This window comes from Curtobacterium sp. RIT-PI-V (assembly GCF_025642935.1).
Lineage (GTDB): Bacteria > Actinomycetota > Actinomycetes > Actinomycetales > Microbacteriaceae > Curtobacterium.
In genome coordinates this window covers 1-54,647 of the sequence record NZ_JANZKM010000014.1, presented here as the reverse complement: position 1 = coordinate 54,647, position 54,647 = coordinate 1, and the positions used below count along the sequence as shown (strand labels likewise).

Genomic DNA, 54,647 nt, shown 5'->3' with positions numbered 1-54,647 from the left:
AGCAGCAGAGCGCACCCTGACCGTCATCGTGGGGATCACCGGGGGCATCGCCGCCTACAAGGCCGTCGGCGTGGTCCGCGACCTCGTCAAGCGCGGGCACGAGGTGCACGTCGTCCCGACCGAGGGAGCGCTGCGCTTCGTGGGGCTGCCGACGCTCGAGGCGCTCAGCCGCAACCCCGTCACCACGAGCGTCTGGGACGACGTCTCCGAGGTCCGCCACGTCGCCCTCGGCCGTCGCGCGGACCTGGTCGTGGTGGCCCCGGCGACCGCGGACTCCCTGGCGCGGATGGCGAACGGCCTGGCGAGCGACCTGCTCGGCACGACGCTGCTCGCCACCGACGCCCCGGTCGTCGTCGCGCCGGCGATGCACCCGCAGATGTGGGAGCACCCCGCGACCCGGGCCAACGTCGCCGTCCTGCGCGAGCGGGGCGTGCACCTGGTCGGACCGGTGGTCGGCGCACTGACGGGCGACGACGCCGGCATCGGCCGGATGGCGGAACCCGAGGACATCGTCACCGCCGCGCTCGCCGTGCTGGACGGCCCTGCCGGTGCGGGGGCGGGGCGTCGCGCCGGCACCGACGGGGGGACGCAGTCCGGCGCCGGGGCCCGTGGCGAACAGGGCGACCTGTCCGGCGTCCGCGTGGTCGTCAGCGCGGGCGGCACCCGCGAGCCGTTCGACCCGGTGCGCTTCGTCGGCAACCGGTCGAGCGGCCGGCAGGGCCTGGCGATCGCCGCCGATGCCGCAGCGCGCGGCGCCGTCGTCACCGTCGTCGCCGCGAACGTCGAGGCCGGCCTGACGGCAGGCATCGACGCGACCGTCGTGCCGGTGGGGTCGGCGCTCGAGCTCGCCGAGGCCGTGCACGCCGCGGCGGTCGACGCCGACGTCGTCGTGATGACCGCCGCCGTCGCCGACTACCGGCCGGCCGAGGTCCTCGCAGAGAAGCTCAAGAAGGACGCCCAGGGCGAGCGGATGACGCTCGAGCTGGTGCGGAACCCCGACGTGCTCGCCGACCTGGTGGCGGCGCGGCGCACCGGGCAGGTCATCGTCGGGTTCGCCGCCGAGACCGAACCCGACCGCGACGCCCGCATCGCACTCGGGCGCGCGAAGATCGCCCGCAAGCCCGCCGACCTGCTCGTCGTGAACCACGTCGGCTGGTCCGCCGGGTTCGAGCGCGAGGAGAACGCGATCGAGGTCCTGGTGCCGGGCGGCGAGGTGGTCCGCGAGACCTCGGGCACGAAGGCCGAGGTGGCTGCGGCGGTCCTCGACCTCGTCGCGACCGCACTGACCTGATTCCGAGGACGGGCGAGCACGATGGGGGCCATGCGACGACGTGAGCGGATCAGACGAGCCACCCGGACTGCCACCCTGCTCGCCGTGCTGCTCGGCGGGGCCGGCGTCACCCACTTCCTCCAGCCGCGCCACTACGACCGGATCGTGCCGGACACACTGCCACCGCGCCTGACGACGGTCGCGTCCGGCGTGGCCGAACTCGGCATCGCCGCCGGGCTCGCGTTCCCGGCCACTCGCCGGGCCTCGGGGTGGGCTGCAGCTGCCCTGTTCGCCGCGGTCTTCCCCGCGAACGTGAAGATGGCGAACGACCTGCTCGACAGCCCGCGGTCGACCCGGGCGATGCGGCTCGTCTCCGTGCTGCGGCTCCCGCTGCAGGCCCCGCTCGTCCTGTGGGCCGTGCGCGTCGGTCGGCACGCACCGAAGCGGTGACCCAGCCGTCCTGGACCCGTGCGGCCGCACCGCTGCTGCACCGGCCGGTGACCCAGCACGCGTGGGACGACGTCGTCTTCGCGCACTGGCGGCACGATCCGGGTCCGCTGGCGCGACTCGTGCCGCGGGGGACGCGCCCCGACGTGGTCGACGGCAGCGCCTGGGTGGGACTGACGGCCTACGTCTTCCACGAGACGCGGGTGCCGCCCTTCCCCTCCGCCGGCCGCCTCGGGCGCATGACCGAGCTCACCATCGAGGTCCTGACCGTGGACGACCAGGGCCGGCGCGGCGTCGCCTACCGCACCGTGGACACCGCGAACGTGCCGGCGATCGTGGCCGCACACGCCCTGCTCGGCGTGCCGTACACCTTCGCGCACGCCCGGTCGCGCCGCCGCGGCGAGGTCGTCGCGCACCGGTCGGTCCGGCACCCCGCGCGTGCACTGCACCCGGTGCGCTGGGCGCGGTCGCTGCGGCAGGAACGCCCCTCGGGCACGGCCAGACCCCGGCACGCGGCCTCGATCCGCGTCACCGCCGGCGATGTCGTCGACACGCCACTGGCCGCCGAACTCACCACCCGCGCCGGCATCCACGCCCGGTACCTGGCCCAGACGCTCTTCTGGCAGCGACAGCACCCGCCGCTCACCGTGCGGGCCGCGCACCTCGACCGGCTCGAGGGGGACCTGCCGGACGCCGTCGGCATGCCGGGGCTGTTCGATCGGCCGCCCGACTCGCTGCTCGTCGCCGACGGCACCACGGTGCGGTACGCCTGGGGCGGGGTCGTGCGGTGAGCGACCACGCCGCGGACGATGCCGCCCTGGACGACCTCGACCGCTTCGTGCGGGCGCAGGACGGCGTGCACGACGACGCCCTCGCCGAGTTGCGGCGCGGACGGAAGACCTCGCACTGGATGTGGTTCGTCTTCCCGCAGCTCGCCGGCCTCGGGCGGAGCGCCACCGCCGAGCGCTACGGCGTGCGCGGGCTCACCGAGGCCCGCGCGTACCTCGCGCACCCGGTGCTCGGGGACCGGCTCCGGACCGCCGCGGCCGTCGTCGCGGCTGCGCCGGCGCTGTCTGCCGAGGCCCTGCTCGGTGGGACGGACGCCCTGAAGCTCCGGTCATCGATGACGCTGTTCGCCCGGGCGGCGACCGACCCGGAGCCCTTCGCAGCGGTGCTCGACCGGTGGTACGGCGGGGCGGAGGACCCGGTCACCGTCGGCCTGTTGGACGCGGGCGGGCGAGCGCCACGGGACACGCGCTGAACCGAGCGGAACGCCGGTCTCATATCAGGTACGTTGATCGGTGCGCGTGCACCGACCGCGCCCCGATCGAAGGAGAACGCATGCCGGTCCCCCGCAGCGCCCCGACCGAGCACCAGCTGCTCCGCGACACCGTCCGCCACAAGATCCACGACGCGATCATGGACGGCACGCTCGTCCCCGGCGAGCGGCTCAACGACGACGAGCTCATCGCCTGGCTCGGCGTCTCCCGCACGCCGATCCGCGAGGCACTGAGCCAGCTCTCCCGTGCCGGCCTGATCGAGATGGCGCCGAACCGGTACACGCGCGTCACGACACCGGACCCGGCCGAGGTCGTCGAGGCGATGCAGACCCTCGGGGTGCTGTTCGGCGGCGTCGTCCGCCTCGCCGTCCCCCGCCTCGGTGCCGGTGCACGGAAGAAGATCCTCGCGCAGCTCGACAAGACGATCGCCGAGCTCGAGTCGCACGACGTCCCCGCCGTGAACCACGACGCGCTCGACGTGTTCGCGCTCTACGTCGCCGAGTGCGGCAACGAGAACCTGCAGCGCGTGTGCCGCGACACCATGGACGGCCTGGCGTTCCGCCTGCGCCTGCCGAACCTCGACGAACTCGTCGACTGGGACCGGATGACCGAGGACTTCCGTCGACTGCGCACGGCGACCGAGTCCGGCGACAACGTCGCCGCCGAGCTCGCGGCCGAGGCGATCCACCAGCTGCCGGGCGAGAAGCGCTGAGTCCGGCTGTACCCCCGTACAGGAACCCGCCCGTCTCGTGCACGCGAGGCGGGCGGTCCGCGCTCAACGAGCCTCCCGGACACCCCGTCCAGGCCCGTGACCGACGCGCACGACGCTCCCAGACTGCGGCTCCGGCGAGCCGATAGCATCGCTGGCGACCACCCGATCGCCCACCCGGAGCAGCACATGAGTCCTCGATCGACGGACCGTACCGAGGTCGCCGCACGTCTGGCCGCGGCGGTCGGACGGATCAACCGGCGAGCACGGACGGACTCGGCTTCGCTCGGGTACGGGATCGTGTCCGCACTCGCCACCATCCAGCGCGAAGGCCCCCTGCGCCCGGGCGACCTGTCGCGGATCGAGGTGGTCACGAAGCCCACGATGACCCGGATCCTGACCGAGCTCGAACAGCGCGGGTTCATCGCGCGCGAAGCCGATCCGCGCGACGGCCGCGCCTTCATGGTCTCGGCCACCGACGAGGGCATCGCGGCGGTCGAACGAGCTCGCTCGGACCGCACCGGGATCGTCGCCGAGCTCATCGCCGAGCTCGGCGAGTCCGACGTCGCCGCCATCGCCGGAGCACTCGACGCCCTCGAACGCGTCGCCCAGGGCGACCGCACCCAGGAACCTCACACGTTCTAGGTCCGAACCGGCCGTTACCGAACCGTTACCAACGGGTGGACGGACGGTTCTGCCAGCGATCCTGGACGCGTCATCCAGTCTGACGGGTCATCGTGTCGGCTTCGCCCGACGGCGGCCTCCCCAGGGCCGGTCGCGGCGGACGGACGGGCCCCACACCACCGTCCGGTCCTCCCCGGTTCGCCAGACTCCCCCTGTTGCGCGCATCCCGACGCGCGCAGCATCGCTCACCGTCCCCGACGTGCCGAGCAGCGCGGAGTCCCGCACCACGAACCGCCCGACCACCGGAACCGATGCCAGGACACACTCCCGACCTCCCCACCACCACCGCCTCGACCCGACGTGAGGCCCTGGACTCCCCGAGCCGGCGCGTGCGCCGCGCCCTCCGCCACCGTGCGCTCCGACACCGTGCGACGTTGATCGTCGGCGGTGCCGCGGTCCTCGCCGTCGCCGGCGGTGCCGTCACGGTCGGCACCCAGCCCGCCATCGGTGAAGCGCTCGGCATGCCGACCGGCACCGCGAGTGCGTCCGCGACGGCCCAGCCCGCCCTGCGCGGCACCGCCCTCGACCGTGCCCAGGCAGCGGCGACCATCTCGACCGCGAAGACCGTGATGACGACGGCGAACGCCAAGACCGACACGGCCTCGCTCGAGCAGCACATCGACGCACTCAGTGACTACCCGGAGCTGTCCGGCGCCGCGCTCACGACGCGCATCTCGTCGACCGTCGAGTCGACCGCGCACGTCGCGCAGGCCAGCGCCACGCAGGACAAGCGGGACGTCGACGCGAAGGCAGCAGCCGTCGCGAAGGCCGCCGCCGAGAAGCGCGCCGCAGCGGCAGCAGCGGAGGCCGCCCAGAAGCTGGCGGCGGGCAACACCGTCGCGGGTGCCAAGGCGACGGCGACCTCGCTGGCGTCCTCGGAGTACGGCTGGGGCTCCGACCAGTTCCAGTGCCTCGACAACCTGTGGACCAAGGAGTCGGGCTGGGACTACCAGGCCGTCAACGCGAACGGCGGGGCGACCGGCATCCCGCAGGCGCTGCCCGGGTCGAAGATGGCGACCATCGGCTCGGACTGGCAGACGAACGCCACGACCCAGATCAAGTGGGGCCTGCAGTACATCAGCGCCGCGTACGGCACCCCGTGCTCGGCGTGGGCGCACTCGCAGGCGAACAACTTCTACTGAGCGGCGCGGGAGCGGCCTGCCGACTCACGCACCTGCACGTCGAACGGCCCCGGGTACCGCCCGGGGCCGTTCGTCCTGTAGGCATGCCGGGTGACGACGATCGGACTGCGCCGGATGGCGCCCCGCGACCCCGCCGAGGGACACCGTGCCGCGAGCCCCCTGGAACTGCTGTTCGACCTGGTGTTCGTCGTCGCGGTGGGCTTCGCCGCCACCAACCTGCACGAGATCGAGGCCGAGGGACACGTCAGCACTGCGGTGGTGGCGTACGCCATGGTGTTCTTCGCCATCTGGTGGGCGTGGCTGAACTTCAGCTGGTTCGCGACCTCGTTCGACACCGACGACTGGCTCTACCGCGTCACGACGTTCGTGCAGATGGCCGGCGTCCTCGTGCTCGCCGCCGGGGTGCACGCCGCCATGACCGAAGGCGACTTCACGGTGCCGGTGATCGGCTACGTCGTGATGCGCCTGGCGATGGTGGCGCAGTGGCTCCGCGTCGCCGTGTCGTCCCCGCGGTACCGCCGCACCGCACTCCGGTACGCCGTGGGCATCGTCGTCGTGCAGGTGCTCTGGGTCGGCATGCTCGCGCTGCCGCAGGGATCGACGGCGTGGGCGTTCCCCGTCCTCGTCCTGCTCGAGGTCCTCGTCCCGCCGATCGCCGAGAGCACGGGCGAGACGACGCCGTGGCACACGCACCACATCACCGAGCGGTACGCGCTGTTCACCCTCATCGTGCTGGGCGAGGGACTCGTCGCCTCGGCGAACGCGGTCATCGACGGCATCGCCGAGGCCGACCACCTGGCGTCGCTGCTCGTCCTGGCCGCCGCCGGGCTCGTCATCGTCGCCGGACTGTGGTGGATCTACTTCTCGCGCGAGCAGCACGACCACATCCGGAACCTGCCGAGCGCGCTCGTGTTCGGCTACGGCCACTACTTCGTCTTCGCCGCTGCGGGTGCGCTGCCGGCCGGGATCGAGGTCGCGGTCAGCGCGGACGCCGGTGAGGCCGACCTGTCGCACGCCACGGTGGCTGCGACCGTGGCCGTCCCGGTCGCGCTGTTCGTGCTCGCGATCTGGGCGCTCGCACTCCGGCCGTCGCTGTCCGCCGGGTGGAACGCGATCGTCGTCGTGCTCGCCGTCGCGATCCTCGCGACGATCGCGGTGTCCGACGTCTCCCTCGTCGCGACCGCGCTGCTCCTCGCCGCGATCGTCGTGGTGCTCGAGGTCGCCGAGCGACGACCAGGGACGCGCCGCGTGCGCTGAGGACGCGACCGCGTGTCGGACGGGAGGCCCGTGGCGGCGCCGCCACGGGCCTCCCGTCCGTCAGCGAGCCGGGGTCACCCCACCCGCGCGACCCGCACGTCGACCCGCGTGAGCGCCAGGCCGTGTGCCGACGCCGTCGTCAGGGCGACGTCGTGCACGGCGCGGGCGACCTCGGGCGCGGGGCGGTGTCCGTCGGTGCCGATGACGACCCGCAGGACGCCGTCGTCGACCACGATGCGTGCGGGGGACGTGCTGGACGCCATGCCGCGGACGGCGCTGACCGTGCTGGCCACGGTCGGGCGGGCACGGTAGAGGTCGGTGACGCCGGGGACGTCGACCACGGCCTGTTCGACCGCAGCGAGGGTGTCGTCTGTGGTGCTCATCGGGACCCCTCCGTGTCGGTGTCGTCGGTGTCGTCGTCGTCGGCAGCGTCGGTGTCGCGCTGCGGTTCGAGCAGGTCGCGGACCACCACGTCGATCGAGTCGACGACCAGGTCGGTCTGCTCGGCGAGCGCCTGGGCGACCCCGGTGCGGACCAGGTCCGCCGTCGCGACGATCGACGGGCCGGACATGATCGCGACCTCGACGACCACGCGGATCGGTGCGGCGAGTTCGGTGACGTCGCCGTCGAGACTGCACCGGGCGACCAGGACGCCGGGAACACCGTCGCCGGTCCGGCGGATGAGCGACCGGATCGCTCCCTCGGTCATCACCGGGCGCTCCGACTCGGACAGCGCGCGGAGCGGGACGTCGCGTCCGGAGCGGGACTCCAGCGAGATGTTGGCGAGCACACCGCCGATCCACGACTCGTCGGCCGGGGCTTCGTCGCGGGCGGCAGCTTCGAGGGACCCGAGCGACGCGTGTCGCACCCGCAGGATCGCCGCGAGGGCGTTCTGGCACGCGGGTGAGCCGTCGATGCTGGGGTCCGGCGGCTGCATGCCGGCGTCCAGGTAGTCGGCGAGCTCGTCGATGGAGTGGCCGTCGAGGTCGTCGAGTTCGAGTGCGTCGAGGTCGCTCATCGCCATCCCTCCATGAGTCGGATCATGTTCTTCCTCGCTCGGGACAGGAGTCCGCGGACCGTCGAGGGGGGCAGGTCGAGTTCGGCGGCGATGTCGTCGTAGCTGTACTCGAGCACCTCCTTCATGATCCAGCAGCGTCGTTGGGCTTCGGGCAGTTCGGCGAGCGCTGTCTCCGCCGCTTCCTCGCGCGAGCGGGCCTCGGCGACCCGGTCGGGTGCGTCGTCGGCGGGTGCGGCGACCTCGAGTTCGGTGACGTCGTCGTGGAACCGTCGGGCCCGGATGCGGTCCAGGCACTTCCGGCTGAGGATCCGCATCAGCCAGGACTTCACCTTGGCGTGGTCTTCGAGACGGTCCAGGCGGTCCCACGCGGTGATGAAGGTCTCCTGCACGACGTCGTCGAGTTCGTCGGTCGATCCCAGGGTCCGACGGGCGTAGGCGCGCAGGAGCGGTGTGTAGCGGCGGATCAGGACCTCGAAGGCCCGGACGTCGCCATCGGACGACCGGCCGGCGAGGACCGCGTCGTCGAGCTCGGCGAGGGACTGGTGGTGCACGCTTTCCTTCTACTGGTGGTGGATGGTGATCCGCTGGACGCGCTTCCGGACGGGGACGACGCGCAGCGGACCGACCGGTCGGGAGCTGAGCGAACGGATCCGGACCTGCGCCAACCCGTGCGTCGGTGCGTGCCTGCCGTGCGACGTCAGGCGGACGGCAACGATGTCGTCGTCGAGCATGGAGACTCCTCGGTCGGACCACCGGACGTGGTCACTCACCGGTGTGACGCACCGAACCGGCGGTTCGTCACACGCGCCGACGGACTTGCGCCAGAGTTGTGGCATGTCGCTCGTCACCGCCGTCTGCCGCGTCGACCGCCTGCTGCCCGACTCCGGCACGATCGGCGTCACCGCCATCGACAAGCGTCCGGTCGACGGGAAGGTCCGGGTCCGACCGCTCGGGCTGTACGCCGACGTCCAGGCCGACCGGAAGCACCACGGTGGCGAGGACCAGGCCGTGTACGCCTACGCCGACGAGGACGCCGCCTACTTCGCCGCGGCGCTGGAGCGCGAGATCCCGCCGGGCCTCTTCGGCGAGAACCTGCGGACCACGGGCGTCGACGTCACCGGGGCCGTGACGGGCGAGCGGTGGCGCATCGGCGAGACGTTGGAGCTCGAGGTGACGATCCCGCGGATCCCGTGCGGCACGTTCGCGCGCCGGATGGGCGTCGACAAGTGGGTCCGGCGGTTCACCGAGGAAGGCCGTCCGGGCGCGTACCTGCGGGTCGTGAAGTCCGGCCCGGTGGCAGCAGGTAACCCGGTCGTCGTGACGTACCGGCCGGAGCACGGGGTGACGATCGGCGAGGTCTTCGCGGGGCTCACCCCAGAGCGGGCCCGTGCCGTGCTCGAGTCCGGGGAGCGACTCGCACCGAAGGTCGTCCGGGACGTCTCGAAGGTGCTCGCCCGGTCTTCGGCAACCGCCAGCTCCTGATCAGTCGCCTCGCGTCGGGTCGAGGGGCCGCTTCGCTCGGGGCAACCCGGCGACGACCAGGTCGTAGGCGTTCGCGACGAGGTCCTCGACCAGGGTCTCGTCGATGCCGTCACCGGGAGCGAGCGTGATCCAGTGCCGCTTGTTCATGTGCCACCCCGGTGTGATCTCGGCGTGGTCGCGGACGAGCGCTGCCCCGTGCGGCGGCGCGCACTTCAGGTTGACGATCGGCACACCCCGGAGCTCACTCGTCATCACGAACATCTTGTCGACGACCTTGTAGACGACGGCGCCCTCGCCGAAGGGCTCGGTCTCGAACACCGCGGGCAGGCCCATCGCGGTGCGACTCGCGATCTCGTGCAACTGCGCGCCGTCCATGCCCCCAGCATGCCCCAGACGCCCGACACCACGGCTCGCGGACCGGACCTGTTCGGGGGCATGTCATGAGTGTCGTTCACATCGTAGGATCAGCTCGCCGCGTACCCGACGCGGCGGTCGCTCCCGCGATCACCCACTCGTTCCAGGGGGAACCCGTGCGCATCATCCGTACCCTCGGCATCGCCGCCGCCACCGCAGTCCTCGCCACCACCGTCGTCGTCGGTGGGGCCTCCACCGCGCAGGCCGCCCCGAAGACCTACGCCAACTGCACCGCGGTGCACAAGGTGTACTCGGGCGGCATCGCGAAGAAGTCCGTCACGAAGAACAAGGTGGTCTCCGGCGGCAAGACCACGACCCGTGCGCTCAAGGGCACGGTGAAGAAGGACGACGCCCTGTACAAGGCGAACGCGAAGCTCGACCGCGACAAGGACGGCATCGCCTGCGAGAAGAGCTGAGCGGAGGCTGCGGGATGGCGGCGTTCCGCGCGGACGCCGACGTCTCAGCAAGCCGCCGCACGCAGCAGCGGCGCGCACCCGTCAGAGCGTCGGGACGCCCTCGTGCCCGGACCTCGGGCGGGCGGTCCCGGCGACCCCGGTGACCACCGATCCTGCAGGGACGTCCTTCGTCACCACGGTGTTCGCACCCACGACGGAGTCCTGCCCGATGCTGATCGCCCCGATCAGGGACGATCCCGCGCCGAGCACGACGCGGTCGCCGACCACCGGGTGCCGTCGGGCTCCTGGGCCGTGGTCGCCGCCGCGCCCGCCGAGGGTCACCCCGTGGAACAGCACGACGTCGTCCCCGATCACCGCGGTCTCCCCGATCACGACGCCCATGCCGTGGTCGATGAAGAACCGACGGCCGATGCGGGCGCCGGGGTGGATCTCGATGCCCGTCACCGACCGTGCTGCCTGGCCGATGACGCGTGCGACGAACCGCGACCCGGGCAGGCCCCTGGCCAGCCAGAGCCGGTGCGTCACGCGGTAGGTCCAGATGGCGTGCAGCCCGGAGTAGACGATCGCGTTCTCGAGGTCACCACGGGCGGCGGGGTCGCCGCGGCGTGCTGCGGCCAGGTCCTCCCGGACCGTCTGCAGCACGCCTCGTCGGACGGGACGACTCACGCAGTGAGTCCCTCGAAGAGCACCGTCGACAGGTAGCGCTCCCCGGTGTCGCAGACGATCGCGACGATGCGCTTGCCGGCGTTCTCGGGTCGTGCGGCGATCTCGAGCGCGGCGTGGATGATCGCGCCGGACGAGATGCCGGCGAGGATGCCCTCGTCGGTCGCGAGCGCCCGCGCCACACGCAGGGCGTCGTCGAGCTCGACGTCGAACACCTCGTCGATGACGGACTGGTCGAGGACCTCGGGGATGAAGTTCGCGCCGATGCCCGCGATCTTGTGCGGTCCGGCCTTGCCCTCGGTCAGGAGCGGGGAGTCCTTCGGCTCGACCGCGACGATCTGCACGCCGGGCACGCGCTCCTTGAGCACCTGGCCGACACCCGTGATCGTGCCACCGGTCCCGACGCCGGCGACGAACACGTCGACGTGCTCCTCGGTGTCGCGCAGGATCTCCTCAGCGGTGGTCTTCCGGTGGATCGCGGCGTTGGCGGCGGTCTCGAACTGGTGGGCGAGGATCGCTCCGGGCGTCTCGTCGACGATCGCAGCTGCTCGTTCGACCGCGCCCTTCATGCCCTCGGGACCCGGGGTGAGCACGATCTCGGCACCGTAGGCGCGCATCACCGCACGCCGCTCGACGCTCATCGTCTCCGGCATCGTGATGATGACCTTGTACCCGCGGGCCGCTCCGACGAGCGCGAGGGCGATGCCGGTGTTGCCCGACGACCCCTCGACGATGGTGCCGCCCGGCTGCAGGTCGCCGGACTGCTCGGCCGCGTCGATGATCGCGACGCCGAGGCGGTCCTTCACGCTGGCGCCGGGGTTGTAGAACTCGAGCTTGGCCAGCACCTCGGCACCGCCCGCCTTCGGCAGCCGGTTCAGCTTGACGAGCGGGGTGTTGCCGAACGCCTGGGAGATGTTGTCGTAGATCGTGCCGCTCATCCGGTCCGTCCTCATCGGGTCAGGTCGCGCATCGCTCTTCCTGGAGGCGCGGTGTGCGCCCGATCCTAGCGACCGGACCCCAGGTGGTCCTGTCCACGGCCGTGCTGTCGCTGGGCACGCCAAGCCGGTGCCGCAGTACCCCACCTACGGTTGAGCGTCCTCTGCTGGCCGCAGCGCCCGCCGGAGTTGCTCCTCCGAAGGCAGGGCTCGCTGGATCTCCGCAGGCAGGAGCTCGTACGACGAGACGCCGACGGGCGCGCTCGAGGCGCCGAGCGAGTACCGGACGACCGCATCGTTCTTGCCCGCGACGAGCAACAAGCCGACCGTCGCCGCGTGAGTGTTGCGACGCAGCCTGTCGTCGACGAGGGTGACGTAGAACGAGAGCTGCCCGATGTTGTCCGGCCGGAACTCCCCGGTCTTGAGCTCAACGACCACGTACCGGAGCTGCTCGACGTGGAAGAAGAGCAGATCGACGAAGAAGTCGTTGCCATCGACGTCGAAGTGCACCTGTCGCCCGACGAATGCGAAGCCCGTGCCGAGCTCACGGAGCGTGTCAGCGATCCGGTCCACCATCGCTGACTCGAGGGCACGTTCGTCACGATCACCGTCGACCGCCAGGAAGTCAAGGATGTACGGGTCGCGTGTGACCTGCTGTGCGAGGCCGTCTCCGTTCGAGTCGAGCAAGCGGCTGAAGTTCGTGGGGGCCGCCGCATGGCGCTCTGCGACCCGGCACTTGATGTTGTGCCGGAGGACGTTCCGCGACCACGATCCCTGCACGGCGGACCGGGCGTACCAGGCGCGGGATTCCTCGTCCGGTACCGCGAGGAGCTGCGTGATGTGGCCCCAGGGCAATCGGTCAACAGCCTGTTGACTAATTGATGTTTCCTCAGGCCAGGCCGCCGCGAACTGCCGCATGTACTTGAGGTTCGTCGCCGACAGCCCCTTCATCGACGGGAACTCGCTTCGCAGATCGTCGGCGAGCCGGTTCAGGACACCGCTCCCCCACTGCCCGCTCTTCGACCGCTCGAGCAGGACCGTGCCGATCGACCAGTACAGGTGCACCAGTTGCGCATTCGCTGCCAACTGCACGCGATGCCGCGTCGCGGTCACCTGTTCGCGGATCACTCGGAAGGTGCGTTCGTACTCGGCTGGGAGCGTCGATCCAACAGTCATCCGCCGATCGTGCGGGCTGGTGGCTCGCGTCGTCCACGAATCGGTGTGGACGTCACGTGTGAGGGCACGGACAGGGTCAGCGCACGAACGCCGTCCGCGCGAACCGCTCGTCGGTCGCCTCGAGCACCCGCAGCACGTTGCCCCCGGCGAGCGCCCGCAACTCGTCCCCACCCCACCCGCGCCGCTGCAGCTCGGCGGCGAGCACCGGGTACCGCGACACGTCGCCGAGGTCCGGCGGCAGCACCGGGGTGCCGTCGTAGTCCCCGCCGAGGCCGATGTGCGCCGCGCCGGCGAGGTCGCGGGCGTGCTCGACGTGGTCCGCCACGTCCGACACCGTCACGAGCGGCGGCTCCCCCACCGACCCGGCGTCCTCCCAGTCCGCCCAGTCGCGTGAGACGAACTTCGGCACGAACGTGATCATCACGATGCCGCCGTTGTCCGTCAGCCGGGCGAGCACGTCGTCCGGCACGTTCCGCGGGTGGTCGTCGACCGCGACGGTGGACGAGTGGCTGAAGACGACGGGCTGCGTGGCGACGTCGAGGGTGTCCCGCATGGTCGCCGGCGCGGTGTGCGACAGGTCGACGAGCATGCCGATCCGCTCCATCTCGGCCACCACCTGGCGGCCGCGGTCGGTCAGCCCGCCGTGCGGACGCGAGCCCGTCGCCGAGTCGGCCCAGGGGGTGTCGTCGTTGTGCGTGAGCGTCATGTAGCGCACGCCGAGTCGGGCGAAGTCGCGGAGCACCGCCAGGTCGTCGCCGATGGAGTGCCCGCCCTCGGCGCCGAGCAGCGACGCGATCCGGCCGGACTCGACCGCCGCCCGGACCTCGGTCGCCGTCCGGGCCAGTGCGAGCGACTCCGGGTACCGCTCGATGATCCGGTGCGCCAGGTCGATCTGCTGCAGCGTCGTCCGCACGGGGTCCGGTTCGTCGACGGGCACGAAGACCGACCAGAACTGGCCGACGACACCACCGGCGCGGAGCTTCGGCAGGTCGGTGTGCAGCGAGTCGACCTCGGTGTCGATGCCCTCGACCCCGGAGTCGTGGGTCTCGCGGCGCTCCCACGGCAGGTCGTTGTGGCCGTCGATGACCGGGAACGGGATCGCGTCGAACGTCATGCCCCCGACGCTACCGCGCACGTCCCCGTGGCTAGGCTCTGTGCGTGGACCCCGTCACCCTCCGGACCGATCGCCTGGTGCTCTCCGTGCCGGTGCCCGCCGACACCGAGGACGTCATCGCCTACGCGAACGACCCGGACGTCATCGCGTTCATCGCGATGCCCGAGCCGTACGGGCACGCCGAGGCGCACCGGTGGCTCACCGCGGTGGTGCAGGACGGCTGGGCGACGGACACCCGCTACGAGTTCGGCATCCGTCGCGCCGGTGACCCGCGCCTGCTCGGCACGGTCGGGCTCTTCGGCATCGACGGTGGCGGTGCCGAGATCGGGTACGCGACGCACCCGGACGCCCGTGGTCAGGGCCTGGTGACCGAAGCGGCCGAGCGGGTGCTGCAGTGGGCGTTCGCACCGGCTCCGCAGGGACTCGGACTCGTCCGGGTGCAGTGGCGGGCGAAGGCCGAGAACACCGGCTCGATCGCGGTGGCCCGGCGACTGGGCATGCGGTACGAAGGCCGACGGCGCTCGGCGGTCCTGCACCACGGCGTCCGGCACGACGAACTGCTCGCCGCGGTGCTCGTCGACGACGACCGCTCGGCCGGGACGGACTGGCCCGCGTCGTGACGGTGACGTTCCGAGTGGTGACCGAGCTCGCGACACCGCCCGAGCGCGCGTTCGCGCTGTCGCTCGACATCGGCGCGCACGAGCGGTCGATGGCTGCGACCGACGAACGCGCCGTCGCCGGTACGACGTCCGGCACGATCGGCCTGGGCGAGTCGGTCACGTGGCGCGCACGGCACTTCGGGATCGTCTGGCGGATGACGAGTCGGATCACTGCTCTGGAGGCTCCCCACCGGTTCGTCGACGAACAGGTGCGTGGGCCGTTCGCCCGCTTCCACCACGAGCACCGGTTCGAGCCGTCGGCCGGCGGCACGCGCATGGTCGACACCATCACGTTCCGCGCACCGTTCGGCCCGCTCGGTCGTCTGGCCGAGGTCGTCGCCCTCGAGCGCTACCTGCCGCGGCTCATCCGGCAGCGCAACGCGTCGCTCGCCACCGAGCTGCACGCCGACGGTCGCGACGGCCCCGACGGTCAGGGCGCCGCGAGCTCCCCCAGCGCGTCGTAGGCACTCGCCACCGCGTCGACCCGCGCGCGGCCGGCCGGCCCCGAGGCTTCGTACACGTCGTTCGCGATGGCCGCGACGACCGCGAACAGGGCCGCCATCGAGTCGAACGCCGCCGGCGAGTCGACCGGGCACAGGATCGCGGTGTTCGCCGGTGCCGCGATGACGGCTGCGGTCGGGTCGCCCAGCACGACGACGTCGGCGCCGGTCGACACGCAGTGCCGCACGATCCGGTCGACCCCGGCGGTGTGCCGACGCACGGTCACCAGGACGACGAGGTCACGGCGGTCGAGGTCGGCGACCTCTTCGCCGAGCCGCTGCCCCGGTGCCGGACCGACCCGGACGTCGGATCGGACCTGGGCGAGCTGCGCGCGGAGCTGCAGCGCCACCGGGTAGGCGCCACGCTCCCCGAACACGAGCACGCGACGGGCGCGGACGATGCGGCGCGCGAGTCGCGGTCGATCGGCACGGGCCAGCGAGGCGAAGGCCGCGTCGAGGTTGCGGGCCTCGACGGCGCGCTGGTCGACGTGGGCGGCGTCCTCCGCCACCCACGGCAGGCCGGAGCCGCGTGCGGACATCAGGTTCTGCCGGACCTCGGCCGCGTCCTGGAACCCGAGCGACCGGACGAGCCGGGACACCGTGGCCTTCGACGTGCCCGACTCGGCTGCGAGTTCGGCCGAGGTGCCGACGAGCAGGAGTTCCGGGTCGTGCCGGACCATCGCGGCGACGCGTCGTTCGGCGGGCGAGAGCTGCTCCCAGACGGAGTCGATGCGGGCGCGGACGTCCGGTCCGGCGGTGCTCATGCCCGGGCCACCCGCTCCACCGCGACGGCGAGCGCGTCGAGCCCGAGCGCGATGTCGGGCGTCGAGACGAACTCGTCCGGGTGGTGGCTGATGCCGTCCGGGTTGCGCAGGAACAGCATCGCGACGTCGGTGACGAGCCCGAGCGACATGGCGTCGTGGCCAGCTCGCGAGAACAGCTCCATCGGCGCGGTCTCGCCCGTCGACTCGATGCCGGCGCGGAGGGCGTCCATCAGCCGCGGCGCGCAGAACACCGCCGGCGCGCGGTGCACCTCGGTCGGCGTGACGCTGACTCCGCGTCGTTCCCCGATCAACGCGAACGCCTTCGTGAGCTCGTCCCAGACCGCGTCGCGGCCGTCGTCGAACTCGCCGCGCAGGTCCACCGAGAACCGCGCGAGCCCGGGGACCACGTTCACCGCGCCCGGTTCGACGGTCATCGTGCCGACGGTGCCGACGTGGTGCGACGCCCGGCAGATCCGTTCGACGGCGAGGGCGGCCTCGGCCGCGGCGAGCAGCGCGTCGTGGCGACGCTCGTAGGGTGTTCCGCCGGCGTGCCGGGCCTCGCCGACGGCCTCGACCGAGAAGCGTCGGGCGCTCGCGATGCTCGTGACGACGCCGAGCGCCTGACCGGCCTGCTCGAGGTACGGGCCCTGTTCGATGTGCGCCTCGAGGTACCCGGCGAGCGTCGTCGGGTCGACCGCCGCATCACCCACCCGGGCCGGGTCGAGCCCGAACCGGGTGAAGGCCTCGCGCAGGGTGACGCCGTCGCCGTCCGCCAGGTCCCACCAGGACTCGTCCCACACCCCGGCGACGGCGGACGACCCGAGCAGGGCCTTGCCGAACCGGGTCCCCTCTTCGTCGGAGAACGCGATGACCTCGAGCGCGACGGGCAACGGTCCCGCGGCCGTCAGTCGCGCAGCGGTGCGGACGGCCATCAGGACCCCGACGATCCCGTCGTAGCGGCCGGCGTCCACCACGGTGTCGAGGTGCGAGCCGAGCAGCAGCACGGGGGCGTCGGGCGTCGCGCCGTCGACCCGTCCGTGCAGGTTGCCGGCGGCGTCCTGCCAGGTGGTGAGTCCGGCGTCCTGCATCCACCCGGCGACGATCCCGTTGACGCGGGCGTGCTCGGGCGACAGGTACACGCGGGTGATCCGACCGGTCTCCTCGGTGACCAGGGCCAGCTCGTCGCACCAGCGCGCCACGAGCTCGGCATCGGCGGTGCCCAGGGCGGTGGCGGTCACGACCGGGGCCGCGCTCACGCCGGCACCCCGACCGGCGCACCGGAGAAGACGTCGAGGGCCGCGTCGACCCCACCGCCGTGCGGGACGGCGTGCCCCGCCCGGCGGAGCGCGTGCTCGAGGGCGGCGAGGGTCGTCACGACGGTGTCCTTGCGGGCGTTGTAGCCCATGGTGCCGATGCGCCAGACCTTGCCGTGGAGCGGTCCGAACGAGGTGCCGATCTCGATGCCGTGGTCGTCGAGCATCGAACCACGGACCTGGTCGCCGACGACGTCGGACGGGATCTCCACCGCGACGACGTTGTGCATCTTGTGCGCGACGTCGCCGAACACCCCGAGCCCGAGCGCCTGCACGCCCTGCAGCATCGCGCGCCCCGCGAGCTCGTGGCGTGCGATCGCCTGCTCGCGCCCTTCGTCGAGCAGGATGCGGGCGCACTCGTTGGCGGCGTAGAGCATCGACGCGGCCTCGGTGTGGTGGTTCAGCCGCCGCGGACCCCAGTAGTCCAGGATCATCGCGAGGTCGAGGTAGTTCGAGCGGATCGGCTCGTCGGCGACGTCGTCACCGGGTTCGCGGATGCCCGCCTCGACGCTGCGGCGCTCGTCGAGCACGGCGGTCGCACGCGGCGAGACGGTGACCGGCGCACTGCCCGACGGCCCGCCGAGGCACTTCTGCAGGCCGGCGCTGACCGCGTCGATGCCCCAGGCGTCGACCTCGAGCGGGTTGCCGCCGACGGTCGCCGTGGCGTCGGTGTAGAACAGCACGCCGTGCCGCTCGCAGATCGCGCCGAGTTCGTCGAGCGGCTGGTTCATCGTGGTGGAGGTGTCGCCCTGCACGATCGCCAACACCTTCGGCCGGACACGGACGATGGCGTCCTCGATCGCGGACGGCGTGAAGACCTGACCCCACGCGGTCTCGATGGTGTGGACCTCGGCCCCGGCACGGCCCGCGATCTCGGCGAGCAGGTGTCCGAACCGGCCGAACACCGGCACGAGCACGCGGTCACCCGGTGCGAGGAGCGACACGAGCACCGCCTCGATCCCGGCGCGCGAGGTGCCGTCGACGAGCACGGTGGCGTCGTTCGTGGTGCCGAACACACCGCGGTAGAGCTCCTGGGTGTCGTTCATGGCGGAGGTCATCCACGGGTCGTACTGCCCGACGAGCGGGGTCGACAGGGCGCGGAGCACACGCGGGTCGGCGGTGATCGGGCCGGGGCCCATGAGGAGGCGGGCTGGCGGGTTCACGGGGTGCATGGTTGGTCCTTCCGTTCCGATCACGAGCGTACCGGAACGATCGTTACAGACGTGTTTCGGTGACCCGGGCATCCGCGGTCACGGGAGCAGCGACGAGCTGCCCCCGGGCGGCGGTGACGCCGGACGCGGTGGACGCCACCACGCGCCCGCGCAGCCAGGTCTCGGTGACGCGGCCACGGGCCTCCAGGCCGGCGAACGCGGAGACCGGGTTGCGGTGTGCGAGGCCGGCCACGTCGATGACCGCCGTGACGGACGGGTCGAACACGGCGAAGTGGGCGAGCGCGCCCGGGGCGATGACCCCACGGTCGGTGAAGCCGACGAGTGCCGCCGGACCGGTGGTGAACAGCGGCAGCAGTGCCTCGAGCGGGACGCCGCGGCGGAGGGCCTCGGTCCAGACGGCGCGGAACCCGACCTGCAGGCCGGCGATGCCGCCCCAGGCGAGTCCCCAGTCGTCGACCTTGAGGTCGGCGGTCGACGGCGAGTGGTCCGACACGATCATGTCGATCGTGCCGTCGAGCACGCCGGCCCACAGGGCGTCGCGGTTCGCGTCGTCACGGATCGGCGGGCAGCACTTGTACTCGGTCGCGCCGTCCGGGATGGAACCCGCTTCGAACGACAGGTAGTGCGGGCAGGTCTCGACCGTGATCCGGACGCCGTCGTCCTTCGCGGCGCGGATCATCGGGATCGCACCGGCGTCGGACAGGTGCAGGATGTGGACCCGCGCGCCGGTGGCCCGTGCGCCGTCGATGACCCGCGCGATGGCGGACCGCTCGGCGTCGACCGGCCGGGTGGCGAGGAAGTCCTCGTAGTGGCCGCCGAGCGCGGCGTGGTCGACCAGGAACTCGGGGTCCTCGGCGTGCACGATGAGCAGGGCGTCGATCCGGGCGACCTCCTCGATCGCGGCGCGCAGTTGGTCGGCGTCCAGGTGCGGGAACTCGTCGACCCCGGACGGCGCGGTGAAGCACTTGAACCCGAAGACGCCCGCGTCGTGCAGTGCGCCGAGCGAGCCGGCGTTGTCGGGGACCGCCCCGCCCCAGAACCCGACGTCGACGGCGACCCGCCCCTCGGCACTCGCGCGCTTCACGGCGAGCGCCTCGACCGTCGTCGTCGCGGGGATCGAATTGAGCGGCATGTCGATGATGGTCGTGACCCCGCCGAGTGCGGCGGCCCGGGTCGCGGACGCGAACCCCTCCCACTCGGTGCGTCCGGGTTCGTTGACGTGCACGTGGGTGTCGACGAGGCCGGGCAGCAGGACCTGGTCGTCCGGCACGGTGCGGTCGTCGAGCGCCCGGACCACGGCGTCGACCGGCAGGACGGTGTCGACGCGGCCGTCGCGCACGACGACCGCCGCTGGGCGGAAGGCTCCGTCGATCCACGCGCGGTCGGCGCGCAGGACGAGGTCCGCGATGGTGCCGGCGGCGGCCGGGAGGCCCGTCATGCGCCCGCCCCGACCGTCGCGCCCGCCGTCGGCTGGCGTTCGAAGCCCGCCAGCAGACCCGACATCGCCTTCGTCGGCGGGGTGGCGTACTCGCCGTGCTTGCCCGTCGAGAGCCCGAGCCGCACGAGCGACTCGGCGAGCACGGTCGCCGCGGCGACGCCGTCGACGACCGGCGCCCCGATCGCCCGCGAGACCTCGGCGCAGAAGTCCGCCATCCCCGCGCAGCCGAGCACGACCGCGTCGGCTCCGCCGGCGATGACGGCCCGGCACTCCTCGATCACCAGGGCGCGTGCTCCCGAAGCGGGGTCGTCCAGTTCGAGCACCGCGACCTCACACGCCCGGATCTCGGTGACGAGCGAGGCGAACCCGTAGCGCTCGGCGAGCTCGTGGGCCCGGCCGGTCGTCCGCGCCAGGGTCGTCACGACGCCGAACCGGCGCCCGAGCATCGCCGCCGCGTGGAAGCCCGCCTCGGCGATCCCGATGACCGGCCCGGAGGCGAGCTCCCGCGCGGCGTCGAGCCCCGGGTCACCGAAGCAGGCGACGACGTGGGCGTCCACGCCGTCCTGCTCCCCGAGCGCGATCTGCTCGAGGAGCCCCGGCACCGCGAGCGCCTCTTCGTAGTGGCTCTCGATCGACGCGGGGCCCATCGTGGGGTTCACCGCCTCGACGATGGTGCCCGGGCCGGCGACCGCGGTGGCGGCGACGCCGATCGAGCGGGTCATCGAAGCGGTGGTGTTCGGGTTGACGACGCGGATGCGCATCGGGGTCCTTCCGGTGGTGCGGGCGGTGCGGGTGTCGCTGGTGGTGCGGGGGCGTCTCAGGCTCGCCCGATGGCGGCGCCGTCGTCGACCGTCGGGTCGTCCGAGGCGAGTTCCGGCATGCTCGGCCGGATCCGCTCGAGGCCCCAGAAGACCACGAGTCCCAGGCCGCAGCCGATGAACCAGCTGTAGTTGTTCAGCCCCGGCAGGATCCCGAGCGCGGGCGGCAGGACCGCACTGGCGACCGAGACCACCCCGGTGACGACGAGGGTACCGATGGCGTTCGGGTTGAAGCCGCCGCGGTACCAGTACCGGGCCGAGGTGTCCTTCGTGTACATGTCGTCGACGGCGATGCGCTGCTTCCCGACGATGTAGTAGCCGGCGATCAGGATGCCGAACAGCGGGCCGATGAGGGCACCGAGCACCCCGAGCGTGTACAGGATGGCCTGGTCGTTGCCGTACCAGTTCCACGGGGTCAGCAGCACGGAGCCGACCGCGGCGATCATGCCGCCGGCTCGCCACGAGATCCGGCGCGGCGCGACGTTCGAGAAGTCGAACGCGGGGCTGATGAAGTTCGCGACGATGTTGATGCCGACCGTCGCCGTGACGAAGGTCAGGCCGCCGAGCAGGATCGCGAACGGGGCGCCGATCGCCTGCACGGTCTCGATCGGGTCGGTGATGAGCTTGCCGAACACCGGCACGGTGGCACTCGCACACAGCACGGTGAGCACCGAGAAGAACAGGAAGTTGATCGGCAGGCCCCAGAAGTTGCCCCGCTTGACCGCCGCGAAGGACTTGCCGTAGCGCGAGAAGTCACCGAAGTTGAGCATCGGGCCGGAGAAGTAGCTGACCACCAGGGCGACCGCGGAGAGCATGACCGGGATCGATGCGCCGAAGGACAGCGGCTCGCCCACCGACAGCGTGAACGAGATGTTGCCGATGCCGGCCTGGCTGACGAGGTAGATCGCCAGGGCGATCATCACGACGTACACCGCCGGGCCCGCCCAGTCGATGAACTTCTTGATGGCCTCCATGCCCATCCAGAACAGGGCCCCCTGCGCGACCCACAGGATCGCGTACGAGATCCACCCGAGTGCCGACAGCCCCAGGAACGAGTGGTCGAGCAGCCCGGCCGAGGCGGGGATGAACTTCAGGAAGATGATGTTGAGCGACTGCGCGGCGAGGAACGTCTGCACGCCGTACCAGGCCATCGCGATCAGCCCGCGGATGATCGCGGGCACGTTCGCCCCGAGCACCCCGAACACCGCACGGTTGATGACCGGGTAGGGCACGCCGGTGCGCTGCGACGGCTTGGCGACGAGGTTGGCGAAGACCTGCACGATCAGGATGCCGACCACCAGGGCGATGAGCACCTGCCAGCTGGCGATGCCGAGTGCGAAGAGCGACCCGGCGGTGACGTAGCCGCCGACCGAGTGCACGTCGGACATCCAGAAGGCGAAGAAGTTGTAGCTCGTCCAGCTCTGCTTGCGCAGCGGGGCGAGGTCCTCGTTCGTGAGCGCCGGGTCGTACCCGGGCTTGACGACGCCGGCACCGGCGGGTGCGGCGGTCGTGGTGGGGGCGTGGGGCGCTGCGACGGGTGTCACGAGATCGGTAGCCATGGCGTCCTCCGAGGGAGTGGGGTGGGGAGGCGGTGATCGCCTCCACCACAGAAGCTAGGGAGCCTCTTCGCGCCCGCCGTTTCCCTCGTGTAACGGTCGTGTGTCGTGGGTGCCGTCCTGAAACGCTCGTTCCGACTCGCGGAACCTGCACAGGCGTGTGCAGGAAGATGCGTCCATGCCCGACACCATCCGTTACGTCGCGATCGGCGACAGCTTCTCGGAGGGCATCGGCGACGCCGGCGCCGTTCCGTTCCCCGGTTGGACCGGCCGACTCGCGAGCGGCATGGCCCGAGCGCACGACGCAGACGTCCGGTACGCCAACCTCGCCGTCCGCGGTCGCCTGCTCGCCGGGGTCCTCGGAGAGCAGCTCGACGCGGCGCTCGCACTCGACCCCACACCGACCCTGATCACGTTCTGCGCGGGCGGCAACGACCTGCTCCGGCCACGGTTCGACGCCCACGCCCTCATCGCCCCGCTCGAAGCGGCGGTCGCCACGGTCCTGAGCCGCGGCGTCCGCCTGGCGCTGCTGAGCCCCGCCGACCCGAGTGCCCGGCTCCCCCTCGGACGCCTCATCAACGCGCGCGGCGACGCCTGGGCGGATGCGCTCGCCGACCTCGCCGACCGGTACGACCTGCCATTCGTCGACGTGTCCCGTGATCCACACCTGCGCCGTGCCGAGTTCTGGTCCGACGACCGACTGCACATGAACGCGACCGGCCACCAACGCGTCGCCGACCTCGCCCTGCACGCGATCGTGGACGGCCCCCTGCCCGGAACGCCGGTGTCGGAGCCGACCGGTCGCACCCGACTCCCCGAGGAACTCCGCTACTACCGCGAGCACGTCCTGCCGTGGGTGCAGCGTCGCGTGACCCGACGGTCGTCGGGCGACGGACGCTCGGCAACGTACCCGGCATGGACCGCCGTCGACTGATCGCGCACGATCGCGGCGGTTCTCCGCAAGCGACTGGTTGCCCGCTTGTCGCGCGGCAGACTGAGCGCTCTACTCGGTGGGATCACGTCCGAGCCGAACTCAGGGGAGACGGCACCATGACCACTGCGCCACGCCCATCCGGCACCACCGCGACACGCACCCCGACCGTCAGCACCCCGACGGGCACGCCCAGCACCGCACACGGCATCGACCACATCGGGCTCACCGTGCCCGACATCGACCAGGCCACCGACTTCTTCGTCCTGGGACTCGACGCCGTCCCCCTGTACGACCGGTTCCTCCGAAGCGAACCGCTCCGCGGTGAACCCGACGTCCAGCGCCGCCTCGGCATCCCGAAGACCATGGCCCAGGGTGCGCTGCGGATGCTCGCGCTGCCGAACGGTCCAGGGCTCGAGCTGTTCGAGTACCACGGCTCGGACCAGCGATCGGCAGCGCGGGCCAGCGACCTCGGCTGGCAGCACGTCGCGTTCTACGTCGACGACATCGACCACGCGCTGTCGCACATCGAGACGGCGGGCGGCCAGCGGTACGCCGACCCGCGGGACCTCGGCGGCAACGAAGGCGGATCGGGCAACCGGTTCGTGTACGTCGGGACGCCGTGGGGATCCACGATCGAGTTGATCACCTACCCGACCCGGCAGTCGTACGAGGACCACGCCCCGCGACCGAAGTGGCGGGTCTGAGCGGTCAGCGCACCGAGGCCGCGGCGACGTAGGTCCGCGTCGGCTTGCCGGTGAGGGCATGCGGGAACTCGACTCCGTCCGCCCGGAACCCGCCGGCTTCGTAGAGCCGCAGCGCCCGCTCGTTGCCGGCGAGCGCGTGCAGGACGACCGCGGAGTGTCCCGCCGCCGCTGCTGCGTCGACCGACGCGGCCAGGAGCGCACGCCCGACCCCCCGCGCCTGCACGTCCGGGCGGACGGCGAGCAGCGACAGGTAGGCGGCGTCGCCCGGGTCGGTCGACCGTCCGGACCCCGGCGCCGTCACGAGCGCGAAGCCGTCGATCGCACCGGCCACTCCGGTGGCGACGAGCAGGGCGACGCGCGCCACGGCGAACTTCGACGCCGCACGGGCACGCACCGCGCCTGACTCCGGAACGCCGTCACGTGCCGCGACCGCTGCGACCCACAGGTCGACACAGGCCGACACCTCGTCCGGGGCCGCAGGACGCACGGACACGGACGGTTCGATCACCCGGTCAGCCTACGACCGCGCTGCTGCCGATCCTGAACGACGCCCCACGGTGCTCGTCGGGCAGCCGGTCGCCGCGGCCGTGCAGCTTGTGCCGCAGCGATCCGGGCTCGTAGCCGGTCGGGTACGCCCCGCGGGCACGGAGTTCGGGGATCACGAACTCGATGACGTCCTCCCACGTGCCCGGGGTCACCGCGTACGCCAGGTTGAACCCGTCGACGTCGGTGCGTTCCTGGATCTCCTGCAGCCGGTCGGCGATGGTCGCTCCCCCGCCGACGGCGACCGGCCCGAGGCCGCCGATCGCGGTGTGCCGGGCGAGGTCGCGGATCGTCCACGAACTGCCGTCCTCGCCGGTCGCCGCTGCGATGTTCGCCGCTGCCGACTGGATGGCGTTCGACTCCACGTCGCCGAGGGGCTCGTCGAGGTCCCACTGCGACAGGTCGACGCCCATCCAGCCGGAGTTGAGCACCAGCGCACCGAGCTCCGACGCGTACGACAGGTAGTCCTCGTACTTCGCCTGGGCCAGCTCGTCGGTGGCGTCCGTGATCACGGTGAGCAGTGTGTAGACGCGAGCGGCGTAGCGGTCGCGACCAGCTGCCTCCAGGGCGTCACGGACCTTCGCGACGGTCGACGCGAGCTGCTCGACGGTCGGTGCGCCCACGAAGACGGCTTCGGCGTTCTCCGCTGCGAAGCGGATGCCGCGCGGCGACGCGCCCGCCTGGTAGATGACGGGCGAACGCTGCACCGACGGCTCGGACAGGTGGATGCCCGGCACGTCGAAGTGCTTGCCGTGGTGCTCGATCGGGTGCACCTTCGCCGGGTCCGTGAAGACGCCGGACGCTCGGTCGGCGACGACCGCGTCGTCCTCCCACGAGCCCTCCCACAGCTTGTAGAGGACCTCGAGGTACTCGTCGGCAACGTCGTAGCGGTCGTCGTGCGACAGCTGGTCGGTCTGGCCCATGTTCCGCGCGGCGCTCGGCAGGTACCCGGTGACGACGTTCCAGCCGACCCGCCCCTTGGTCAGGTGGTCGAGCGTGGAGATCCGCCGGGCGAACGGGTACGGGTGCTCGTACGCCGTGCCCGCCGTGATCCCGAAGCCGAGGTGCTCGGTCACCGACGCCATCGCCGACACCAGCAGGATCGGATCGTTGACCGGCACCTGCGAGCCGGTGCGGAGTGCGGCCTCGTTCGAGTCGCCGTAGACGTCGTACGTGCCCAGGACGTCGGCGATGAAGATGCCGTCGAACGCGCCGCCCTCGAGCGTCTTCGCCAGGTCCGTCCAGTACGTCAGGTCGCGGTAGTCGCGCGATCGGTCGCGCGGGTGCCGCCACAGCCCGGAGGACTGGTGCGCAACGCAGTTCATGTCGAACGCGTTGAAGCGGATCTGCCGGGGCTCGCTGCTGCTGGTCACGCCGTGACGCTACGTGCGGGGTCTGCGTCCGTCATCCATCGTGACGAAGCGTGACGCCCGCAGCTCAGGCGCGGTCGTGCAGCGTGACCTGGTAGCCGTCCGGGTCGGCGAAGGTGAACGTCCGACCGAACGGGCCGTCGATCGGTGCCGACACGATCGTGTGGCCGTCGGCCACCAGGGCGTCGTGGATGGCCTGCACGTCGGTCGCGTGCAGCCAGATCGCCGCACCGATGCCCGGCTGGGTCACGGCGTCGAGGTCGGTGCCGGGGACGACGTCCCGCAGCGCGAACGCGATCGGCGTGGTCTCGAAGACGACGGCGTGCGGCGGGCCGGCCTGCGATCGGACGAGACCGAGGTACTGCTCGTAGAACGCCTGGGACGCCGTCAGGTCGCGGGTCTGCAGGGAGATGAAGTCGGGGCCGGTGACGGGCATGTGGTACTCCTTCGTGTCGTGTCAGTTTTCTGACACGGAGCAATCTATGTCAGACTCCTGACATGAGTCAAGACGGAATCGACCTCGAGACGTCACTCGGGTACCTGCTCAAGGAAGCCGCGAGCGCGCTCCGCGCCGCGATGGAGGCCGTGCTGCGTCCGCTCGGCATGACGATGACGCACTACTCGTGCCTCGAACTCCTGGCGCAGCGCCCCGGACTGTCGAACTCCGAGCTCGCCCGCGGCGCCTTCGTCACGCGGCAGTCGATGAACGTGTTGCTGCAGGCGCTGGAACGGGACGGCTTCGTGACGCGGGCCACCGAAGCACCGGTCGGCAAAGCGCTCCCGACGCGGTTGACAGCGAGCGGCCGCGCGAGCCTCGAGCGGGCGAGCGCGGCCGTCCGTGGTGTCGAGGTCCGGATGCTCGACGGCCTGTCGGACGAGCAGCAGGTCGCGGCGCGGGGGGCGTTGCGCAGCATGGTGCGCTCCCTCCGTGGAACCGCCGACGACGAGGTCGGCTCGGTCTGACCACGCAGTACCCTGCCACTGACATTGTCGTATTTCATGAGGGGGACCGTTCATGCACGAGGACTTCACCGGCCTGTACCTGTCGAGCCTCTGGCTCAGCGTCGCGATGCTCGCCGGTGGGTTCGCGCGGACCCGGAACCGATCGGCGTGGACCTGGTTCCTCCTGACGCTGCTGTTCGGCCCGCTCGCGGTGCTGCTGCTCGTCACGTGGCCGGCGCGTCCGCCCGGCCGGACCGACCCCGCGCGGACCGATGCGTCCGCATCGGCACCGGACACGGGCGGTTCCGAGGAGTAGCCCTGACGCAGAAGCGCGCAGGACCAGATCCTCTCAGGGAAGGGCGGACACCATGGCGCTGCAGGACGATGTCGTCACCGACGTCGGCGGGGATCGACGACTGCGGACCGCGCTGTTGATCGTCGGCATCGTGGCGGTCCTCGTCGGTGTCGCCGCGCTCGTGCTCCCGCACGCGACGCTGTTCGCGGTCGCGTGGGTGTTCGGCATCTACCTGCTGGTGTCCGGCCTGTCGATGGTCGTCCGTGCGTTCGCCCGCGGGATCGGCACCGGCCGCCGCATCGGCTTGGTCGTCCTCGGTGTGCTGATCCTCGCCGGGGGCATCGTGGCGCTCGTCGCCCCGCCGGTCGGGGTGCGGTGGATCGCGTTCGTGATCGGCTTCGCCTGGCTGGTCGAGGGCATCACCCTGCTCTACGCCCCGACACCGACGAACCGTGCCCTGACGATCGGTGCCGCGGTGCTCAGCATCGTCATCGGCGTGCTCGTCATCAACCTGCCGTCCATCGGGGCAGCGCTCGCCGTCGTCGCCATCGCCGGCTTCCTGATCCTGTTCGGCATCGTGCAGATCGCCCTCGGGATCACCGTCGGACGCACTGACCGATCCGCCGCGACCGCCGGTCGAGCAGTCTGACCACGGCCGCTGCGAAGGGCCCGTCACCCGTCGAAGAGGACGTCGGCAGCGTCCCTCGGGGCGAACTGCGCTTCGAAGTCGCGTTCGTTGGGGATCCACACGTCCCGCCACAGGTCGTGGTGGTCACGTCCGAGCCGGCGATCGCGCGCCATGCCGCGACGAGCGGCGGTGTCGAGGTCCACGTCGCACCAGACCGCCACGTCGATGTGCGGCATCGCGTCGGGGTGGAAGAGGCCGATGAGGTCGACGACCACGACGTCCGTCGTCGGCAGTGGCTCCGCGGGACCGAGCGCCCGGACCGACCAGTCGAACCGGTGGAACGTGCTCGCTCGCCCCGTCCGGTGCGGTTCGAGGACGGACGACATCAGACGCGCCCGATCGACGCCGTCCCAGTCGGCCGACCGCCGGTGGGACCGCTCTGGATCGAGGAAGTCGTCTCCACGGATCCGCACCGCGCCCGGCACGTTCCCGGCCAGACTGCGCGCCAGCGTGGACTTCCCGGAGCCGCAGTACCCCGAGATGCCGACGACGATGGGGTGCCCGGCCGAGGCGCGGCGTGCCGCCACGAGGTCGATGACACCGTGCTGATCCATCGGACCAGCGTACGAGCCGATCACCAGCACGGGATCCGCGCCGACGACTCCTAGGCTCGACGGGTGGACGTCACACTGCGGAACAGCATCCCCGAGGACATCGAGTGGCTCGTCGAGCTGCGTGCGCAGGTCCTCCGTGCCGACCTGGAGCGTCTCGGCCGCTTCGACGCGGTCCGGGTCCGCGGGCGGATGCGTGATGCCTTCGCGCCCGAGCACACTCGGGTCGTCGCGGTCGACGGCCGCGACGTCGGCTCGATCACCACGCGGGTCGACGACGACACCCGCTGGGTCGAGCACTTCTACCTCGCGCCGGAGGTCCAGGGGCGGGGCGTCGGATCGACAGTGCTCCGGACCGTCCTGGCCGAGCCCCACACGGGTGCGACGCGACTCAACGTCCTGCAGGGCAGCGCCGCGCGCCGGCTCTACGAACGGCACGGTTTCGTCGTCGACACCGAGGACGATGTCGACGTCTTCATGACGCATCGTCACGTCTGAACGATAGGTTCGACGCATGAGCCACGTTCTGCGATCCATCGGCCGGGTGGTGCTGACCACGCTGCAGTACCTGGCCGCCGTACTGAGTGCCATCGGTTCCGGCGGTGCCACCGCCCCGGCCCAGCCACCCACCCGATCTACGAAGCCGCGGGACGAGTACCGCCCCTGAGCAGGGCCTACAGCACCTTGGCGTACCACCGGTCGGAGTACGGGTCGTCGTTGAACGGTGCGACCCGTACGAACCCGAGCCGTTCGTAGAGCGCGCAGGCCTCGGCGAGCTCAGCCCGGGTGCCGAGACGCAGCGACATGGTCCCGCGCTCCCGGCAGACCGCCTCCACGTGTCGCAGGAGCGCCGATCCGACACCCCGACCGCGGCGCTCCGGCAGCGTGAAGACCTTCGTCAGCTCACCGACGGCACCCACGAAACGCACGCCGGCCTTTTCGGGCCCGGTCGGCGACCAGCTGCGGACGGGAGGCGCGGGGCGGGCCGGCCACGGGCCTCCTGGCCGTCACGTGGTCGCGATCGCGAGCCGCACCCGGCTCAGCGGGACGCGGTCGCCTCACGCGCGGCGGCTTCCGCCGCGACCCAGGCGAGCATGCCGCACTTGACCCGCATGACGAACTTCGAGACGCCGTGGAAGGCGATGAGGTCCTCGAGGACGTCCTCGTCGGGCTCGCCGACGCCGCGGGAGCGCATCATCGTGCGGAACTCGTCGGTCAGTGCGAGGAGCTCCGGGACCGTGCGGCCGACGGCCATGTCGGTGAGGACCGATGCCGAGGCCATCGAGATCGAGCAGCCGTCGCCCTGCCAGGCGAGACCGGCGATCCGGTCGGTGCCCGGTTCGAGGCGGATGCGGACGGTGATCTCGTCACCGCACGTGGGGTTGCGCTCGAAGTGCGAGGCGTCGGCGTCGGGCAGGTCGCCGTCGCCGTGCCGGGCCTTGGCGTGATCGAGGATGACCTGCTGGTACAGGCTGTCGAGGGCGTTCACGCGGTCGCTCCGAAGTAGCCGCGGACCTCGCCGACGGCCGCGATGAACCGGTCGACGTCGTGCTCGGTCGTGTAGACGTAGGTGCTCGCGCGGCTGGTGGCGACCAGGCCGAGGCGGCGGTGCAGGGGCTGGGCGCAGTGGTGCCCCGAGCGGACGGCGATGCCCTGCGCATCGAGGTACTGCGACACGTCGTGGGCGTGCACGCCGTCGACGTCGAACGACACCAGGCCCGATCGCGGGACGCCGACCGGTGGACCGACCACGCGGATGCCGGGGACGGCGGCCAGGCCGTCGAGCATGCGCCGGGCGAGGTGCTCCTCGTGCGCGCGGACACGCTCCATGCCGATGCCCTGCAGGTAGCGGACGGCCTCGGCAAGGGCGACGGCCTGCGACACGGGCTGCGTTCCGGCCTCGAACCGCTCGGGCGCCGGCATGAACTCCGACGCCTGCATGGTCACGGTGGTGATCATGGACCCACCGGTGCGGAACGGGGGCAACGCGTTCAACAGCTCACTGCGGCCCCAGAGCACGCCGATGCCGTTCGGACCGAGCATCTTGTGCCCGGAGAACGCCGCGAAGTCGACGCCGAGCTGCTGCACGTCGAGCGGCCGGTGCGGCGCGGACTGGCAGGCGTCGAGCACGACCAGTGCGCCACGGGCGTGGGCGAGACCGACGATCTGCTCGACGGGGGCGACCATGCCGGTGACGTTCGAGACGTGCGCGAACGCGACGACCTTGGTGTGGTCGGTGATCAGGGCCGCGGTGTCCTCGGCGGTCCAGGTGCCGTCGTCGGCGACCGGGACCCAGCGGAGCGTCGCACCGGTCAGCGCGGCGAGTTCCTGCCACGGCACCAGGTTCGCGTGGTGCTCGGCCTCGGTGACCAGGATCTCGTCGCCCGGTCCGATGCGGAAGCGAGCGGCGTCGACCCCACCGCGGCCACGACTGGCGTTCGCGATGCCGTAGGCGACGAGGTTGAGGGCGTCGGTGGCGTTCGCGGTCCAGACGACCTCGCTCGGACCGGCAGCGCCGATGAAGTCGGCGACGGTGGCACGGGCGTCCTCGTAGGCATCGGTGCTCAGCGCCGCGAGCGTGTGCGCGCCGCGGTGCACGGCGGCGTTGTCGTGCTCGAGGAACCGGCGCTCGGCGTCGAGGACCTGGGTCGGGCGTTCCGCCGTCGCCCCGGAGTCCAGGTACGCCAGCGGTTGCCCGTTCACGTCCTGCGCGAGGACCGGGAAGTCCGACTTGATCGTCTCGACCTCGGCCTCGGTGAGCGGCTGGTTCGGCGCCACGACTGTCACGTCTCGTCCTCCTGGTGTTGCTGTCCGGAGCAACCCGTCAATGGTGGCCGTTGTTCCCGACGGCGTCCAGTCGGCACGGCAACGGCCCAGGACCGCGCCGGGTCCTGGGCCGTCGCACTGTGGGGCTACTCGTTGCCGATCTTCTTGTCCGCAGCGTCGCGGGCACCGTCGATCTTGTCGTCGTACTTGCCACCGGTGGCCTTCTTGACCGCGTCGGCGACACCCCCGAGGACCTTGTCGCTGATGTCCTCGGCCTTCTCGCTCTTCAGGGCGTCCTGGACCTTGTTGTCCTTCAGGAAGTCCTGGGCCTTCTTCGTGATGTCGTCGAACCCCGCCATGGCCTGCTCCTCAGCTCGGTGCGGAGCCCGTCGCTCCGTCATGCCGCAGATCGTAGGCCGCAGAACCGTCGTCTGTCCCGGAACGTGACGAGGTGTTCACACCATCTGGGCGCTGCGTCGACGCGCCAGGACGTACCCGACCGCGACCGCCCCCGACACCGCGAGGAGCGACGGGATGAGGATGTCGGTGCCCTCCTGCGTGAACTCGACCACCAGGACGAGCGCCGTGAACGGGGCCCGCATCGTGGTCGCCAGGAACGCCGCGGCGCCGACGAACGCGAAGGCCGCCAGGCCGGGGCCGTCAGCGGGCCAGAGCAGGAGCCACGCGCCACCGAGGCCGCCGCCGATCGCCGAACCGATCGCGATCGACGGCGTCAGGGTGCCGCCGACCGCGCCGGCACCGATGGTGGCCGACGTGGTGATCGTGCGGACGACGCCGAGCAGCAGGAGCAGCACGATCGGCGCCAGGCCGGCGACGGTGCCGTCGTCGAGCGAGGCGTTCATCGCGACGAGGCCCAGCGCCCGCCCGTTGCCGAGGATCTCGGGGAACGGCACCGCGATGAGCCCGACCATCGCGAACACCACCGGCAGCACGACGAGCAGGTGCCAGCCCTTGGGCGCGATGCCCTGCAGCCGGTTGGTGAGCTTCACGAACCCGACGCCGGCCAGGCCGAGGACGGGCCCGACGATGATCGCCCAGACGAGCAGTGACGGCGACATGTGCATCGCCGGCACGTGGTAGAGCACCTCGTCCGGGATCACGAGCCGGGCGACGAACGCGGCGACGGCACTCGTGGCGAACGCGGGCAGGGCCGTGGCGAAGCTGATCTCGCCGAGCAGGACCTCGACGGCGAACAGCGCCCCACCGAGCGGGACGTCGTACACCGCGGCGAGGCCCGCCGCCGCTCCGCAGGCGACCAGGATCTTCGTCTCGCGCGAGGTGAGACCGGCACGACGGGTGACGAGCTGGGAGAGCCAGGCGCCGACCTCGCGCGGAGCGACCTCCTTGCCGATCGAGGCACCGAGACCGACCGCCAGGATCTGCACGCCGGCGTTCGCCAGGGTCGCGAGTGCGGGCATCCGCTTGCCGCCGACCGCCGCGGTGACCGACACGATCGGACGCCCCCAGCGCCGGAGCGCCCACCAAGCGAAGCCCGTCAGGACACCGGCGGCCACGAGCGCGAGGAACCGGTTCAGCGCCGACGGTGCGTCCGCCGCCTCGAGGTGCCCACCGAAGCCGTACCCGAAGGCCACGAACTGGATGAGCTGCAACGCGAGCCACACGGCGATGCCGGCGATGCCGCCGGAGACGCCCACCAGGGCGGTGACGACGGCGAGCTTGAGCGCCCAGACGGGGGTCGCGTGTCCGGAGCGCGGCATGTCGAGAACCCTAGCGGCTCCGATCACCGGCACCGGGCCTCCCGGTCGTCCCACCTGCCGTCAGACGGCCGTGAGACGGAACGGGACCACGCAGTCGGCGGGCATGAGCGGCGGGTGCAGGCCGACCGTGCCGAGCACCCGACCGCTGAACACCCGTGCGCCGCTCCACCAGTCCGGTCGGACGATCCCGTGCCCGTCACCGACCACGATCGGGTCGACGCGGTACGAGACGTCCGGGTCGAGGTCGCGGAACGTGACCCGACCGGTGCCGGACACCTCGGACCGCCCGATGCTCGCCAGGAAGAAGACCGCCTGCTGCCGGTCCGGTGTGACCGTGCCGTACACGAGCCGGGAGTCGTCGACCTCGTCCATCCGCACCAGGTCGCCGCCGTGCAGCAGCCCGCGCAGCTCCTTGTACAGCGCGATCCACTCCGCCAGCGACACCGACTCCTCCGCCGTCGCCTCGGTGAGGTCCCACTCGATGCCCAGGTGCCCGACGAGCGCGGTTCCGGCCCGGAAGGCCAGGTCGTGCACGCGGCCCGTCGAGTGGTTCCTGCCGCTCGCGATGTGCGCGCCGAGGAGTTCCGGGGGCAGGAGCTGCTGCGTCCACCGGTGCATCTGCTGCCGCTCGAGGGGGTCGATGTCGTCGGACACCCAGACGCGGTCGGTGTGCTCGATCACGCCGAGGTCGACCCGTGCGCCACCCGACGCGCACGACTCGATCTCGAGCGTCGGGAAGCGATCCTTCAGGGTCGCCATCAGCCGGTACGTCGCCAGGGTCTGCTCGTGCACCGCCGCACCGCCACCGGGGAATCCGGCCTCCACCAGGTCGCGGTTGTGGTCCCACTTGACGTACTCGATGCCGTACTCGCCGATGATCGCCGTCATCCGTTCGAGCACGTACTCGTACGCCTCGGGGATCGCCAGGTCGAGCACCTGCTGGTCGCGGGACCGCATCGGCAGTCGGCCGCCCGCCTGCATGATCCACTCCGGGTGAGCGCGGGCGAGGTCGCTGTCCTCGTTCACCATCTCGGGTTCGAACCACAGGCCGAACTCCATGCCGAGGGCCCGGACGCGGTCCACGATCGGCCCGAGCCCGTCGGGCCAGACGTCCTCGTCGACGTACCAGTCGCCGAGCCCGAGGTGGTCGTTCCGGCGCCCGCGGAACCACCCGTCGTCGAGCACGTACCGCTCGACGCCGAGGGCCGCGGCACGCTCCGCCAGGTCGGTCAGCCGGGCGAGGTCGTGGTCGAAGTACACGGCCTCCCAGACGTTGATCGTCATCGGCCGCGGGGTCGTCGGGTGCTGTGGGCGGCTGCGGAGCCACCGGTGGAAGCGTCGGGCCTGGTCGTCGAGCCCGTCACCGTGGGCGAACCACACCCACGGCCCCTCGTACGTCTCGCCCGTGCCGAGCCGGACCTCGCCCGGCAGCAGCAGTTCGCCGCCGCCGATCACCTGGCGCCCGGTCGACAGGCGTTCGGCGTGGTGCCGGTGGTTCCCGCTCCACCCGGTGTGCACGCCCCAGACCTGACCGCCCGCGAAGCCGAAGCCGGGCTCCCCCACCGTCAGGACGGTCGCGGCGTCGGCACCGGTCCGGCCCTTCCGGCTCTCGCGCTGGTGGGTGCCGACGACGAGCTCGCGGCGCTGCGGAGTGCGTTCCTTGCCCCATCGACCGGCGAAGTCCAGGATCTCGCGCGCACCGGACGGGATCGGCATCGCCACCGTCAGGTCGTCGACCGTGTAGACGCCGTCGGCGGTGTTCGTGACCGCAGCCCGGGCACGGACGAGTCCGGAGACGAGCACCTCGATCGTCAGCCGGACGGCGAGCCCCGCGGTGTCGTCGGCAGCCTCGGCGGTGACGGTCGAGTCGGTCACGTCGAGCGACCGCACGGTGAACGCCGGCGACCAGTCGTGGCCGTCGCGGTGTCCGGCCAGGCCGGGTCGTCCGCTCCACCCGCGGTTCGGCTCGGGCAGCACGGCGACACGGACGGGGTCGTCCATCTCGTTCTGGGCCACGGGGGCGACGTCCGCGTCGGCGAGTGCGACGAGCGCGTCGTCGTCGAGTGGCCCGAGGGCTGCTCCCCAGTGCACCACCACGGGCAGCGCGTGGTCACGGCAGTCGAGGACGAGGGAGACGCCCCCGGCGGTCAGGTGGACGAGGTCGTGCGAGGTCACGGCCCCAGTCTTCCTCAGAACCAGCGCTTGACCTTGAACACGACCCACAGGATCGCGGCGAACAGGATCATCCCGACGATCGACAGCGGGTAGCCCCAGGTCCACGTCAGCTCGGGCATGTGCGTGAAGTTCATGCCGTAGATGGCGGCGATGAGCGTCGGGGCGAACAGGATCGCCGCCCAGCCGGAGATCCGCTTCGTGTCGTCGTTCTGCTTCTGCGCCGCCAGGGTGGAGTCGACGGTCAGCGCGTTCTGCAGCAGCTGCCGGAACGTGTCCAGCCGCTCCACCGTGCGGATGGCGTGGTCGAGGACGTCACGGAACCGGCGCTGCATCTCGATCGGAAGGTGGTACTTCTCGGCGCCGCGGTGCAGGTTCTCGATGATGTGGATCAGCGGGCGGGCCGCGCGCTGGAAGTCGACGACCTCGCCGAACAGTTCGTAGATGCGCCGCGAGACCCCGGCCTCGCCCGCGAACAGCTGGTCCTCGATCTGGTTGATGTCCTCTTCCAGCCCGTCGATCACCGGCACGTAGCCGTCGACGATCGTGTCCATGAGCGCCCAGAGCTGCGCCTGCGGCCCGACCGTCACCAGGCCGGGCTTGCCGCTCATCCGCTGCAGCGCTCGCGGGACGGTCGGCTTGCCGCGCGGGTCGGCCTTCACCACGACGAGGAAGAAGTCCTCGCCGACGAAGGCGTGCACCTCGCCGAACGCCACCTCTTCCTGCCCGTCGTTGTAGAGCGCGGGCTTGAGGACCACGAAGAGCGTCGAGCCGTACCGCTCGAGCTTCGGCCGCTGGTGCCCCTCGGCGGAGTCCTCGACCGCGAGCTCGTGCAGGCCCAGGGCGACCGCGACGTCGCCGAGCTCCTGCGCGTCCGGTTGGTACAGCACGATGCACGCGCTCGCACCCTGCTCGTCGAGCATCCGGAAGGTGTCGTCCAGCGACGGACTCGCCATCGGGGCGATCCGATCGACGTACACGGTGTTCATCTCGACGCTCACGCGACCACCGTACGCAGGTGACCGGCTTTCGGACGGGAGGCCCGTGGCGGGCCCGCCACGGGCCTCCCGTCCGCCGTCCCCCACAGGCTGAACGCACGCTGCGCGCCCGACAGGACCGCCCGCCTACGGTGCAGGTCATCAGCATGCTGACGAAGGGAACGGTCATGAAGAGGATCTGGAAGCGCATCGCGGTCGCCGTGAGTGCCGTCGTCGCGGTGGTCGGGGCGTTCGTCGGGTCCGGCGCGGCCGGCGGGACGCCGATCCAGGACGCTGCCGGCGGCGCGCTGTCCGCGTCGTCGACCGCCATCGCACCGGACGGCCCGGCGTTCTCGATCTGGAGCGTCGTCTACGTCGGCCTCATCGCCTACGCCGTCCGCCAGCTCTTCCGCACGTCGGACGACGACCGGCACGCGAAGCTGGCCGTGCCGGCGATCCTGTCGCTGCTGCTCAACGCGGCGTGGATCCTGTCGGTGCAGTTCGGGTTCCTGTGGGCGAGCGAACCGATCATCGTGGCCCTGCTCGCGGTGCTGGTCTGGACGTTCACGATCCTGCGGCGGACGAAGCCCTCCGGCGTCGTCGAGGCGATCGTCACCGACGGCACGTTCGGCCTCTACCTCGGATGGGTGTGCGTCGCGACGGCGGCGAACACGGCCGCGGTGCTGACCGCAGCGGGTTTCCGGGGCTTCGACCTCGGGCAGGACGTCTGGGGTGTGCTCGTCGCAGCGGTGGCCGGGCTCGTCGGGCTCCTGCTGGCGGTGTGGGGACGGGGCCGTCTGGCGCCGATGCTGTCCCTGGCCTGGGGGCTGGCGTGGGTGGCGGTCGCCCGACTCGACGGTCCGCTGGTGTCGACGCCGACCGCCGTCGCTGCGGTCGTCGCAGCCGCCGCGGTCGTGGTGGTGACGGTCGCCGTGCGGGCGCGGGCGGGCTGGTCCGGCGCGCGTGGGCTGGCCCGAGTCTCAGCCTGAGCGACACTTCCCGGGCGCTCGGCTGCGAGAACTGTCGCCCAGCCCGAGTCTCGGGACTCGGGCTCTACCGCGGGGACGCCACGAGCCCGTGCGCAGCCGCCACGGCCTCGTTCGTGACCTCGCCGGCGTGCACGTTCAGCCCGAGGGCGAGCGACGGGTCGGCGGCCAGCGCTGCCTCCCACCCGTGGTCGGCGATCGCGACGGCGTACGGCAGCGTCGCGTTCGTCAGCGAGATCGTGCTCGTGCGCGGAACGGCACCGGGCATGTTCGCCACGCAGTAGTACACGGTGTCGTGCACCGCGAACGTCGGGTCGTCGTGGGTGGTCGGGTGCGAGCCCTCGAAGCAGCCGCCCTGGTCGATCGCGATGTCGACGAGCACCGATCCCGGCCGCATGTCCGCGACCATGGCATCGGTGACGAGCTTCGGTGCGGATGCCCCCGGGATGAGCACGGAACCGATCACCAGGTCGGCTTCTCTGAGTTCTGCAGCGATGGCGTGCGCCGACGACCGCAGGGTGGTGATGCGTCCGTCGAACCGGGCGTCGAGCGCGCGCAACCGCGGCAGGCTGATGTCGAAGACCGTCACGTCGGCCCCCATGCCGAGCGCCATCGTCGCGGCGTGCTCGCCTGCGACGCCACCGCCGATCACGACGACGCGGCCCTTCGGCGTGCCGGGCACCCCACCGAGCAGCAGTCCGCGTCCGCCGTTCGTGCGCATCAGGTTGTCGGCGCCGACCTGGGCCGACAGTCGCCCGGCGACCTCGGACATCGGCGACAACAGGGGCAGCGAGCGGTCCGGCAGCTGCACGGTCTCGTAGGCGATCGCGGTGGCCCCGGAGTCGATGAGTGCGTCGGTCAGGGGACGGTCGGCCGCCAGGTGCAGGTACGTGAAGAGCACCTGGCCGGGGCGGATGAGCGGGTACTCGGACGCCACCGGCTCCTTGACCTTCAGGATCAGCTCGGCGCGCGCCCAGACCTCGGCGGCGGTGTCGACGATCTCGGCGCCGGCGGTGCGGTACTCGTCGTCGGGGAAGGCCGAACCCGTGCCCGCACCGGCCTGGACCAGGACCTGGTGGCCGTGCAGCGCCAGCTCGGCCACACCCGCCGGGGTGGCCGCCACGCGGTACTCGTTGTTCTTGATCTCGGTGGGGACGCCGATGCGCATCGCAGACTCCTTCGTGGGTGGTGCTCTCGTCCACACCATTCAGCGCCGGATTCGTTGCGGTGATGTTACGGCCGAACATCCGGATGAGCCAGCGCAAATCCGTGCGATGAGATTCGGTTGTCGACCGCTCAGAAGACCTTGCCCGGGTTCAGAATGCCCGCCGGGTCGAACACCCGGCGGATCCCCCGCTGCAGCTCGAGGACGTCATCGCCGAGCTCGTCGCCGATCCACCGACGCTTCAACACCCCCACGCCGTGCTCGCCGGTCAGGGTCCCGCCCAGCTCGATCGCCGCCCGGAACATCGCGTCGGCGGCGTCCCAGACGTGAGCAGGCACCTCGTCGCCGTCGAACACGAAGTTCGGGTGCAGGTTGCCGTCACCGGCGTGCGCCACGGTCGGGATCGAGACCCCGTGTTCGCGGCCGATCTCCTCCACGCGGGCGAACATCTCGGCGAGTCGACTCCGCGGCACGGCGACGTCCTCGATGAGCACCCGGCCGCGCGACTCCATCGCGGCGTGGAAGGACCGACGGATCGTCAGCAGGCGCTCGCGTTCCGCCGCCGACCCGGCAAGCTGCACGGTTCCGCCCTCTGCCTGGAGGCGCGGCACGGCTCCCAGCGCGGCCTCGGTCGCGCCCGGGCCGTCGAACTCCACGAGCAGGAAGACCCCGCCCGCAGCGGTGCTCCCCACCGTCTCGACGATCACCTCGGGTCCCAGGTACGCCGCGATCCCCTCGAGGGCCAGGGCATCCAGCAGCTCGACCGTCGACGGCCGATCCGCTCCCGCCACCACGGCCGCTGCCGCGGCCGCCGCCTGCTGCACGGTCGGGTAGACGGCCCCGAGGGTCGCGGGCTCCCCCGCCGGGATCGGGACGAGTCGGACCGTCGCGCCGACGATGACGCCGAGCGTGCCCTCGGACCCGACGAGCAACGCCGTCAGGTCGAGACCGGTCACCCCCTTGACGGTGCGGTGGCCGGTCGACACGAGCCGGCCGTCCGCGAGCACGACGTCGAGTCCGAGAACGGCCTCACGGGTGACGCCGTACTTCACGCACCGAAGGCCACCGGCGTTCGTGGCGATGTTGCCGCCGATGCTCGCGATCGCCGCACTCGCCGGGTCCGGTGCGAAGCGCAGCCCGTGCTCGGCGGCGACGGCGTTCAGTGCGCCGTTGAGCACCCCGGGTTCGACGACGGCGAGTTCGTCCTCGACGGACACCTCGACGATGCGGTCCATCCGCGCCACGCTGAGCACGACCGTGCCCGCGGTGCCGTTCGCGCCCCCCGCCAGTCCGGTGCCGGCGCCGCGCGGGACGACGGGGACGCCCAGGGCCGAGCAGGTCCGGAGTGTCGCCTGCACGTGCTCGACGGTGCGGGCCTCGACGACGGCGACCGGACCGCCGGGAGCGATCCAGCCGGACTTGTCGGTCCGCGCGGCGTCGAGCTCGCCCGGTTCGGTCCGGACGACGGTGCCGTCGGGGTCCTGCAGGGCGGAGCGGAGCGCGGCGACGACGGTGTCCATGTCGTCACGCTACCGCCGCCGGGTGGACTCCCCCGGCTCGGTGCCCCACGGCGGTCAACGCGTGCGGAGTGACTCGCTCGGCAGCTCACCGAAGCGGGCACGGTACGTCGCCGAGAACCGCCCGAGGTGCCCGAAGCCCCACGACCGGGCGACGTCGGCGACCGAGGTCTCGTCGCGCGTACCCCCGAGCAGGTCCGCCCGCGCACCGTCGAGCCGCACGCCGCGCAGCAGGTCGCCGGGGGTCTGGTCGAGGTGCCGTCGCAGCGACTGCTGGAGCCCGCGCGGGCTGAGGCCCGCGGCCGCGGCGATCTCGGGTGTGCCGATGGGCTCGCGGGCGTGCTCGTGCACGAAGTCGAGCGCCCGGCGGACCCGGCCGTGCTCCGGACCGCCGCCGGCCACGGTCGACCGCCAGCGGTCGCGCTGCGGGAACGCACGGATCGCGGCGGTCGCGAACGCCTCGGCGATGTCGCGCTGCGCGATCGGGTCGAGGTCGTGGTCGACGTCGAGCCACGTCGACGAGTACGTCCGGACCACGTCCTGCCACACGGCTGTGCCCGCAGCCGTCGGACGCTGCATCGACTCGAACGCGAAGTCGTCCTCGCCGACGAGCGACCGCACGAAGTCGCGGTCCAGATGGACGAGGTTCAGCGCGATGTCGCGGTGGTGCAGGGAGTACGGCTCGGCGAACGGCAGCACGACGGGCACGCCGGCCTCGAGCTCCCAGGTCTCGCCACCACAGGTGATCCGGCTGGAGCCACTCCGCATCCAGGCCACCAGGAACTCGTCGTCGACCTGGCTCTCGCTGCGCAGGTCGACCATGAACCGCGACGACCGCAGCGACATCCGGTCATCGCCGACCCCGGCGAAGTCCCAGTGCGCGGTGGGACGGGTGCGCCGGACCGCGGGTGCCCGGAAGTCGTAGTCGCGCCCGAAGAAGGCGAGCGCCTGGTCGACGTCGGTGCCGACCACGCGACGGGAGTACCGACCGCCCGGCCGGTCCATGGAGAGCGTCATGTCCGAGAACCTACGACGGACCACCGACAACTCGCGACACATCGCGATTCAGGGCTGCAGGATCGCCTGCCCGACGCTCTCGTCCAGGATCAGGTCGGTGATGAGACCGGAGGCCAGCGCACCCCGCAGGGACGCTGCCTTCGATCGGCCCGCGACGACGCAGACCCGACGCGGAGCGCGCTTGATGATGTCGAGGTCCGGCCCGCCGGCGCGTGCGTTCACGCCGATGTCCCGCCACGACCCGTCGGCCCGGTAGAACACCGTCGAGACGTCGCCGACGACCTGGGCCTTCGTGAGCTCGTCGCGGTCAGCGGGGTCGAGGTAGCCGCCGGAGTACACGTGCGACGGCACCGGGGCCTGCGGGGCGCCCACGCCGAACACCACCAGGTCCATCCGCTCGTGCAGGTCGAGCACGCGCCGGATCGAGCGCTCCCGGAACAGCGCCTCCTTCGTGGCCGGGTCGTCGAAGAACGCGGGCACCGGGAACTGCTGCACGAACGCGCCGTAGGCCTCGCCGAACCGCCGCAGGATCTCCGAGGCGTAGACGATGCCCGTGGTCCGGGTGTTCGCGGCGCCGTTGATCTGCACGACGGTCGACCCGTGCGTGGTCTTCGGCACCAGGTACCGGCTGACCGCGCTCACCGTCGAGCCCCACGAGATCCCGATCACCATGTTCGACTCGACGTACTGCGTCAGGATCCGGGCGGCGGACAGGGCCACCCGTTCCAGGCGGTCGACGTCGCTCGTGTGGTCCGGCACCGGCACGACGTGCGCGTGCACGCCGAACCGCGAACGGATGCTGCGGCTCAGCGCGGCGGCCTGGTCCAGGGGCGAGCGGATCTGGATGTCGACGAGACCGGTGTCCCTGGCGTACTTCAGCAGCCGCGACACCGAGGAGCGCGAGGTCGCGAGTTCGTCCGCGATCGCGTCCATCGTCAGGTCCTGCAGGTAGTACAGGTGGGCGGCGCGCAGCGCCTGCTGCGTGCGCATGGGCTGAGCCGCATCGCTCATGGTGCTCCGATCTGTCGAACGCAACCATGCACGGACGTGCACGGCCTCTGCAACCCCTGTCGCGCCTCCCGGCCCCCGGATCGGAGCGCACGACACGTGTGCTGCACGTTCGTGCACGCAAGTTGCCCGACCTCCCAAACCGGCGCACGATCGATCCTGACCACGAGAACCGACGAAGGAAGCGACGAACCATGTCGAAGAAGACACAGCCCCGGAACACGGTGACCGCCCTCACCGAGCGCCCGAACGCGCAGGTCCTCGTCGTCGGCGGCGGCATCAACGGCATCGCCACGTTCCGCGACCTCGCACTGCAGGGCGTCGACGTCGCCCTGGTCGAGCGCGGCGACTACGCCTCGGGTGCGTCCGCTGCGTCGAGCCACATGATCCACGGCGGCATCCGCTACCTCGAAAACGGCGAGTTCCGCCTGGTGCGCGAGAGCGTGCAGGAGCGCAACGGCCTCATCCGCATCGCCCCGCACTACGTCAAGCCGCTGCAGACGACGATGCCGATCTTCTCGACGTTCTCCGGCATCATGAACGCTCCGCTGCGCATGCTGACGCACAAGCAGCGCTCCACCAAGGAGCGCGGCGCCATGCTCATCAAGATCGGCATGACGATCTACGACTCCTTCTCGCGCGACGGCGGCTCCGTCCCGAAGCACGTCTTCCGCACCAAGAAGGCCGCGCTCGAGGACATGCCCGCCCTCAACAAGGACCTGAAGTACACGGGCACCTACTACGACGCGAGCGTGCACGAGCCCGAGCGCCTGGCCCTCGACGTCCTCAAGGACGGCATCGCCGCGGGCACCGGGACCGGCTCCGCCGCGACCGCCCGCGCGACGAACTACGTCGAGGCAGCCGGCACCCGCGACGGCGGCGTGCTGCTGCGCGACCGCGAGACCGGCGAGGAGTTCGCGTTCACCGCCGAGGTCGTCATCAACGCGTCCGGCCCCTGGACCGACCTGACGAACGAGGCGTTCGGCGGCGAGACGAAGTTCATGGGCGGCACGAAGGGCTCCCACATCGTCGTGCAGAACGACGAGCTGCTCGAGGCGACGAAGGGTCGCGAGCTGTTCTTCGAGAACGACGACGGACGCATCGTGCTCATCTACCCGCTCAAGGGCCGGGTCCTCATCGGCACGACCGACATCGACGCCGACCCCTCGAAGCCGGTCACGACGACCGACGAGGAGATCGACTACTTCTTCGGGCTCGTCAAGCACGTGTTCCCGCAGATCGACGTCACCCGCGACCACATCGTCTACAGCTACTCCGGCATCCGCCCGCTCCCCCGCCACGAGGACACCGCCCCCGGCTTCGTGTCGCGTGACTACCGGATCGTGGACACCCAGATCGCCGGGCTGCCGGACTCGACCGTGCTGTCGCTCGTCGGTGGCAAGTGGACGACGTTCCGTGCCCTCGCCGCACACCTGTCGACCGAGGCCACCACGAAGCTCGGCATGACCCGCAAGGTCGACACCACCGGCATGCCGATCGGCGGTGGCAAGGAGTTCCCGACCACCGACGCGCAGCGCGCCCTGTGGATCACGTCACACCGTGACGGCCTGGACGAGTCCCTGGTCGAGGGCCTGCTCGAGCGCTACGGCACCCGTGCGGCCGAGGTCGTGGACGTCCTGACCGACGGCCCTGTCGAGGCCCTCGAGTCCGACCCGTCGCTCACCCGCGCCGAGGTCGCGTACTTCGCCGAGCACGAGCAGGCCGTCCACCTGGTCGACGTGGTGCTGCGCCGCACGAACCTCGCGTTCGTCGGCGGTGTCACGATCGACCTGCTCGACGAGCTGGCCGACGTCCTCGCGGGAGCGCTCGACTGGACGCCCGAGGAGCGCGCGGACGAGGTCCAGCGCACGCTCGACGTGCTGCGCGAGGCGCACCGCGTGATCGTGCCGCTGACGTCCGCAACAGCACAGGCGCCGGCGTCGCAGCTCGCGTAGTCGACGCGACCACGAGACGGACGGGAGGCCCGGTACCAGCTGGTACCGTCCCTCCCGTCTCGGCCGTCACCCCGCTGGCGCGGTGCGCCGGTACCGGCGGGTGGGGCCCACCTCCCGTCCGTCATGGGCCTGCGTTCTCGTGCGTCAGTAGCGCTCGCCGGTCGGGTCCAGTGCGGTCCGGTCGATGAGCTGCTCGCCGCCGACGGGCTCGCCCTCCCAGTCGACCAGGTGCCAGCCGTCGGCGAAGGACCCCTCGAGCTCGACGATGCCGGTGTTCTCGAGGTGGCGCTTCGTGCCGAAGTGGTCCGGGGTGTTGTCGGCGGCCGCGCTCGCCCAGGTACGGATCGCCGCACCGTGACTCACCGCCGCCGCCACGCCGACGCCGGTGGCCTCGATCTGCCGCACGGCGTCGTCGTACCGCTCGAAGAACTCGAGCCCGCTCTCCGCGCCCGGCATCCGCGTGCTGCGGTCCCCGCCGGACCAGCCGTGCACGGTGGAGATGTACAGCTGCACGGAAACCGTGTCGCTCTTGCCCTGGGTGTCGCCGGCCTCGATCTCACGGAGCCCCGGGAGCACGACGGGCTCGAGCCCGAGCGACGCCGCCAGGGGTGCCGCGGTGATCTGCGTCCGCACCATGGTCGAGGCGAAGAGCCGCTCGATCCCCCGGTCGGCCAGGGCTGCCGGCAGGGCGTCTGCCTGCTGCTGGCCGAGCTCGGTCAGTCCGGGTCCGGGCACCACGGCGTCGAGGACACCGTTCACGTTCGCGGGGGTCTGGCCGTGGCGGATGAGCAGCAGTCGCATGGATCCACCCTACGGAAGGCCGCCGACGTCAGCCCTGGCGGGTGTTCCAGCGGGGGTTCTGCTTGTTGATGACGTAGACCCGGCCGCGGCGCCGGACGACCTGCGAGCCGGGGATCTTCTTCAGTGCCTTGAGCGAGTTGCGGACCTTCATGGTTCTCCTCCGTCGGCGCTCTCTTGTTGAGAACGGTTTTCAGGTAGGGTACCCGACATGCGTGCTGCTGCCATCACCCTCGTCACCGCCCTCCACGAGGTCGACGCCGACCGCGTCGCCGCCCGGATCACCACCGGGCACCGGATGCACGTCGACGGGAGCGCGTTCGCAGCGGCCCGCGCGGTCGCCGAACGGGCCGACCACCTCGACCGCGTGTGCGGCCCCGACGCCGACCACGGCCTCGTCGTCACCCTGCGACCCGGCGCCGACGCCCGCGCCGTGGGCATGATGCTCGCGAACGCCGCCCGGAGCGAGACCGGCGACGACCGGGTGCTCCGACACGTGGTCGGGGTGTTGCGGGCCGACGACGTCGCCCACCTGCTGTGGTCCGACGTCGACGACGCGTTCGTGGCCGCCGACCGGGTCGTGTCACTCGTCGAGTACGCGACCGTCATCGCGCTCGACCGTCTCGCGCCGCTGTCCCTGCGCCGCCGTCGCGCGTTGGTCGCACTGCTGCACCGGCTCGCGCCCCACGCCGTGATCGTGGCACTCCCCGCACTCCGGACCGCGCGCGACCTGCCCGCGTCGAACGGCGGAGCCGCTCGGGTCCTGGCCTCGGGCGCCGGGTGGATGCGCGCCCTGTCGAGCGGCGCCGACACCGGCCGGGACGCCCGCGACGACCTGGTCGCGATGCGCTACCGGGAGCCGCTGCCGTTCCACCCCGGGCGACTGGCCACCGTGATCGAGCGGGACCTGGCCGCCGGCAGCTCGGGCCGGGTGCTGCGCTCGAAGGGGTTCTTCCGGCTCGCCTCACGCCCGGACCACGTCGGCTCGTGGTCGAGCTTCGGGGCGATGCTCGCGCTCGACCCCACCGCGAACCCGTCGTGGGACGCCGACGCCCCGATCGGGCAGGCGCTGTGGTTCGTCGGCGAGCGGCTCGACGTGCGGGCGATCGTACGAGCCCTCGACGGCGCGCTGCTCACGCCGCCGGAGCTGCTGGCCGGGCCGGACCTGTGGCGCGGGTGGGCGGACCCGTTCCCCGTGTGGCCGGCGGTGGACCCGGCGTCCGAGCACCGGCACGAGTGAGGGCGGGAGCGACTGGGCGCGTGCGTGCGTGCGTGCGTGCGTGCGCATCTTCCGACAGAACACGAGTCGATCGACGCGTGGATCGTCGCACCATGCGCACGCATCCGGTGCGTGCGCATCTTTCGACAGAACACAAGTCGATCGACGCGTGGATCGTCGCAGCATGCGCACGCACAGACGGGAGGCGCGGTGCAGGTCGGACCTGCACCGCGCCTCCCGCCCGTGGTCGCGTCGCGAGCGCCCCAGCGTCAGCGCGCCGGCACGACCTCAGCATCGGCGGCGTCGCGCGCGGCCCGGGCTGCGGCGTCCTGCGCGGCGAACGGCAGGTCCCCCAGATCCAGGTGCGGGTTCGTGTCCTGCGTGAGCACGAGCTCCTTCGCCTCGGCCTCGGTCTCGACCGCCGGCATCGAGCCCGGCAGCGGACGGCGCGAGGACTCCTTCATGCAGAAGACACCGATCGCACCGACCACGCTCATCGCCATCAGGAAGTACGCGGGAGCGAGTTCGTCCCCGGTCACGGTCAGCAGCGCCTGCACGATCAGGGGCGTGGTCCCACCGAAGACCGCGATGGCGATGTTGTAGGCGAAGCCCATGCCGCCGTACCGCGTCGAGGTCGGGAACAGCGCCGGCAGCGACGCAGCCTGGTTCGACACCCACAGCGCGGTCATCAGTGCGAGCAGCGCGAGTCCGGCCAGCGTGGACCACTGCGCACCGTGCCCGATCAGCATGAACGCCGGCACGACGAGCACCACGGTCGTCGCGGCACCGATCCACATCACGACGCGTCGACCGAGCTTGTCGGACAGCTTGCCGGTGAGCGGGAGCATGACCGCCAGCAGCAGGAGCACCGGGATCGTCAGCAGTGTGCCGTCGAGCGGGGAGTACCCGAGCGAGTCGGTCAGGTAGGTCGGCATGTACGAGGTCAGGGCGTACCCGACGGTGTTCGACGCCGCGACGAGCATGATCGCGATGACGATCGGCCGCCAGTGGTCGCGCACCATCACGAGCACGTTCGCGGGACGCTCCCCGTCGAAGGACGCGCGGGTCTCGGACGCGGCCTCCTGCGCGGCCTGGGTCGCCTGGAACACCGGCGACTCCTCGATGCGCAGACGGAACCAGATCGCGACGACGCCGATCACCCCGGCTGCCAGGAACGGGAAGCGCCAGCCGTAGGCGACCATCGCGTCCTCGCCGAGGGTGATCTGCAGCACCGAGACCACGGTCGCACCGAGCGCGAAGCCCAGGTAGCTGCCGAAGTCCAGGATGCTCGCGAAGAACCCGCGGCGACGGTCCGGGGCGTACTCGGTCACGAAGGTCGTCGCGCCGGCGTACTCACCACCGGTGGAGAACCCCTGCGCCAGCTTCAGCACGACCAGCACGATCGGTGCGAACACCCCGATCGTCGCGTAGGCGGGCAGCGCACCGATGAGGAACGTCGACGCCGCCATCATGATGAGCGTCGTCGCGAGCACCTTCTGGCGCCCGATGCGGTCGCCGAGACGGCCGAAGACGATGCCACCGAGCGGACGGGCGATGTACGTCGCAGCGAAGACACCGAGGCTGAACAGGATCTGCACGGCGGGCTCGGCGGTCGGCAGGAAGACCTTCCCCATCGTGACCGCCAGGTAGCCGTAGACACCGACGTCGTACCACTCCATCGTGTTGCCGACGACCATGCCGCTCACCGCGCGGCGCATCATGCTCTTGTCGACCACGGTGACGTCGCTCTCGCGCAGGCGTCGGTGCGGCCGGGTCGGGGTACGGCTGGGATCGGAGCCCATGTCTCTCCTCGAGGATCGTGACGAGCCGGCAGGGACCGGCTCGGGCCGGTGGAGACCGGCACAGGAACAGCGAGCGACGTTACCGAGCAACCGAAATGTCATTGGCCGGTGATTCTCAGGCAACGGCGTGTCACCCGAACGGGGGGAGGGCCCGATCCCCGTGCGTCTGCGGATCCGCAAGGCTGAGTAACGAGGACATAACATCGGCGCATGGCGATCGAACCCGAGACGAAGAGCTGGACCTGGGTCATCGAGGGCATCTGCCCCGAGTGCGGCTACGACGGCACCACGGTGTCGATCCGCGACGTGCCGGGGATCATCGACGCGAACACGACCGCGTGGCCGACCGAACTCGGCCGGGACGACGTGCGTGAGCGTCCCGACGACCACACCTGGTCGGCACTCGAGTACGGCGCCCACGTGCGCGACGTGCACCGGAAGATGACCGAGCGGCTCGCCCTGATGCTCGCCGAGGACGCCCCGACGTTCCCGAACTGGGACCAGGACGCCACCGCGGTCCAGGACCAGTACGGCGAGCAGGACCCGGCCGTCGTCGTCCGGGAGCTCGGCGAGGCCGCACACCGGGCAGCGCGGGCGTTCGACGAGGTCCGTGACGACCAGCTCGAGCGCACCGGGCTGCGGTCGGACGGCAGCGCCTTCACCGTCGCGACGCTTGCCACCTACTACGCGCACGACCCCGTCCACCACCTGTGGGACGTGCGGCGCACGCACTAGACGCGGCGACGGGCGAACGGGAGGCGCGGGGCGGCGCTGCCCCGCGCCTCCCGTCCGCCTCGTGGTCGCGGCAGACCGCTCAGGCGAGCGCGTCGAGCAGGGCGCGGGCCGTCGCGGCGTCCGACACCAGCTCGTTGACGAGTCCCCCGCGCACCGCGCCGACGATGCTGCCGACCTTGGCACTGCCGACGGCGACGCCGACGGCGTGCGGCACCCCGGACAGGACCTCGCGCGAGGTCCGGACCATCCGGTCGCTGCCGGGGAACTCGATGGGCGAGCCGTCCGCGGCGTAGAAGTTGAGGCAGACGTCACCAGCGGCGTGGTCGAACGCGGCGTCCTCGACTGGGACGCCCCGTGCCAGCGCATCGCGCGTCGGGGTCGGGGCCCCGATGCCGAGGATCGCCCCCTTCGCCCGACCCCAGAGCCCGACGACGTGCTGGAAGGCCGGGTCCTCGTCGAGCGAGGAGCGCATCGCGGGCGACGGCAGCGCCTGCGCGAACAGGAAGGCGGGGATCGCTCCGGAGTGCTCCGCGGCCGTCCGGGTGATCTCGTTCGTCTGGAACCACGGCATCGGGTCGGCCTGGCCGCCCACCGTCGGGACGAGCTGCACGCCGGGCAGGCTCGGCATCCCGGCGTGTGCGACGTCGTACACCGTGCGGCCCGACGACATCAGGACGGCGTCACCCGGGACGAGTCCCATGCCCTCGACCGCAGCGGCCAGGGGTGCGGCGAGGTCGGCGCCGAGCGTGGCGGTGTGCGTGACGGCGGCCAGGTGCACCGCTCGGATGCCGAGCACGACCTGCAGCCGTTCGGCGAGCGCGACGGTCTCGTCCTGGAACGGGTCGACGACCTCGATGCGGACGAGTCCGGCCTTGCGCGCCTCGGCCACGAGCCGCGACACCGTCGGACGCGAGACACCGAGGCGCGACGCGATCTCGACCTGGGTGGCGTCCTCGAGGTAGTACATCCGCGCCGCCTGGTACACGGTGTCGAGCGGGAACCGGGTCCGGGCACCCTCGGCGGCAGGGTTCTCGGCGGACATGCGCCGATCGTATCCCTGGCACACCTCAGCGGATCGTGAACCCGCCGTCCACCCGGAGGTCGGCGCCGTTCACCATGGCGCTCGACTCCCCCGCCAGGAACAGCACCGCGGCGGCGATCTCGTCGGGAGTGGCGAAGCGGCCGGTGGGGATCTCGTCCTGGTGCCGGATGCCGTTCTCGTTCGCCCACGCGGCACGGCCGAGGTCGGTGAGCACGACGGTCGGCGACACGGTGTTCACGGTGACGCCCCGCCCGCCCCACTCGAGCGCGAGGACCCGGGTGAGTCCGATGACGCCCGCCTTCGAGGCGCAGTAGGCGGCGTGCCCGTCGATGCCCACGTGCGCGGCCTGCGAGGCGATGTTCACCACGCGCCCGTACCCGGCGGCGAGCATGTGCCGACCGGCGGCCTGGGCGACGCGGAAGGTGCCCGTCAGGTTGACGTCGATCGTCCTCGACCAGGTCTCGGCGGACAGTTCGTCCGCCGGAGCGAGCGCGGCGATCCCGGCGCAGTTGACGAGCACGTCGACGCGACCGAAGTGCGCGACGACGTCGGTGATGGTGCGCGCCACGGACGTCTCGTCCGTCACGTCGCAGCCGAACCCGGCATGGAGGCCCGTGGCCGCACCCGGCGCCTCGGCCGCGCCAGGTGCGTCGGTCGCGTCCGGTGCGTCGGTCGCGTCCGGCAGATCGGCCGCCGCCGTGGTGGCGCCGTCCGCACGGACGTCGACGATCGCGACCCGTGCACCCCGTGCGGCGAGCGCCCGAGCGATGGCGTTCCCGATGCCGGAGGCGCCGCCGGTCACCACCGCGGTGCGGCCGGTGAAGTCGTTCGCCAGGTCGACGGCGTCCGGGCCCGAGCGCAGGGCTGCGGCGAAGTCGGTGGTGGTGCTGATCGTCATGTTCGCTCCTTTGCGTCGGGTCGAACCTAGCAGAAATTGTGTTCAGGACAAACGTTCTGCGAGGTGTACAGTCGTCGCCGAAGCCATCCAACGAAGGAGCAGCGCATGTCGACGACGACCGAGAACGCGGCCACGACCGCCACCACGACCATCCCCACGACAATGCGAGCCGTCGTCGTCCACGGCCCGGGCGACTACCGGCTCGAGGAACGCCCCGTACCGACGCCCGGCCCCGGCGAGCTCCTCCTCCGCACCGACGCCGTCGGCATCTGCGCGAGCGACCTGAAGTGCTACCACGGCGCCGCGAAGTTCTGGGGTGACGAGAACCGCGCCGCCTGGGCCGAGACGGACCGCATCCCCGGGCACGAGTTCGTCGGCACCGTCGTGTCCGGCGACGACGACACCCTGGCGAAGCGGAAGGTCTCGCTCGGCGACCGCATCGCGTGCGAGCAGATCGTGCCGTGCTGGGAGTGCCGCTACTGCCTCGAGGGCGCGTACTGGATGTGCAACGTCCACGACATGTTCGGGTTCAAGGGCTACGACGGCGCGATGGCCGAGTACGTGCTCGTCCCCGCCAAGGCCCTGACCCACCCGGTGTCGAGCGCCCTGCCCGGTCAGGTCGCCGCGTTCGCCGAGCCGCTGTCCTGCGCGTTCCACGCCGTCGAGCGCGGCGACATCAAGTTCGGCGACACCGTCGTGATCGCCGGCGCCGGACCGATCGGCCTCTCCGCGATCGCCGGTGCTCGACAGAAGAACCCGCTCCGGATCATCGCGCTCGACGTGGTCGAGGCGAAGCTCGAGCTGGCCCGCAAGGTCGGCGCGGACCTGACGATCAACATCGCCGAGGACGACGCGGTCGCCCGGGTCAAGGAGCTCACCGACGGGTACGGCGCCGACGTCTACATCGAGGCGACCGGCCACCCGTCCGCGGTGCCGCAGGGCCTCAACCTGCTGCGCAAGCTCGGCACCTTCGTCGAGTACTCGGTGTTCAAGGACGCCGTCTCCGTTGACTGGTCGATCATCTCGGACGACAAGGAGCTCGACGTCCGGGGTGCCCACCTCGGCCCGCACACCTGGCCGGCGGCGATCAAGCTGCTCGAGGCAGAGACCCTGCCGATGTCGGAGATCTGCACACACCAGTTCCCGCTCGAGCGGTTCCAAGAGGCCCTCGACCTGGTCGGCGACTCCGCCGGCGCGAGCGTCAAGGTCTCGATCCTCCCGTCCCTGCAGGCCTGAGCCCGCCGACCCCTGGAGTCAGCAAGCATGTCAACGACGACACAGCGCGCCACCGGTGCGCCCACGACCCCCCGCGCCGAGGGCCGCCTCGACCGGATGGGGATCCCCCGCCCGCTCGCCCTCGGGTTCGTCGCCGTCCTGGTCTTCATGACCGGGAACGGCGTCGAGTCGAACTTCATCACCCCGCACATGGTCGCGGTCCTCGGCAGCCCCGAGGCCACCGTCGCGACCATCGTGACCTTCTACAGCCTCGCCGCCCTGATCGGCAGCTACGTCTCCGGCGCCCTCTCCGACCTGATCGGGCCGCGCCGGGTGATGATCCTCGGGTTCGCCGTCTGGGTCGTCTTCGAGGTGCTGTTCCTGCTCGCTCTGAACATCGGCAGCGTGCCGTTCGCGGCCGTCGCCTACGCCGTCCGGGGCTTCGGCTACCCGCTCTTCGCCTTCGCGTTCCTGGTCTGGGTGAACATCACCACTCCGGTCGAGCGGAACGGTTCGGCCGTCGGCTGGTTCTACGTCGCCTTCACGGGTGGCCTGCCGACGCTCGGTTCCCTCTTCGCGATCGGTGCCATCCCGGTGTTCGGCGGCGGCACGATCGGTGAGACCGGCGCGATGGTCGCCTCGATCGGCCTGGTCGTGATCGGCTTCCTCATCATGCTGTTCGGCGTCCGGCTACCGAACGGGTTCTCCCGCATCGCCCCGGCCGGTGAGAGCACCTGGCAGGTGCTGACGAGCGGCATCCGCCTCACCATCACCCGGCCGAAGATCCTGATGGGCTTCCTGGTCCGCCTGATCAACACCGCGCCCGAGTTCGGCATGTTCGTCGTCCTGCCCGCCGTGATCGCGAACGAGCGCGGGTGGGGCCAGAGCCGCTGGCTGCTCATGACCGTGTGCGTCTACGCGACGAACATCCTGGTGAACGCCCTGTTCGGCTGGGTCGGCGACAAGATCGGCTGGCAGCGCACCGTCAAGTGGTTCGGCATCGTCGGGTCCGCCCTCGGCCTCATCGCCTGGTGGTACGTCCCGCAGCTCGTCCCCGCCGGGTCGGACTGGGGCTACGTGCTCTCCGTCGTCGCCGGTTGCGTGTTCGGTTGCCTGCTCGCCGGCTTCGTGCCGATGGGCGCGATCATGCCGGCGCTCGCCCCCGAGCACAAGGGCGCCGCGATGGCGATGTACACGACGGCAGCCGGTGGAGCGGCGTTCCTCGGCACCGGTGTGGTCGCCGCGGTCTTCGCGCTCGGCGGTGGCGGTCAGGCCGCGACCTGGACGTTCGTCGGCCTGTACGCCTGCGCGTTCGTGATGATCCACTTCCTCAAGGTGCCGCAGGGCACCCGTACCTCCCACTGAAGGACTCCAGCATGACCACGATCCACGACGCCCCCGACGAGTTCGCCGAGGACCAGCTCGCCGGCTGGCTCGCGCTCTACGCCGACCGCGTCCGCGGCGTCCACGGCGGCGTCGTCACCCTGCCAACCGAGGGCGCCGACCCGCAGGTCGCGGTGGTCGTCGGCGGCGGCTCCGGCCACTACCCCGCGTTCTGCGGGATCGTCGGCCCAGGGTTCGCCACCGGCGCCGTCGTCGGGAACGTCTTCACCTCGCCGTCCACCGCGCAGGTGTACTCGGTCGCCAAGGCCGCCGACCAGGGGAAGGGCGTCGTGCTGTCGTTCGGCAACTACGCCGGTGACACGATGAACTTCGGGCTCGCCGCCGAGCGGCTGCGCGCCGAGGGCATCGACACCCGGATCGTCGTGGTCACGGACGACATCGCGAGCGCCGACGAGGAGTCGAAGCGCCGTGGCATCGCCGGGGACTTCTCGGTCTTCAAGGCGATGGGTGCGGCCGCCGCCGCAGGTGCGTCCCTCGACGAGGTCGAGCGCCTCGGCAACGCATCGAACGTGGCGACCCGCACGATCGGTGTCGCGTTCTCCGGGTGCACGATGCCCGGCGCGACCGAGCCGCTCTTCACGGTTCCCAACGGCCACCTCGGACTCGGGCTCGGCATCCACGGCGAGCCCGGCATCGAGGACGTCCCACTGCTCCGCGCGACCGACCTCGCGGCGCTGCTCGTCGAACGGCTGCTCGCCGACCGACCGGCGAACGCGGGCACCCGGGTCGCCCCGATCCTCAACGGCCTCGGCGACACGAAGTACGAGGAACTGTTCCTGCTCTGGGGACGTGTCCTCCCGCTGCTGCAGGACGCCGGCCTCGAGATCGTCGAACCCGAGGTCGGCGAACTCGTCACGAGCCTCGACATGGGCGGCTGCTCGCTGACCCTGCAGTGGCTCGACGACGAGCTCGACGCCCTGTGGCGCGCCGACACCTACACGCCCGCGTACCGCAAGGCGGCGGCGCCGATCGCAGCGTTGCTGCCGGCCGACGCCGTGGACGACGCCGAGGACGAGGCGACGGTCGTGCCGGACGCGAGTGATGCCTCCCGGCAGGCCGCGCAGACGGCACGCGACGCGATCGCGGCGATCGACGCGCTCCTGCGCGAGCACGAGGAGGAACTCGGCCGCATCGACGCGGTCGCCGGCGACGGCGACCACGGACGCGGCATGGTCAAGGGGATCGGTGCGGCCCGCAGGGCGGTCGACCGGGTCGGCCGGGAGGCAGGGGTCGCCTTCGTCCTCGGACGCGCCGGTGACGCGTGGGCCGAGTTCGCGGGCGGCACCTCCGGCGTCCTGTGGGGTGCGGCACTCGAGGCCTTCGGCCGGTCGCTGCGCGACGACCGTTCCGCGTACGAGGCGTCCGACGTCGTCGAGGCCGCGCAGGCCTTCGCCGATTCGATCGTCCACCTGGGCGGGGCGTCCCGTGGGGACAAGACGCTGCTCGACGCACTGCTGCCGTTCGTCGACGCACTGCGGACCTCGGTCTCGGCTGGTTCCTCGCTCACCGACGCGTGGCAGGCTGCAGCGGAAGTCGCTCGTGACGAGGCCGACAAGACAGCCGACCTCACGCCGAAGGTCGGGCGTGCCCGGCCGCTGGCGGAGAAGAGCCTGGGGACACCCGACGCGGGTGCCACCTCGATGGGGATGATCCTCACGCGGGTCGGCGAGGTCCTCGCTGCCCGTGCGAACGAACTGGAAGGAACACACGTATGACGTACCGTCTCGTGATCGGGTCCGACGATGCCGGGTTCGACTACAAGGAGATCATCAAGCAGGACCTGCAGGCCGACCCGCGCGTGGCGTCGGTCGTCGACGTCGGCGTCGACGCGGACGGGCACACCGCGTACCCGCACGTTGCCGTCGACGCAGCGCGACTCGTCGCGTCGGGTGAGGCGGACCGCGCGATCCTGATCTGCGGCACCGGACTCGGTGTCGCGATCGCGGCGAACAAGGTCCCCGGCATCCGGGCCGTCACC

Annotated in this window: 62 protein-coding genes; 27 read left to right on the top strand and 35 right to left on the bottom strand. The window is 71.5% G+C overall.

Going from position 1 to position 54,647, the window contains the following annotated elements; genetic code table 11:
* Positions 1-16: 16 nt before the first annotated feature.
* The 8 genes from OGL88_RS10335 (at position 17) to OGL88_RS10300 (ending at position 6,789) form a co-directional block, all read left to right on the top strand.
* Positions 17-1,291 (top strand): bifunctional phosphopantothenoylcysteine decarboxylase/phosphopantothenate synthase, encoded by a 1,275-nt coding sequence (locus OGL88_RS10335; protein WP_263091327.1) that lies wholly within the window; start codon positions 17-19, stop codon positions 1,289-1,291.
* A 30-nt stretch (positions 1,292-1,321) separates the two neighbouring features.
* Positions 1,322-1,720 carry a DoxX family protein gene (locus tag OGL88_RS10330; protein WP_123672409.1) on the top strand — a complete coding sequence of 133 codons (399 nt, stop codon included), beginning with the start codon at positions 1,322-1,324 and terminating at the stop codon, positions 1,718-1,720.
* Positions 1,717-2,508 (top strand): YqjF family protein, encoded by a 792-nt coding sequence (locus OGL88_RS10325; protein ID WP_263091295.1) that lies wholly within the window; start codon positions 1,717-1,719, stop codon positions 2,506-2,508. The genes OGL88_RS10330 and OGL88_RS10325 overlap by 4 nt, the downstream gene beginning before the upstream one ends.
* Complete coding sequence (locus OGL88_RS10320; protein ID WP_263091294.1) at positions 2,505-2,978, top strand: DUF1810 domain-containing protein; 474 nt, start codon at positions 2,505-2,507, stop codon at positions 2,976-2,978. Before OGL88_RS10325 ends, OGL88_RS10320 begins: the two co-directional genes overlap by 4 nt.
* Before the next feature lie 80 nt (positions 2,979-3,058).
* Complete coding sequence (locus tag OGL88_RS10315) at positions 3,059-3,709, top strand: GntR family transcriptional regulator (protein WP_205462852.1); 651 nt, start codon at positions 3,059-3,061, stop codon at positions 3,707-3,709.
* Positions 3,710-3,895: 186 nt separating this feature from the next.
* Entirely contained in the window at positions 3,896-4,351 is a 456-nt protein-coding gene (locus tag OGL88_RS10310) for a MarR family winged helix-turn-helix transcriptional regulator (protein WP_263091293.1), read from the top strand.
* Between the two features lie 290 nt (positions 4,352-4,641).
* A complete protein-coding gene (locus tag OGL88_RS10305) occupies positions 4,642-5,532 on the top strand; it encodes a phospholipase (protein WP_263091292.1) in 891 nt (296 codons plus the stop codon).
* A 90-nt stretch (positions 5,533-5,622) separates the two neighbouring features.
* Positions 5,623-6,789: a low temperature requirement protein A gene (locus tag OGL88_RS10300; RefSeq protein ID WP_263091291.1), complete on the top strand. Its 1,167-nt coding sequence runs from the start codon at positions 5,623-5,625 to the stop codon at positions 6,787-6,789.
* A gap of 74 nt (positions 6,790-6,863) precedes the next feature.
* Here OGL88_RS10300 and OGL88_RS10295 read toward each other — a convergent pair whose 3' ends face one another.
* Genes OGL88_RS10295 through OGL88_RS10280 form a run of 4 tightly spaced genes read right to left on the bottom strand, consistent with a single transcriptional unit; the run spans position 6,864 to position 8,538 of the window.
* On the bottom strand, positions 6,864-7,172 hold the full coding sequence (locus OGL88_RS10295) for a hypothetical protein (RefSeq protein WP_263091290.1): 309 nt from the start codon (positions 7,170-7,172) through the stop codon (positions 6,864-6,866).
* Positions 7,169-7,807: a hypothetical protein gene (locus tag OGL88_RS10290; RefSeq protein WP_263091289.1), complete on the bottom strand. Its 639-nt coding sequence runs from the start codon at positions 7,805-7,807 to the stop codon at positions 7,169-7,171. The genes OGL88_RS10295 and OGL88_RS10290 overlap by 4 nt, the downstream gene beginning before the upstream one ends.
* Positions 7,804-8,358 carry an RNA polymerase sigma factor gene (locus OGL88_RS10285; RefSeq protein ID WP_111084365.1) on the bottom strand — a complete coding sequence of 185 codons (555 nt, stop codon included), beginning with the start codon at positions 8,356-8,358 and terminating at the stop codon, positions 7,804-7,806. The genes OGL88_RS10290 and OGL88_RS10285 overlap by 4 nt, the downstream gene beginning before the upstream one ends.
* 9 nt (positions 8,359-8,367) lie before the next feature.
* A complete protein-coding gene (locus tag OGL88_RS10280) occupies positions 8,368-8,538 on the bottom strand; it encodes a hypothetical protein (protein WP_263091288.1) in 171 nt (56 codons plus the stop codon).
* Between the two features lie 103 nt (positions 8,539-8,641).
* On the opposite strand from OGL88_RS10280, the gene OGL88_RS10275 reads away from it, so the two are divergent.
* Positions 8,642-9,289, top strand: coding sequence for an MOSC domain-containing protein (locus tag OGL88_RS10275; protein ID WP_263091287.1), 648 nt, complete (start codon positions 8,642-8,644; stop codon positions 9,287-9,289).
* On the opposite strand, the gene OGL88_RS10270 is transcribed toward OGL88_RS10275, so the two are convergent.
* Positions 9,290-9,664, bottom strand: a complete 375-nt coding sequence (locus OGL88_RS10270) for an MmcQ/YjbR family DNA-binding protein (protein WP_132100013.1) — start codon at positions 9,662-9,664, stop codon at positions 9,290-9,292.
* A 155-nt stretch (positions 9,665-9,819) separates the two neighbouring features.
* On the opposite strand from OGL88_RS10270, the gene OGL88_RS10265 reads away from it, so the two are divergent.
* Entirely contained in the window at positions 9,820-10,119 is a 300-nt protein-coding gene (locus OGL88_RS10265) for an excalibur calcium-binding domain-containing protein (RefSeq protein ID WP_235035941.1), read from the top strand.
* Between the two features lie 81 nt (positions 10,120-10,200).
* Here the strand turns inward: OGL88_RS10265 and epsC are convergent, their stop codons facing one another.
* The 4 genes from epsC to OGL88_RS10245 all read right to left on the bottom strand — a co-directional run bounded on the left by epsC (position 10,201) and on the right by OGL88_RS10245 (position 14,007).
* The gene (gene epsC, locus OGL88_RS10260) at positions 10,201-10,785 is read right to left on the bottom strand and encodes a serine O-acetyltransferase EpsC (RefSeq protein ID WP_263091286.1); all 585 of its coding nucleotides are present in this window, start codon (positions 10,783-10,785) and stop codon (positions 10,201-10,203) included.
* Complete coding sequence (gene cysK, locus OGL88_RS10255; protein ID WP_111084370.1) at positions 10,782-11,720, bottom strand: cysteine synthase A; 939 nt, start codon at positions 11,718-11,720, stop codon at positions 10,782-10,784. The genes epsC and cysK overlap by 4 nt, the downstream gene beginning before the upstream one ends.
* A gap of 144 nt (positions 11,721-11,864) precedes the next feature.
* Positions 11,865-12,893 (bottom strand): PDDEXK nuclease domain-containing protein, encoded by a 1,029-nt coding sequence (locus OGL88_RS10250; RefSeq protein WP_263091285.1) that lies wholly within the window; start codon positions 12,891-12,893, stop codon positions 11,865-11,867.
* 76 nt (positions 12,894-12,969) lie between these two features.
* Positions 12,970-14,007, bottom strand: a complete 1,038-nt coding sequence (locus OGL88_RS10245; protein WP_263091284.1) for a dipeptidase — start codon at positions 14,005-14,007, stop codon at positions 12,970-12,972.
* A 44-nt stretch (positions 14,008-14,051) separates the two neighbouring features.
* On the opposite strand from OGL88_RS10245, the gene OGL88_RS10240 reads away from it, so the two are divergent.
* Both OGL88_RS10240 and OGL88_RS10235 read left to right on the top strand, forming a co-directional pair.
* Positions 14,052-14,627 carry a GNAT family N-acetyltransferase gene (locus OGL88_RS10240; protein ID WP_263091283.1) on the top strand — a complete coding sequence of 192 codons (576 nt, stop codon included), beginning with the start codon at positions 14,052-14,054 and terminating at the stop codon, positions 14,625-14,627.
* Positions 14,624-15,130, top strand: coding sequence for an SRPBCC family protein (locus OGL88_RS10235; protein WP_263091282.1), 507 nt, complete (start codon positions 14,624-14,626; stop codon positions 15,128-15,130). Before OGL88_RS10240 ends, OGL88_RS10235 begins: the two co-directional genes overlap by 4 nt.
* Here the strand turns inward: OGL88_RS10235 and OGL88_RS10230 are convergent.
* The 6 genes from OGL88_RS10230 to OGL88_RS10205 are packed head-to-tail and all read right to left on the bottom strand — an operon-like array spanning position 15,097 to position 22,230.
* Positions 15,097-15,930 carry a MurR/RpiR family transcriptional regulator gene (locus OGL88_RS10230; RefSeq protein WP_111084374.1) on the bottom strand — a complete coding sequence of 278 codons (834 nt, stop codon included), beginning with the start codon at positions 15,928-15,930 and terminating at the stop codon, positions 15,097-15,099. The two genes, OGL88_RS10235 and OGL88_RS10230, sit on opposite strands and share 34 nt — an antisense overlap.
* A complete protein-coding gene (locus OGL88_RS10225; protein WP_263091281.1) occupies positions 15,927-17,186 on the bottom strand; it encodes an allantoate amidohydrolase in 1,260 nt (419 codons plus the stop codon). The genes OGL88_RS10230 and OGL88_RS10225 overlap by 4 nt, the downstream gene beginning before the upstream one ends.
* Positions 17,183-18,415: a pyridoxal-phosphate-dependent aminotransferase family protein gene (locus OGL88_RS10220; protein WP_263091280.1), complete on the bottom strand. Its 1,233-nt coding sequence runs from the start codon at positions 18,413-18,415 to the stop codon at positions 17,183-17,185. The genes OGL88_RS10225 and OGL88_RS10220 overlap by 4 nt, the downstream gene beginning before the upstream one ends.
* 43 nt (positions 18,416-18,458) lie before the next feature.
* Positions 18,459-19,853, bottom strand: coding sequence for an allantoinase AllB (gene allB / locus OGL88_RS10215; RefSeq protein ID WP_263091279.1), 1,395 nt, complete (start codon positions 19,851-19,853; stop codon positions 18,459-18,461).
* On the bottom strand, positions 19,850-20,614 hold the full coding sequence (locus tag OGL88_RS10210) for an aspartate/glutamate racemase family protein (protein ID WP_205462863.1): 765 nt from the start codon (positions 20,612-20,614) through the stop codon (positions 19,850-19,852). The genes allB and OGL88_RS10210 overlap by 4 nt, the downstream gene beginning before the upstream one ends.
* A 56-nt stretch (positions 20,615-20,670) precedes the next feature.
* Complete coding sequence (locus OGL88_RS10205) at positions 20,671-22,230, bottom strand: NCS1 family nucleobase:cation symporter-1 (RefSeq protein ID WP_263091278.1); 1,560 nt, start codon at positions 22,228-22,230, stop codon at positions 20,671-20,673.
* Positions 22,231-22,405: 175 nt separating this feature from the next.
* Here OGL88_RS10205 and OGL88_RS10200 point away from each other — a divergent pair, with 175 nt between their 5' ends.
* Positions 22,406-23,161, top strand: a complete 756-nt coding sequence (locus OGL88_RS10200; RefSeq protein WP_263091277.1) for an SGNH/GDSL hydrolase family protein — start codon at positions 22,406-22,408, stop codon at positions 23,159-23,161.
* 116 nt (positions 23,162-23,277) lie between these two features.
* Positions 23,278-23,865: a VOC family protein gene (locus OGL88_RS10195; protein ID WP_263091276.1), complete on the top strand. Its 588-nt coding sequence runs from the start codon at positions 23,278-23,280 to the stop codon at positions 23,863-23,865.
* 4 nt (positions 23,866-23,869) lie between these two features.
* Here the strand turns inward: OGL88_RS10195 and OGL88_RS10190 are convergent, their stop codons facing one another.
* From OGL88_RS10190 to OGL88_RS10180, 3 genes are all read right to left on the bottom strand, one after another.
* Positions 23,870-24,373, bottom strand: coding sequence for a GNAT family N-acetyltransferase (locus tag OGL88_RS10190; protein ID WP_263091275.1), 504 nt, complete (start codon positions 24,371-24,373; stop codon positions 23,870-23,872).
* Positions 24,374-24,377: 4 nt separating this feature from the next.
* On the bottom strand, positions 24,378-25,781 hold the full coding sequence (locus OGL88_RS10185; RefSeq protein ID WP_263091274.1) for an LLM class flavin-dependent oxidoreductase: 1,404 nt from the start codon (positions 25,779-25,781) through the stop codon (positions 24,378-24,380).
* Between the two features lie 64 nt (positions 25,782-25,845).
* Positions 25,846-26,214, bottom strand: a complete 369-nt coding sequence (locus OGL88_RS10180) for a VOC family protein (RefSeq protein WP_263091273.1) — start codon at positions 26,212-26,214, stop codon at positions 25,846-25,848.
* Between the two features lie 62 nt (positions 26,215-26,276).
* Between OGL88_RS10180 and OGL88_RS10175 the strand changes: the two genes are divergently transcribed.
* The 3 genes from OGL88_RS10175 to OGL88_RS10165 are packed head-to-tail and all read left to right on the top strand — an operon-like array spanning position 26,277 to position 27,664.
* Entirely contained in the window at positions 26,277-26,741 is a 465-nt protein-coding gene (locus OGL88_RS10175) for a MarR family winged helix-turn-helix transcriptional regulator (protein ID WP_263091272.1), read from the top strand.
* A gap of 52 nt (positions 26,742-26,793) precedes the next feature.
* Positions 26,794-27,036: a hypothetical protein gene (locus OGL88_RS10170; protein ID WP_263091271.1), complete on the top strand. Its 243-nt coding sequence runs from the start codon at positions 26,794-26,796 to the stop codon at positions 27,034-27,036.
* Positions 27,037-27,088: 52 nt separating this feature from the next.
* Positions 27,089-27,664 (top strand): HdeD family acid-resistance protein, encoded by a 576-nt coding sequence (locus OGL88_RS10165; RefSeq protein WP_263091270.1) that lies wholly within the window; start codon positions 27,089-27,091, stop codon positions 27,662-27,664.
* 23 nt (positions 27,665-27,687) lie between these two features.
* On the opposite strand, the gene OGL88_RS10160 is transcribed toward OGL88_RS10165, so the two are convergent.
* The gene (locus OGL88_RS10160) at positions 27,688-28,257 is read right to left on the bottom strand and encodes a uridine kinase family protein (protein WP_263091269.1); all 570 of its coding nucleotides are present in this window, start codon (positions 28,255-28,257) and stop codon (positions 27,688-27,690) included.
* 63 nt (positions 28,258-28,320) lie between these two features.
* Between OGL88_RS10160 and OGL88_RS10155 the strand changes: the two genes are divergently transcribed.
* Together OGL88_RS10155 and OGL88_RS10150 are read left to right on the top strand one after the other, a co-directional pair.
* Positions 28,321-28,752, top strand: coding sequence for a GNAT family N-acetyltransferase (locus OGL88_RS10155; protein WP_263091268.1), 432 nt, complete (start codon positions 28,321-28,323; stop codon positions 28,750-28,752).
* Positions 28,753-28,768: 16 nt separating this feature from the next.
* The gene (locus OGL88_RS10150; protein ID WP_165901119.1) at positions 28,769-28,921 is read left to right on the top strand and encodes a hypothetical protein; all 153 of its coding nucleotides are present in this window, start codon (positions 28,769-28,771) and stop codon (positions 28,919-28,921) included.
* 7 nt (positions 28,922-28,928) lie between these two features.
* Here OGL88_RS10150 and OGL88_RS10145 read toward each other — a convergent pair whose 3' ends face one another.
* The 7 genes from OGL88_RS10145 to OGL88_RS10115 all read right to left on the bottom strand — a co-directional run bounded on the left by OGL88_RS10145 (position 28,929) and on the right by OGL88_RS10115 (position 35,932).
* Complete coding sequence (locus OGL88_RS10145; protein ID WP_263091267.1) at positions 28,929-29,183, bottom strand: GNAT family N-acetyltransferase; 255 nt, start codon at positions 29,181-29,183, stop codon at positions 28,929-28,931.
* A 110-nt stretch (positions 29,184-29,293) separates the two neighbouring features.
* Positions 29,294-29,743, bottom strand: coding sequence for a Fe-S cluster assembly sulfur transfer protein SufU (gene sufU, locus OGL88_RS10140; RefSeq protein ID WP_123338759.1), 450 nt, complete (start codon positions 29,741-29,743; stop codon positions 29,294-29,296).
* On the bottom strand, positions 29,740-31,032 hold the full coding sequence (locus OGL88_RS10135) for an aminotransferase class V-fold PLP-dependent enzyme (protein WP_263091326.1): 1,293 nt from the start codon (positions 31,030-31,032) through the stop codon (positions 29,740-29,742). The genes sufU and OGL88_RS10135 overlap by 4 nt, the downstream gene beginning before the upstream one ends.
* Before the next feature lie 134 nt (positions 31,033-31,166).
* On the bottom strand, positions 31,167-31,421 hold the full coding sequence (locus OGL88_RS10130) for an antitoxin (protein WP_374102075.1): 255 nt from the start codon (positions 31,419-31,421) through the stop codon (positions 31,167-31,169).
* A 54-nt stretch (positions 31,422-31,475) separates the two neighbouring features.
* Positions 31,476-32,759 (bottom strand): chloride channel protein, encoded by a 1,284-nt coding sequence (locus OGL88_RS10125; protein ID WP_263091266.1) that lies wholly within the window; start codon positions 32,757-32,759, stop codon positions 31,476-31,478.
* 60 nt (positions 32,760-32,819) lie between these two features.
* Positions 32,820-34,934, bottom strand: a complete 2,115-nt coding sequence (locus tag OGL88_RS10120; protein WP_263091265.1) for an alpha-galactosidase — start codon at positions 34,932-34,934, stop codon at positions 32,820-32,822.
* Between the two features lie 14 nt (positions 34,935-34,948).
* A complete protein-coding gene (locus OGL88_RS10115) occupies positions 34,949-35,932 on the bottom strand; it encodes a magnesium and cobalt transport protein CorA (protein WP_240347381.1) in 984 nt (327 codons plus the stop codon).
* A gap of 164 nt (positions 35,933-36,096) precedes the next feature.
* Between OGL88_RS10115 and OGL88_RS10110 the strand changes: the two genes are divergently transcribed.
* Positions 36,097-36,897: a tryptophan-rich sensory protein gene (locus OGL88_RS10110; protein ID WP_263091264.1), complete on the top strand. Its 801-nt coding sequence runs from the start codon at positions 36,097-36,099 to the stop codon at positions 36,895-36,897.
* A 64-nt stretch (positions 36,898-36,961) separates the two neighbouring features.
* On the opposite strand, the gene ald is transcribed toward OGL88_RS10110, so the two are convergent.
* The 4 genes from ald to OGL88_RS10090 form a co-directional block, all read right to left on the bottom strand.
* A complete protein-coding gene (ald, locus tag OGL88_RS10105) occupies positions 36,962-38,062 on the bottom strand; it encodes an alanine dehydrogenase (protein WP_263091263.1) in 1,101 nt (366 codons plus the stop codon).
* Positions 38,063-38,190: 128 nt separating this feature from the next.
* On the bottom strand, positions 38,191-39,579 hold the full coding sequence (locus OGL88_RS10100) for an FAD-binding oxidoreductase (RefSeq protein WP_263091262.1): 1,389 nt from the start codon (positions 39,577-39,579) through the stop codon (positions 38,191-38,193).
* Positions 39,580-39,633: 54 nt separating this feature from the next.
* Entirely contained in the window at positions 39,634-40,593 is a 960-nt protein-coding gene (locus OGL88_RS10095) for an AraC family transcriptional regulator (protein WP_205462873.1), read from the bottom strand.
* 48 nt (positions 40,594-40,641) lie between these two features.
* Positions 40,642-41,604, bottom strand: a complete 963-nt coding sequence (locus tag OGL88_RS10090) for a sugar-binding transcriptional regulator (RefSeq protein ID WP_263091261.1) — start codon at positions 41,602-41,604, stop codon at positions 40,642-40,644.
* A 191-nt stretch (positions 41,605-41,795) separates the two neighbouring features.
* Between OGL88_RS10090 and OGL88_RS10085 the strand changes: the two genes are divergently transcribed.
* Complete coding sequence (locus tag OGL88_RS10085) at positions 41,796-43,556, top strand: glycerol-3-phosphate dehydrogenase/oxidase (RefSeq protein WP_263091260.1); 1,761 nt, start codon at positions 41,796-41,798, stop codon at positions 43,554-43,556.
* A gap of 144 nt (positions 43,557-43,700) precedes the next feature.
* Here the strand turns inward: OGL88_RS10085 and OGL88_RS10080 are convergent, their stop codons facing one another.
* Both OGL88_RS10080 and ykgO read right to left on the bottom strand, forming a co-directional pair.
* Complete coding sequence (locus OGL88_RS10080; RefSeq protein WP_263091259.1) at positions 43,701-44,357, bottom strand: histidine phosphatase family protein; 657 nt, start codon at positions 44,355-44,357, stop codon at positions 43,701-43,703.
* A gap of 28 nt (positions 44,358-44,385) precedes the next feature.
* A complete protein-coding gene (gene ykgO / locus OGL88_RS10075) occupies positions 44,386-44,508 on the bottom strand; it encodes a type B 50S ribosomal protein L36 (protein ID WP_022905672.1) in 123 nt (40 codons plus the stop codon).
* A gap of 57 nt (positions 44,509-44,565) precedes the next feature.
* Here ykgO and OGL88_RS10070 point away from each other — a divergent pair, with 57 nt between their 5' ends.
* Positions 44,566-45,594: a GTP-binding protein gene (locus OGL88_RS10070; RefSeq protein ID WP_263091258.1), complete on the top strand. Its 1,029-nt coding sequence runs from the start codon at positions 44,566-44,568 to the stop codon at positions 45,592-45,594.
* A 248-nt stretch (positions 45,595-45,842) separates the two neighbouring features.
* Here the strand turns inward: OGL88_RS10070 and OGL88_RS10065 are convergent, their stop codons facing one another.
* Positions 45,843-47,375, bottom strand: a complete 1,533-nt coding sequence (locus OGL88_RS10065) for an MFS transporter (protein ID WP_263091257.1) — start codon at positions 47,373-47,375, stop codon at positions 45,843-45,845.
* Positions 47,376-47,585: 210 nt separating this feature from the next.
* Between OGL88_RS10065 and OGL88_RS10060 the strand changes: the two genes are divergently transcribed.
* The gene (locus OGL88_RS10060; RefSeq protein ID WP_263091256.1) at positions 47,586-48,110 is read left to right on the top strand and encodes a DinB family protein; all 525 of its coding nucleotides are present in this window, start codon (positions 47,586-47,588) and stop codon (positions 48,108-48,110) included.
* Positions 48,111-48,189: 79 nt separating this feature from the next.
* On the opposite strand, the gene OGL88_RS10055 is transcribed toward OGL88_RS10060, so the two are convergent.
* Both OGL88_RS10055 and OGL88_RS10050 read right to left on the bottom strand, forming a co-directional pair.
* On the bottom strand, positions 48,190-49,152 hold the full coding sequence (locus OGL88_RS10055; RefSeq protein WP_111084401.1) for a sugar-binding transcriptional regulator: 963 nt from the start codon (positions 49,150-49,152) through the stop codon (positions 48,190-48,192).
* A 25-nt stretch (positions 49,153-49,177) separates the two neighbouring features.
* Positions 49,178-50,050 carry a GolD/DthD family dehydrogenase gene (locus tag OGL88_RS10050; RefSeq protein ID WP_263091255.1) on the bottom strand — a complete coding sequence of 291 codons (873 nt, stop codon included), beginning with the start codon at positions 50,048-50,050 and terminating at the stop codon, positions 49,178-49,180.
* Positions 50,051-50,155: 105 nt separating this feature from the next.
* Between OGL88_RS10050 and OGL88_RS10045 the strand changes: the two genes are divergently transcribed.
* The 4 genes from OGL88_RS10045 to OGL88_RS10030 form a co-directional block, all read left to right on the top strand.
* Positions 50,156-51,286 carry a zinc-binding dehydrogenase gene (locus OGL88_RS10045; RefSeq protein WP_263091254.1) on the top strand — a complete coding sequence of 377 codons (1,131 nt, stop codon included), beginning with the start codon at positions 50,156-50,158 and terminating at the stop codon, positions 51,284-51,286.
* Positions 51,287-51,313: 27 nt separating this feature from the next.
* A complete protein-coding gene (locus OGL88_RS10040) occupies positions 51,314-52,630 on the top strand; it encodes an MFS transporter (RefSeq protein WP_263091253.1) in 1,317 nt (438 codons plus the stop codon).
* Between the two features lie 11 nt (positions 52,631-52,641).
* Entirely contained in the window at positions 52,642-54,384 is a 1,743-nt protein-coding gene (locus OGL88_RS10035; RefSeq protein WP_263091252.1) for a dihydroxyacetone kinase family protein, read from the top strand.
* Positions 54,381-54,647: RpiB/LacA/LacB family sugar-phosphate isomerase (locus OGL88_RS10030; protein ID WP_263091251.1), on the top strand; the 267-nt coding region annotated here is incomplete at its 3' end. The genes OGL88_RS10035 and OGL88_RS10030, both read left to right, overlap by 4 nt.

Coding starts and splice junctions, on each gene's coding strand:
- OGL88_RS10330 (WP_123672409.1), top strand. CDS start 1,322: ATGCGACGACGTGAGCGGATCAGACGAGCCACCCGGACTGCCACCCTG.
- OGL88_RS10315 (WP_205462852.1), top strand. CDS start 3,059: ATGCCGGTCCCCCGCAGCGCCCCGACCGAGCACCAGCTGCTCCGCGAC.
- OGL88_RS10310 (WP_263091293.1), top strand. CDS start 3,896: ATGAGTCCTCGATCGACGGACCGTACCGAGGTCGCCGCACGTCTGGCC.
- OGL88_RS10305 (WP_263091292.1), top strand. CDS start 4,642: ATGCCAGGACACACTCCCGACCTCCCCACCACCACCGCCTCGACCCGA.
- OGL88_RS10295 (WP_263091290.1), bottom strand. CDS start 7,172: ATGAGCACCACAGACGACACCCTCGCTGCGGTCGAACAGGCCGTGGTC.
- OGL88_RS10290 (WP_263091289.1), bottom strand. CDS start 7,807: ATGAGCGACCTCGACGCACTCGAACTCGACGACCTCGACGGCCACTCC.
- OGL88_RS10280 (WP_263091288.1), bottom strand. CDS start 8,538: ATGCTCGACGACGACATCGTTGCCGTCCGCCTGACGTCGCACGGCAGG.
- OGL88_RS10275 (WP_263091287.1), top strand. CDS start 8,642: ATGTCGCTCGTCACCGCCGTCTGCCGCGTCGACCGCCTGCTGCCCGAC.
- OGL88_RS10270 (WP_132100013.1), bottom strand. CDS start 9,664: ATGGACGGCGCGCAGTTGCACGAGATCGCGAGTCGCACCGCGATGGGC.
- cysK (WP_111084370.1), bottom strand. CDS start 11,720: ATGAGCGGCACGATCTACGACAACATCTCCCAGGCGTTCGGCAACACC.
- OGL88_RS10250 (WP_263091285.1), bottom strand. CDS start 12,893: ATGACTGTTGGATCGACGCTCCCAGCCGAGTACGAACGCACCTTCCGA.
- OGL88_RS10245 (WP_263091284.1), bottom strand. CDS start 14,007: ATGACGTTCGACGCGATCCCGTTCCCGGTCATCGACGGCCACAACGAC.
- OGL88_RS10230 (WP_111084374.1), bottom strand. CDS start 15,930: ATGAGCACCGCCGGACCGGACGTCCGCGCCCGCATCGACTCCGTCTGG.
- OGL88_RS10220 (WP_263091280.1), bottom strand. CDS start 18,415: ATGCACCCCGTGAACCCGCCAGCCCGCCTCCTCATGGGCCCCGGCCCG.
- allB (WP_263091279.1), bottom strand. CDS start 19,853: ATGACGGGCCTCCCGGCCGCCGCCGGCACCATCGCGGACCTCGTCCTG.
- OGL88_RS10210 (WP_205462863.1), bottom strand. CDS start 20,614: ATGCGCATCCGCGTCGTCAACCCGAACACCACCGCTTCGATGACCCGC.
- OGL88_RS10205 (WP_263091278.1), bottom strand. CDS start 22,230: ATGGCTACCGATCTCGTGACACCCGTCGCAGCGCCCCACGCCCCCACC.
- OGL88_RS10200 (WP_263091277.1), top strand. CDS start 22,406: ATGCCCGACACCATCCGTTACGTCGCGATCGGCGACAGCTTCTCGGAG.
- OGL88_RS10195 (WP_263091276.1), top strand. CDS start 23,278: ATGACCACTGCGCCACGCCCATCCGGCACCACCGCGACACGCACCCCG.
- OGL88_RS10180 (WP_263091273.1), bottom strand. CDS start 26,214: ATGCCCGTCACCGGCCCCGACTTCATCTCCCTGCAGACCCGCGACCTG.
- OGL88_RS10175 (WP_263091272.1), top strand. CDS start 26,277: ATGAGTCAAGACGGAATCGACCTCGAGACGTCACTCGGGTACCTGCTC.
- OGL88_RS10170 (WP_263091271.1), top strand. CDS start 26,794: ATGCACGAGGACTTCACCGGCCTGTACCTGTCGAGCCTCTGGCTCAGC.
- OGL88_RS10165 (WP_263091270.1), top strand. CDS start 27,089: ATGGCGCTGCAGGACGATGTCGTCACCGACGTCGGCGGGGATCGACGA.
- OGL88_RS10160 (WP_263091269.1), bottom strand. CDS start 28,257: ATGGATCAGCACGGTGTCATCGACCTCGTGGCGGCACGCCGCGCCTCG.
- OGL88_RS10150 (WP_165901119.1), top strand. CDS start 28,769: ATGAGCCACGTTCTGCGATCCATCGGCCGGGTGGTGCTGACCACGCTG.
- OGL88_RS10130 (WP_374102075.1), bottom strand. CDS start 31,421: ATGACGGAGCGACGGGCTCCGCACCGAGCTGAGGAGCAGGCCATGGCG.
- OGL88_RS10125 (WP_263091266.1), bottom strand. CDS start 32,759: ATGCCGCGCTCCGGACACGCGACCCCCGTCTGGGCGCTCAAGCTCGCC.
- OGL88_RS10110 (WP_263091264.1), top strand. CDS start 36,097: ATGAAGAGGATCTGGAAGCGCATCGCGGTCGCCGTGAGTGCCGTCGTC.
- ald (WP_263091263.1), bottom strand. CDS start 38,062: ATGCGCATCGGCGTCCCCACCGAGATCAAGAACAACGAGTACCGCGTG.
- OGL88_RS10100 (WP_263091262.1), bottom strand. CDS start 39,579: ATGGACACCGTCGTCGCCGCGCTCCGCTCCGCCCTGCAGGACCCCGAC.
- OGL88_RS10095 (WP_205462873.1), bottom strand. CDS start 40,593: ATGACGCTCTCCATGGACCGGCCGGGCGGTCGGTACTCCCGTCGCGTG.
- OGL88_RS10090 (WP_263091261.1), bottom strand. CDS start 41,604: ATGAGCGATGCGGCTCAGCCCATGCGCACGCAGCAGGCGCTGCGCGCC.
- OGL88_RS10085 (WP_263091260.1), top strand. CDS start 41,796: ATGTCGAAGAAGACACAGCCCCGGAACACGGTGACCGCCCTCACCGAG.
- OGL88_RS10080 (WP_263091259.1), bottom strand. CDS start 44,357: ATGCGACTGCTGCTCATCCGCCACGGCCAGACCCCCGCGAACGTGAAC.
- ykgO (WP_022905672.1), bottom strand. CDS start 44,508: ATGAAGGTCCGCAACTCGCTCAAGGCACTGAAGAAGATCCCCGGCTCG.
- OGL88_RS10070 (WP_263091258.1), top strand. CDS start 44,566: ATGCGTGCTGCTGCCATCACCCTCGTCACCGCCCTCCACGAGGTCGAC.
- OGL88_RS10065 (WP_263091257.1), bottom strand. CDS start 47,375: ATGGGCTCCGATCCCAGCCGTACCCCGACCCGGCCGCACCGACGCCTG.
- OGL88_RS10060 (WP_263091256.1), top strand. CDS start 47,586: ATGGCGATCGAACCCGAGACGAAGAGCTGGACCTGGGTCATCGAGGGC.
- OGL88_RS10055 (WP_111084401.1), bottom strand. CDS start 49,152: ATGTCCGCCGAGAACCCTGCCGCCGAGGGTGCCCGGACCCGGTTCCCG.
- OGL88_RS10050 (WP_263091255.1), bottom strand. CDS start 50,050: ATGACGATCAGCACCACCACCGACTTCGCCGCAGCCCTGCGCTCGGGC.
- OGL88_RS10045 (WP_263091254.1), top strand. CDS start 50,156: ATGTCGACGACGACCGAGAACGCGGCCACGACCGCCACCACGACCATC.
- OGL88_RS10040 (WP_263091253.1), top strand. CDS start 51,314: ATGTCAACGACGACACAGCGCGCCACCGGTGCGCCCACGACCCCCCGC.
- OGL88_RS10035 (WP_263091252.1), top strand. CDS start 52,642: ATGACCACGATCCACGACGCCCCCGACGAGTTCGCCGAGGACCAGCTC.